Origin of the sequence: Paraburkholderia atlantica, from assembly GCF_009362785.1 — a bacterium.
GTDB lineage: Bacteria > Pseudomonadota > Gammaproteobacteria > Burkholderiales > Burkholderiaceae > Paraburkholderia > Paraburkholderia atlantica.
The window spans coordinates 1-56,560 of record NZ_WHNQ01000037.1 but is presented as its reverse complement, the minus strand read 5'-3'; the positions used below and the strand labels follow the sequence as shown (position 1 = coordinate 56,560).

General features: G+C 63.8%; 53 protein-coding genes, 1 tRNA gene and 3 pseudogenes. 39 read left to right on the top strand and 18 right to left on the bottom strand.

Annotated features, from left to right (window positions below; all coding sequences use genetic code 11):
• Window positions 1-5: 5 nt before the first annotated feature.
• From GCT19_RS33750 to GCT19_RS33730, 5 genes are all read left to right on the top strand, one after another.
• Window positions 6-968 carry an electron transfer flavoprotein subunit alpha/FixB family protein gene (locus GCT19_RS33750; protein WP_152854361.1) on the top strand — a complete coding sequence of 321 codons (963 nt, stop codon included), beginning with the start codon at window positions 6-8 and terminating at the stop codon, window positions 966-968.
• Between the two features lie 49 nt (window positions 969-1,017).
• Window positions 1,018-1,335, top strand: coding sequence for a DUF485 domain-containing protein (locus GCT19_RS33745; protein ID WP_152854360.1), 318 nt, complete (start codon window positions 1,018-1,020; stop codon window positions 1,333-1,335).
• A gap of 3 nt (window positions 1,336-1,338) precedes the next feature.
• Entirely contained in the window at window positions 1,339-3,024 is a 1,686-nt protein-coding gene (locus tag GCT19_RS33740; RefSeq protein WP_152854359.1) for a cation acetate symporter, read from the top strand.
• Between the two features lie 316 nt (window positions 3,025-3,340).
• Complete coding sequence (locus GCT19_RS33735; protein ID WP_152854358.1) at window positions 3,341-4,525, top strand: thiolase family protein; 1,185 nt, start codon at window positions 3,341-3,343, stop codon at window positions 4,523-4,525.
• 177 nt (window positions 4,526-4,702) lie between these two features.
• The gene (locus GCT19_RS33730; RefSeq protein WP_227749391.1) at window positions 4,703-5,413 is read left to right on the top strand and encodes a gamma-glutamylcyclotransferase; all 711 of its coding nucleotides are present in this window, start codon (window positions 4,703-4,705) and stop codon (window positions 5,411-5,413) included.
• Between the two features lie 13 nt (window positions 5,414-5,426).
• Here GCT19_RS33730 and GCT19_RS33725 read toward each other — a convergent pair whose 3' ends face one another.
• The 3 genes from GCT19_RS33725 to GCT19_RS33710 all read right to left on the bottom strand — a co-directional run bounded on the left by GCT19_RS33725 (window position 5,427) and on the right by GCT19_RS33710 (window position 8,927).
• Entirely contained in the window at window positions 5,427-6,338 is a 912-nt protein-coding gene (locus GCT19_RS33725) for a LysR family transcriptional regulator (protein WP_152854357.1), read from the bottom strand.
• Between the two features lie 625 nt (window positions 6,339-6,963).
• Window positions 6,964-7,446, bottom strand: coding sequence for a prolipoprotein diacylglyceryl transferase (locus tag GCT19_RS33715; protein WP_152854356.1), 483 nt, complete (start codon window positions 7,444-7,446; stop codon window positions 6,964-6,966).
• A gap of 665 nt (window positions 7,447-8,111) precedes the next feature.
• Window positions 8,112-8,927 carry an IclR family transcriptional regulator gene (locus GCT19_RS33710; protein WP_018432767.1) on the bottom strand — a complete coding sequence of 272 codons (816 nt, stop codon included), beginning with the start codon at window positions 8,925-8,927 and terminating at the stop codon, window positions 8,112-8,114.
• 293 nt (window positions 8,928-9,220) lie between these two features.
• On the opposite strand from GCT19_RS33710, the gene GCT19_RS33705 reads away from it, so the two are divergent.
• The 19 genes from GCT19_RS33705 to GCT19_RS33610 all read left to right on the top strand — a co-directional run bounded on the left by GCT19_RS33705 (window position 9,221) and on the right by GCT19_RS33610 (window position 30,873).
• On the top strand, window positions 9,221-10,816 hold the full coding sequence (locus GCT19_RS33705) for an ABC transporter substrate-binding protein (protein WP_152854355.1): 1,596 nt from the start codon (window positions 9,221-9,223) through the stop codon (window positions 10,814-10,816).
• Entirely contained in the window at window positions 10,809-11,834 is a 1,026-nt protein-coding gene (locus GCT19_RS33700; protein ID WP_152854354.1) for an ABC transporter permease, read from the top strand. The genes GCT19_RS33705 and GCT19_RS33700 overlap by 8 nt, the downstream gene beginning before the upstream one ends.
• Window positions 11,831-12,694, top strand: a complete 864-nt coding sequence (locus tag GCT19_RS33695) for an ABC transporter permease (RefSeq protein ID WP_152854353.1) — start codon at window positions 11,831-11,833, stop codon at window positions 12,692-12,694. Before GCT19_RS33700 ends, GCT19_RS33695 begins: the two co-directional genes overlap by 4 nt.
• Entirely contained in the window at window positions 12,691-13,710 is a 1,020-nt protein-coding gene (locus GCT19_RS33690; protein WP_321576916.1) for an ABC transporter ATP-binding protein, read from the top strand. The genes GCT19_RS33695 and GCT19_RS33690 overlap by 4 nt, the downstream gene beginning before the upstream one ends.
• Window positions 13,700-14,695 carry an ABC transporter ATP-binding protein gene (locus GCT19_RS33685; RefSeq protein ID WP_152854352.1) on the top strand — a complete coding sequence of 332 codons (996 nt, stop codon included), beginning with the start codon at window positions 13,700-13,702 and terminating at the stop codon, window positions 14,693-14,695. Before GCT19_RS33690 ends, GCT19_RS33685 begins: the two co-directional genes overlap by 11 nt.
• A 32-nt stretch (window positions 14,696-14,727) precedes the next feature.
• Window positions 14,728-15,885 carry an LLM class flavin-dependent oxidoreductase gene (locus GCT19_RS33680; RefSeq protein WP_018432773.1) on the top strand — a complete coding sequence of 386 codons (1,158 nt, stop codon included), beginning with the start codon at window positions 14,728-14,730 and terminating at the stop codon, window positions 15,883-15,885.
• Window positions 15,886-15,944: 59 nt separating this feature from the next.
• On the top strand, window positions 15,945-17,168 hold the full coding sequence (locus GCT19_RS33675; protein ID WP_152854351.1) for an acyl-CoA dehydrogenase family protein: 1,224 nt from the start codon (window positions 15,945-15,947) through the stop codon (window positions 17,166-17,168).
• A 75-nt stretch (window positions 17,169-17,243) separates the two neighbouring features.
• A complete protein-coding gene (locus tag GCT19_RS33670; RefSeq protein ID WP_152854350.1) occupies window positions 17,244-18,908 on the top strand; it encodes a rhodanese-like domain-containing protein in 1,665 nt (554 codons plus the stop codon).
• Between the two features lie 37 nt (window positions 18,909-18,945).
• Window positions 18,946-20,301 carry an LLM class flavin-dependent oxidoreductase gene (locus GCT19_RS33665; protein ID WP_152854349.1) on the top strand — a complete coding sequence of 452 codons (1,356 nt, stop codon included), beginning with the start codon at window positions 18,946-18,948 and terminating at the stop codon, window positions 20,299-20,301.
• Window positions 20,302-20,311: 10 nt separating this feature from the next.
• Complete coding sequence (locus GCT19_RS33660) at window positions 20,312-21,145, top strand: ABC transporter permease (protein WP_152854348.1); 834 nt, start codon at window positions 20,312-20,314, stop codon at window positions 21,143-21,145.
• Window positions 21,138-21,875, top strand: coding sequence for an ABC transporter ATP-binding protein (locus GCT19_RS33655; protein ID WP_152854347.1), 738 nt, complete (start codon window positions 21,138-21,140; stop codon window positions 21,873-21,875). The genes GCT19_RS33660 and GCT19_RS33655 overlap by 8 nt, the downstream gene beginning before the upstream one ends.
• Window positions 21,876-21,902: 27 nt before the next feature.
• A complete protein-coding gene (locus tag GCT19_RS33650) occupies window positions 21,903-22,952 on the top strand; it encodes an ABC transporter substrate-binding protein (protein ID WP_152854346.1) in 1,050 nt (349 codons plus the stop codon).
• Between the two features lie 58 nt (window positions 22,953-23,010).
• Window positions 23,011-23,643: a cysteine dioxygenase family protein gene (locus tag GCT19_RS33645; RefSeq protein ID WP_152854345.1), complete on the top strand. Its 633-nt coding sequence runs from the start codon at window positions 23,011-23,013 to the stop codon at window positions 23,641-23,643.
• A gap of 41 nt (window positions 23,644-23,684) precedes the next feature.
• Window positions 23,685-25,325 (top strand): rhodanese-like domain-containing protein, encoded by a 1,641-nt coding sequence (locus tag GCT19_RS33640; protein WP_152854344.1) that lies wholly within the window; start codon window positions 23,685-23,687, stop codon window positions 25,323-25,325.
• A gap of 254 nt (window positions 25,326-25,579) precedes the next feature.
• A complete protein-coding gene (locus GCT19_RS33630) occupies window positions 25,580-26,563 on the top strand; it encodes a TauD/TfdA dioxygenase family protein (RefSeq protein ID WP_018432783.1) in 984 nt (327 codons plus the stop codon).
• Window positions 26,564-26,600: 37 nt separating this feature from the next.
• Window positions 26,601-27,932 (top strand): ABC transporter substrate-binding protein, encoded by a 1,332-nt coding sequence (locus tag GCT19_RS33625; protein WP_152854342.1) that lies wholly within the window; start codon window positions 26,601-26,603, stop codon window positions 27,930-27,932.
• 10 nt (window positions 27,933-27,942) lie between these two features.
• Window positions 27,943-28,854 (top strand): carbohydrate ABC transporter permease, encoded by a 912-nt coding sequence (locus GCT19_RS33620; protein ID WP_152854341.1) that lies wholly within the window; start codon window positions 27,943-27,945, stop codon window positions 28,852-28,854.
• Window positions 28,841-29,770 (top strand): carbohydrate ABC transporter permease, encoded by a 930-nt coding sequence (locus tag GCT19_RS33615; RefSeq protein ID WP_152854340.1) that lies wholly within the window; start codon window positions 28,841-28,843, stop codon window positions 29,768-29,770. Before GCT19_RS33620 ends, GCT19_RS33615 begins: the two co-directional genes overlap by 14 nt.
• A 32-nt stretch (window positions 29,771-29,802) precedes the next feature.
• Window positions 29,803-30,873, top strand: coding sequence for an ABC transporter ATP-binding protein (locus GCT19_RS33610; protein WP_152854339.1), 1,071 nt, complete (start codon window positions 29,803-29,805; stop codon window positions 30,871-30,873).
• 284 nt (window positions 30,874-31,157) lie between these two features.
• Here the strand turns inward: GCT19_RS33610 and GCT19_RS33605 are convergent, their stop codons facing one another.
• Both GCT19_RS33605 and GCT19_RS33600 read right to left on the bottom strand, forming a co-directional pair.
• Window positions 31,158-31,658, bottom strand: a complete 501-nt coding sequence (locus GCT19_RS33605; protein WP_227749390.1) for a hypothetical protein — start codon at window positions 31,656-31,658, stop codon at window positions 31,158-31,160.
• Between the two features lie 130 nt (window positions 31,659-31,788).
• Window positions 31,789-32,031: a hypothetical protein gene (locus tag GCT19_RS33600; protein ID WP_152854338.1), complete on the bottom strand. Its 243-nt coding sequence runs from the start codon at window positions 32,029-32,031 to the stop codon at window positions 31,789-31,791.
• 233 nt (window positions 32,032-32,264) lie between these two features.
• Between GCT19_RS33600 and GCT19_RS33595 the strand changes: the two genes are divergently transcribed.
• From GCT19_RS33595 to groL, 3 genes are all read left to right on the top strand, one after another.
• Window positions 32,265-32,903, top strand: coding sequence for a diguanylate cyclase (locus GCT19_RS33595; protein WP_152854337.1), 639 nt, complete (start codon window positions 32,265-32,267; stop codon window positions 32,901-32,903).
• A 169-nt stretch (window positions 32,904-33,072) separates the two neighbouring features.
• Window positions 33,073-33,390 (top strand): co-chaperone GroES, encoded by a 318-nt coding sequence (locus GCT19_RS33590; protein ID WP_152854336.1) that lies wholly within the window; start codon window positions 33,073-33,075, stop codon window positions 33,388-33,390.
• A 76-nt stretch (window positions 33,391-33,466) separates the two neighbouring features.
• A complete protein-coding gene (gene groL / locus GCT19_RS33585; RefSeq protein ID WP_152854335.1) occupies window positions 33,467-35,089 on the top strand; it encodes a chaperonin GroEL in 1,623 nt (540 codons plus the stop codon).
• A gap of 62 nt (window positions 35,090-35,151) precedes the next feature.
• Here the strand turns inward: groL and GCT19_RS33580 are convergent.
• The 4 genes and pseudogenes from GCT19_RS33580 to GCT19_RS33565 form a co-directional block, all read right to left on the bottom strand.
• Window positions 35,152-35,224 (bottom strand) — tRNA-Lys (locus tag GCT19_RS33580).
• Window positions 35,225-35,266: 42 nt separating this feature from the next.
• Window positions 35,267-35,829: pseudogene (locus GCT19_RS33575) on the bottom strand (Hsp20/alpha crystallin family protein).
• Between the two features lie 148 nt (window positions 35,830-35,977).
• Window positions 35,978-36,385, bottom strand: coding sequence for an Hsp20/alpha crystallin family protein (locus GCT19_RS33570; protein WP_152854334.1), 408 nt, complete (start codon window positions 36,383-36,385; stop codon window positions 35,978-35,980).
• 15 nt (window positions 36,386-36,400) lie between these two features.
• Entirely contained in the window at window positions 36,401-36,841 is a 441-nt protein-coding gene (locus tag GCT19_RS33565) for an Hsp20/alpha crystallin family protein (RefSeq protein ID WP_152854366.1), read from the bottom strand.
• 248 nt (window positions 36,842-37,089) lie between these two features.
• Here GCT19_RS33565 and GCT19_RS33560 point away from each other — a divergent pair, with 248 nt between their 5' ends.
• From GCT19_RS33560 to GCT19_RS33545, 3 genes are all read left to right on the top strand, one after another.
• A complete protein-coding gene (locus tag GCT19_RS33560; RefSeq protein WP_013093386.1) occupies window positions 37,090-37,473 on the top strand; it encodes a hypothetical protein in 384 nt (127 codons plus the stop codon).
• 692 nt (window positions 37,474-38,165) lie between these two features.
• Entirely contained in the window at window positions 38,166-38,465 is a 300-nt protein-coding gene (locus tag GCT19_RS33555) for a hypothetical protein (RefSeq protein WP_018432796.1), read from the top strand.
• 846 nt (window positions 38,466-39,311) lie between these two features.
• Entirely contained in the window at window positions 39,312-39,665 is a 354-nt protein-coding gene (locus tag GCT19_RS33545; RefSeq protein WP_152854333.1) for a 2Fe-2S iron-sulfur cluster-binding protein, read from the top strand.
• A 312-nt stretch (window positions 39,666-39,977) separates the two neighbouring features.
• Here the strand turns inward: GCT19_RS33545 and GCT19_RS33540 are convergent, their stop codons facing one another.
• The 9 genes and pseudogenes from GCT19_RS33540 to GCT19_RS33505 form a co-directional block, all read right to left on the bottom strand.
• Window positions 39,978-40,760 (bottom strand): ABC transporter ATP-binding protein, encoded by a 783-nt coding sequence (locus GCT19_RS33540; RefSeq protein WP_152854332.1) that lies wholly within the window; start codon window positions 40,758-40,760, stop codon window positions 39,978-39,980.
• A 17-nt stretch (window positions 40,761-40,777) separates the two neighbouring features.
• Entirely contained in the window at window positions 40,778-41,635 is an 858-nt protein-coding gene (locus GCT19_RS33535) for an ABC transporter ATP-binding protein (protein WP_152854331.1), read from the bottom strand.
• Window position 41,636: 1 nt separating this feature from the next.
• On the bottom strand, window positions 41,637-42,551 hold the full coding sequence (nikC, locus tag GCT19_RS33530) for a nickel transporter permease (protein ID WP_152854365.1): 915 nt from the start codon (window positions 42,549-42,551) through the stop codon (window positions 41,637-41,639).
• Between the two features lie 64 nt (window positions 42,552-42,615).
• Window positions 42,616-43,686 carry an ABC transporter permease gene (locus GCT19_RS33525; protein ID WP_152854330.1) on the bottom strand — a complete coding sequence of 357 codons (1,071 nt, stop codon included), beginning with the start codon at window positions 43,684-43,686 and terminating at the stop codon, window positions 42,616-42,618.
• Between the two features lie 55 nt (window positions 43,687-43,741).
• Window positions 43,742-45,349: an ABC transporter substrate-binding protein gene (locus tag GCT19_RS33520; protein ID WP_152854329.1), complete on the bottom strand. Its 1,608-nt coding sequence runs from the start codon at window positions 45,347-45,349 to the stop codon at window positions 43,742-43,744.
• Between the two features lie 63 nt (window positions 45,350-45,412).
• Window positions 45,413-45,976 carry a D-alanyl-D-alanine dipeptidase gene (gene ddpX, locus GCT19_RS33515; RefSeq protein ID WP_018432803.1) on the bottom strand — a complete coding sequence of 188 codons (564 nt, stop codon included), beginning with the start codon at window positions 45,974-45,976 and terminating at the stop codon, window positions 45,413-45,415.
• A gap of 11 nt (window positions 45,977-45,987) precedes the next feature.
• Window positions 45,988-46,534: pseudogene (locus GCT19_RS44870) on the bottom strand (MurR/RpiR family transcriptional regulator); the annotation flags it as partial.
• An 83-nt stretch (window positions 46,535-46,617) separates the two neighbouring features.
• Window positions 46,618-46,897, bottom strand: a pseudogene (locus GCT19_RS44865) (MurR/RpiR family transcriptional regulator); the annotation flags it as partial.
• A 463-nt stretch (window positions 46,898-47,360) separates the two neighbouring features.
• Entirely contained in the window at window positions 47,361-48,278 is a 918-nt protein-coding gene (locus GCT19_RS33505; RefSeq protein ID WP_152854328.1) for a LysR substrate-binding domain-containing protein, read from the bottom strand.
• 130 nt (window positions 48,279-48,408) lie between these two features.
• Here GCT19_RS33505 and hcaE point away from each other — a divergent pair, with 130 nt between their 5' ends.
• The 9 genes from hcaE to dmpG form a co-directional block, all read left to right on the top strand.
• A complete protein-coding gene (hcaE, locus tag GCT19_RS33500; protein ID WP_152854327.1) occupies window positions 48,409-49,770 on the top strand; it encodes a 3-phenylpropionate/cinnamic acid dioxygenase subunit alpha in 1,362 nt (453 codons plus the stop codon).
• On the top strand, window positions 49,763-50,302 hold the full coding sequence (gene hcaF / locus GCT19_RS33495) for a 3-phenylpropionate/cinnamic acid dioxygenase subunit beta (RefSeq protein WP_321576915.1): 540 nt from the start codon (window positions 49,763-49,765) through the stop codon (window positions 50,300-50,302). The genes hcaE and hcaF overlap by 8 nt, the downstream gene beginning before the upstream one ends.
• A gap of 5 nt (window positions 50,303-50,307) precedes the next feature.
• Window positions 50,308-50,625, top strand: a complete 318-nt coding sequence (gene hcaC / locus GCT19_RS33490) for a 3-phenylpropionate/cinnamic acid dioxygenase ferredoxin subunit (RefSeq protein ID WP_152854326.1) — start codon at window positions 50,308-50,310, stop codon at window positions 50,623-50,625.
• Entirely contained in the window at window positions 50,625-51,464 is an 840-nt protein-coding gene (gene hcaB / locus GCT19_RS33485) for a 3-phenylpropionate-dihydrodiol/cinnamic acid-dihydrodiol dehydrogenase (RefSeq protein ID WP_152854325.1), read from the top strand. Before hcaC ends, hcaB begins: the two co-directional genes overlap by 1 nt.
• A 57-nt stretch (window positions 51,465-51,521) precedes the next feature.
• Complete coding sequence (gene hcaD, locus GCT19_RS33480; RefSeq protein ID WP_152854324.1) at window positions 51,522-52,748, top strand: 3-phenylpropionate/cinnamic acid dioxygenase ferredoxin--NAD(+) reductase subunit; 1,227 nt, start codon at window positions 51,522-51,524, stop codon at window positions 52,746-52,748.
• 460 nt (window positions 52,749-53,208) lie between these two features.
• Window positions 53,209-54,150 carry a 3-carboxyethylcatechol 2,3-dioxygenase gene (locus GCT19_RS33475; protein ID WP_152854323.1) on the top strand — a complete coding sequence of 314 codons (942 nt, stop codon included), beginning with the start codon at window positions 53,209-53,211 and terminating at the stop codon, window positions 54,148-54,150.
• A gap of 18 nt (window positions 54,151-54,168) precedes the next feature.
• A complete protein-coding gene (mhpD, locus tag GCT19_RS33470) occupies window positions 54,169-54,966 on the top strand; it encodes a 2-keto-4-pentenoate hydratase (protein ID WP_152854322.1) in 798 nt (265 codons plus the stop codon).
• A gap of 33 nt (window positions 54,967-54,999) precedes the next feature.
• On the top strand, window positions 55,000-55,941 hold the full coding sequence (locus GCT19_RS33465) for an acetaldehyde dehydrogenase (acetylating) (protein WP_152854321.1): 942 nt from the start codon (window positions 55,000-55,002) through the stop codon (window positions 55,939-55,941).
• 12 nt (window positions 55,942-55,953) lie between these two features.
• Window positions 55,954-56,560: 4-hydroxy-2-oxovalerate aldolase (gene dmpG, locus GCT19_RS33460; protein WP_152854320.1), on the top strand; the 607-nt coding region annotated here is incomplete at its 3' end.

The following is a 56,560-nucleotide window of genomic DNA, read 5'->3' as shown; positions in this document are numbered from 1 at the left end:
GAGAAATGACGATTCTGGTTATTGCAGAGCATGAGGCCCCGAAGGAAGCCCCCTTGGGGGGCAATGCGTCGCTCAAGGCCGCCACGCTGAACACGATCGCAGCGGCACAGAAGATTGGCGGTGACATTCACGTGCTGGTCGCGGGTCACAACGCGCAGGCCGCGGCCGATGCGGCGGCGAAGGTTGCTGGCGTGTCGAAAGTGCTGATGGCCGATGCGCGTCAGCTCGCCGACGGCCTCGCGGAAAACGTCGAAGGCACGGTGCTGACGATTGCAAAGAACTACACGCACATCCTCGCGCCCGCCACCGCCTACGGCAAGAATGTCGCACCGCGTATCGCCGCGAAGCTCGACGTCGCGCAGATCAGCGATATCACCGCCGTCGCAAGCGCCGATACGTTCGAGCGGCCGATCTACGCGGGCAACGCCATCGCAACGGTTCAATCTGAGGATCCGATCAAGGTCGTCACCGTCCGCTCGACGGGCTTCGATGCAGTGGCGGCCGAAGGCGGCAGCGCAACGGTCGAGAACATCGAAGCGGCAGCCGGCGCAGGCCTCTCCCAGTTCGTAAGCCGCGCAGTGACGAAACTGGATCGCCCGGAGCTGACGAGCGCCAGCATCATCGTGTCGGGCGGCCGGGGTCTCGGCAACGGCGAGAACTATACGCGTACGCTCGAACCGCTCGCCGACAAGCTCGGCGCGGCGCTGGGCGCATCGCGCGCGGCGGTCGATGCCGGTTACGTGCCGAACGACTATCAGGTCGGGCAGACGGGCAAGATCGTCGCGCCGCAACTGTATGTCGCGGTCGGCATCTCCGGAGCGATTCAGCACCTCGCCGGCATGAAGGACTCGAAAGTCATCGTCGCGATCAACAAGGACCCGGAAGCGCCGATCTTCAGCGTCGCCGACTACGGTCTGATCGGCGATCTGTTCACAGTCGTGCCGGATTTGACGAAAGAGCTGAGCTGAGCGGCCAACGTCAAGCGACGTCATTCAAAGACATGAAGGAGACAGTCTCATGCAGCAAGTTCACATCGATCGAGCGACGGCTAGTGCCGCGTATCGCCGGCTCGTCGCGCAGCGCCGCCGCTTCAGCTTCACGCTGACGGCGCTGATGATCTTCACGTACTACGGCTTCATCCTGTTCGTTGCGCTCGCGCCGCACCTGCTCGCGCGTCCGCTCTACGCGGGCGCCACGACGAGCGTTGGGATCGTTGCGGGCGTCGGCATTATCCTGATTGCGATCGCGATGACCGGCTGCTACGTGCTGCGCGCAAACCGCAGGTTCGATCCGTCGATGAGCGCGCTGCTCGCCGGCTTCCGGCAAGGAGACTGACCGATGAAAGCCGTTCGCCTCATCCTCGCCGCGAACCTCGCGTCGCTGTCCGCGCTCGCGCGCGCGTCTTCCATCGAAGTTTCGGTGCGCGACCATACCGGCCTGAACCCCGTCGCGATCGCGACCTTTCTGCTGTTCGTGCTCGTCACGCTTGGCATCACGCGCTGGGCAGCGCGCAGAACGCGCACCACCAAAGACTTCTACAGCGCTGGCGGCGGGCTCAGCGGCTTCCAGAACGGGCTTGCGATTGCGGGCGACTATATGTCCGCGGCTTCGTTCCTCGGTCTCTCCGGCATGGTCTTCATGTTCGGCTTCGACGGTCTGATCTATTCGATCGGCTTTCTCGTCGGCTGGCCGTTCGTCATGTTCCTGCTCGCCGAGCCCTTGCGCAATCTGGGCAAGTTCACGTTCGTCGACGTGGTCGCCTATCGGTTCGAGCAAGCGCCGATTCGTCTGCTGACCGCCAGCACGTCGCTCGTCGTCGTGATCTTCTATCTGGTCGTGCAGATGGTCGGCGCGGGAAAGCTGATCCAGTTGCTGTTCGGCTTGCCGTACTGGATGGCTGAGGTGATCGTCGGCGCGCTGATGGTTATCTACGTGTTCTTCGGCGGCATGACGGCGACGACGTGGATGCAGATCATCAAGGCTGTGCTGCTGCTGTGCGGCGCGACGTTCATGGCCATCACCGCGCTCGGGCAATTCGGCTTCAGTCCCGATCAGATGTTCCGGCGGGCTGTCGACGTTCATCCCGCGGCGCTCAGCATCATGGCGCCCGGCAAACTGCTGAAGGACCCGTTCAATGCGCTTTCCCTCGGCATCGCGCTGATGTTCGGCACGGCCGGCTTGCCGCATATCCTGATGCGCTTTTTCACCGTTCCCGACGCGAAAGAGGCGCGCAAATCCGTATTCGTCGCGACCGGCTTCATCGGGTACTTCTATCTGCTGACGTTCGTGATCGGCTTCTCGGCGATTGCATTGCTGGCCCAACATCCTGAGTTCTTCAAGACTGCCGTCGATGGCCATTTCGATCTCACGCGCGATCTGCTCGGCGGCTCGAACATGGTCGCGGTCAATCTGGCGCACGCTTTGGGCGGCAATCTGTTCTACGGCTTCATCGCGGCCGTGACGTTCGCAACGATTCTCGCGGTCGTCGCCGGGCTCACGCTTTCAGGTGCGACCACGGTTTCGCACGATCTCTACGCGTGCTGGCTCGCGCGGGGCGAGGGCGATGAAGCACGCGAAATGCGCATATCCCGCGTGGCAACGTTGATGCTTAGCGTCGTCGCGATCGGCTTGGGCATTCTGTTCGAGCATGTCAACGTGGCGTTTCTCGTTGGCCTGGTGGCGGCGGTCGCGGCCAGCGCTAATTTTCCGGTGCTGGTATCTTCGATTTTCTGGCGCGGTATGACCACCCGCGGCGCTGTCGTGGGCGGCGGCCTCGGCCTCGTCTCCGCGGTGTTGCTGACGCTGTTCTCCAGGTCGGTATGGGTCGACGTGCTGCATCGGGCGCATGCGCTCGTGCCACTCGACAATCCTGCGTTGATTTCGGTGCCGCTGGCGTTCGTCGGCATCTGGACTTTCTCGATGCTGGATCGCCGCGCTGGCGCCCAGCGGGAGCGCGAAGCCTTCACCATGCAGGAGTTCTACGGCCAGACGGGTCTCTTGCCCATCAAGCCGGTCGATCATTGATCGTGAATCGGTGCTCATCGGCGGCGGCGCCGCCCCGTCGAGCCGTCAAGAGCATCTGATGGCGATGGGTTGCTGTGCGGTTGTTTGGACCACCGATCAATTCGAATGCGCGTGCCGCGCTTGTGAAAAGCGCTTTCCAGCTTCCGCCGTGATTATTGATTGCTTTGGAATGGTGCTTTGACCGGCACACTCTTTCTTCCTGTGCGGACCCTTCTTACAGTATCTGCCAGACCCGGGGGACAGCGAATCGACCAACCTTGGTCAGCCGCCTTCGCTAGAGGCACACCAGTTCAGCATTTCAATCCAAGGAACATCGATGAATACCGGTGAAGTTGTCATTGCTCATACCGTTCGTACACCAATTGGCGCGTTCGGTGGATCGTTGAAGGACGTCCCCGCCACTGCGCTTGGCGCGATGGTGGTGAGGGAAACGTTGCGGCGCGCCGCGCTCGATCCGAAAGCGCTGTCGTCCGTCGTGATGGGCAATGTCGTCCAGGCCGGCAACGGGATGAATCCGGCTCGGCAGGCCGCCATCGGCGGCGGCGTGCCCGTATCGGTGCCGGCACTCACCGTCAACCGCGTCTGTGGCTCGGGCGCGCAGGCGATCGTCTCGGCGGCTCAGGAAATCGCGCTTGGCTATGGTGACGTCGCGGTTGCCGGTGGCATGGAAAGCATGGAGCGCGCGCCGTATCTGCTCGACACCGCTCGCTGGGGCACTCGCATGGGTAACGCACAAGTGCACGACAGCATGCTGCGCGACGGTCTAGTGGATGCATTCTCGGGTGAGCACTCGGGCTGGCACACGGAAGATCTCGCGACGAAGACTGATCTGACGCGGCGTGCCCAGGACGAGTGGGCCGCGCGTTCGCAGCAGCGTTTCGCGGCCGCGCAAGAACGCGGCGCATTCGATGCCGAACTCGTCGCCGTCGAAATAGAAGGGCGTAAGGGGAGCGTTCAGTTCACGCGCGACGAGCAGCCGCGCCCGGAAACGACCGTGGAAACACTGGCGAAGCTGCGTCCCGCGTTCCGTCCTGATGGCACGATCACCGCGGGCAATGCGCCCGGCCTGAACAGCGGTGCGGCGGCGATGATCGTGGCCGAGCGCGGTTACGCCGACACGAAAGGTATCGAAGCGAGCGCACGCCTTGCCGCTTTCGGCATCGCCGCTGTCGAGCCCGGCATGTTCGGTCTCGGTCCCGTGCCGGCGGTGCATATCGCATTGGAGCGAGCGGGCTGGAAGCTCGCCGACGTCGAACGCGTCGAGATCAACGAGGCATTCGCCGCTGTGCCGCTCGCGGTTGCCCAGCAGCTTGGACTCCCTCATGACATCGTGAATGTCGAAGGCGGCGCGATTGCGCATGGTCATCCGATCGGAGCTACGGGCGCGGTCCTGACCACGCGTCTCGTCCATTCGATGCGTCGGGATGGCCTGAAGCGCGGCATCGTCACGCTGTGTATCGGTGGCGGTCAGGGTATCGCGCTCGCGCTGGAGATCCTGTAACGGCGGTCTGAGGTCGCGCCGGGAGTGGCGAGCTGGAGGGTCTCGCGCGACGCGTGGCAATTCACGTTGCCCCGTTACGTGCGCTCGCGCCATCCGGCGATCCGCTGGGGCAAGCACGCCTGGTCAGCGAGCCGTTGCAACTTACAGTTGTTCTGTCATGGCAACCCACATCATTTCATGTCCGGCGACCAGAAACCTCCGGCTTCCCTATTCGAGCTGACGCGCGAACACCTGGCGCAGGGGACGCTGCTGCACGCGCTGCGCGCGGACCCGCCCGCTGGCCTGACGTTGCGCAGCGATGCGGAACTCGAACGGACGCTGCGTGCGGTGCTCGACTCTCACGAGGCCGGGCGGGACCTTCACGTGTTCGGCTACGGCTCGCTGATGTGGAATCCAGCGCTCGAGGTGGTCGAGACCAGCGTCGCGCGCGTGCATGGCTGGCACCGTGGATTCTGTCTGCGGATGATCTTCGGTCGCGGCACGCCCGAAAAGCCCGGCGCGATGCTGGGGCTCGACCGCGGTGGCGCGTGTAACGGCCTGCTGCACCGGATCGATGCCGCGAAGGTCGAAGCCGAGCTGCGGCTGTTGTGGCGGCGCGAAATGCTGGCCGGCGCGTACGACGCGCGATGGGTTCGGGCGACGGCCGGCGGCCGCAACATCCGGGCGCTGACCTTCGTCGTCAATCGCGGGCACCAGCGCTATATCGGCGGCTCTCCGATCGATCATGTTGCACACCTGATCCGCACCGGACGCGGGCCGCTCGGCACCGCGCGCGCGTACTTCGACGAAACTGCGCTGACCCTCGAACGCCTCGGCTTGCTCGATGCGGGCATCGAACGCTTGCGGCGGGCGATACGCGATGCCGACGTAGCCGACTCCACGAGGTAAAGGTCACGACGGATCACCGCCGGCGCAACTGCTCGTCGCGCTCGAAAAGTTCGACGAGCCAATCGATAAACACGCGCACTTTCGCACTCAGATAACGGTTGGGCGGATAGATCACATGGACGGGTATGGTCGGTTGCGGCCAGTCTTCGAGAAGCGGCACGAGTTTGCCCGCGGCAATCGCGTCGCGCACCGAGTAGGTGGGCGCCTGGATGAGCCCGAGACTGGCGAGACCCGCGGCAAGATAAGCGTTCGTATCGTTCACGACGAGCCGGTGCTTTAACTGGAGGCCGTCTTTCCGATCGGCGTACAAAAACGGAAACGACGGCGGATAGCCCGCGTGCGACGGAATCATGCCTATAGTCGGAAGCGCGGATAGCTGGTCCGGCGATGTCGGCGTGCCGTGCGCGGCGAGAAACGCCGGCGTCGCGCAGGTCGTAAAACCGAAACTGCCGATCTGCCGCGCGACCAGAAACTGCTCGTCGACCCTGCCGGCGCGGATTGCGCAGTCGAAACCCTCGGCGATCAGGTCGGTGCGCTCGTTGCCGACCTGGAGTTCGATGCCGATGTCCGGATAGGTGCGGTAGAAATCGTCGAGCGCCGGCACCAGCACGAGCGCGCCGATCGCCGTCGCGGCATCGACGCGCAGCCTGCCCGACGGTTTCATGCGTGCATGGGTGGTGGACGATTCGATATCCGCGAACTCCGCGAGCAGGCGCACGACGCGCTCGTAGTAGATCGCGCCTTCCGGCGTGACGGTGACCGAGCGCGTCGTGCGGTGCAGCAGCCGCACCTTCAGGTCTTCCTCGAGCTTCTGGATCAGCCGCGTCAATGAAGCGTTCGGCATGTCGAGCGTTTCAGCCGCCTTCGTGAACGTGCCGGCTTCGACTACGCGGACAAAAGCGTTCATCGCTGCGATGCGGTCCATGACGGGCGTCTCCGTTCGATGGGGAAGACGCCATTAGACCGCACAATTTCGACACCTGCGGTTTGCGCGCTTTCAATGCCCGTTGAAGTCCATGACAGGACGCGGACGACCGGCCTTCAGCGCTTCGACGGCGGAGCGGATTCCGGGCTGGGCGTCGTCGGATTTGAACCGACGCATCGCAATGTCGAACATCGCTTCGTCCGCGGCCGCGACGCCGCCGACCGCCCACGCGCGCAATAGCGCCTTGTGCGCGGCGTAGGCGCGGGTCGGGCCGAACGCGAGCTTGCGCGCGAACGCTGAGGTGGCCTGCAGCAGATCGGCTTCCGGCCGATATCCTTCGAATGACAGTTCGACTTCGAAAACAGCCGTACAGGGTGCAGGGGATTGAAGGGCTCTTGAGGTCGGAAGTGTGAGTTCGCGGATTTAGAAAGCTGCCGCTCCTCTACTTAATGCCGACAATGTCGGCAAGCGGCCGCATCGCTCGTAGAACCAGCCTTGCGGCATCGATCGTGCCACCGCCCGTGGCGCGATAAGTCCTCGGCTGAGGCTCCGGCACCGGGTACGCAACTCCCGATGCCGGGTGCGAAGCAGGGGCGGTACAAAGGATTGCCCGGAGTGCCGACCGTCAATCCTCGTTGACTTCGCCGTCTTGCTCGACGGCCGGATCTACTGGATCGGCCGCTGGGTTCTCATCAGCGGGTGCGTCGGCATCCTCCCTCGAACTTTCAGCTACCTGCGCATCAACGGCATCGCCTGACTCAACTTCCGCCAAACCTGCAACGTCGCTTGACTCAGCTTGCGGAACATCTGCAACGTCGCCTGACTGAGCTTCCACCAGATCCGCAACGTCGCCCGACTCAGCTACCGCCGCATCCGCAACGTCGGCTGACTCAGTTACCGCCGCATCCGCAACGTCGGCTGACTCAGCTACCGCCGCATCTGCAACGTCGCCCGACTCAGCTACCGCCGCATCTGCAACGTCGGCTGACTGAGCTACCGCCAGATCCGCATCGTCCCCTGACGCATTGGGCTCCTGGATTGACTCATCGGTCGGCGTCGTAACGATCTCATCCGGCACGCCAGCCGTGCCGTCCACGTTCAGTGTCATCGAAATCCTCATATGGTCGAGTTATTGGTAAAAACCCCCAAAAGGATTCCCAATGAAATGCGCGTCGCCAACGGTCGACTTTGTTATCGCAGGCCGTTTGGCCAGCGTGGGAGAGCACATAGTCTCACATGGCCAGCCCGACAATGAATCACAGCATGGACGCATTCGATACGGATGTGTTCGCAAGCGAACACATCGCGGGACGCGCAACAAAGCCTAAGTCTTCCGCCGAACGGTCGCAGGCCAGCCCTCCTGCAAAGGCCGGACCGACAAACTCAAAGAGGTTGCGCGGATGCAAGCACAACGGCCAGCGAGGAAACGTCGGCGCCGGGATGTGCTGCGATGGTCGCATCGGAACGTCGCGCACTCCCTCGAAGCCTCGGCGGTCAGGGCCGTTTCGCGGCGAAACTTGTCCTTTGCCCACGATCAGTGAATACGCCCCGACGTCTCGCGCCGCATTGGAGCAGACTCTTTCGCATCCTCGACTAACGACGTACTGCAACGGTTCGCTACCGTCCCCAGGTTTTGTAGCAGGCACAACGCCCGGTTCTATACGCTTGAAACACACCCGTCCTTTTGCGCTCCGACCGAAGCGCGCGGCAGGCTGACCGCGTGATCGATGATTCGCTTCGCACGCTCCTTCATCCGCCGGTATACCCGGCGATCTAGATTCCAAGAAACTGAGACATCGCCCGAACCGCATGCGAGGTCGAGTTCAGCAGTTCCGCTGACTTCAGCAGGTCATCGCGCATCGCTTGGTTGCCCTTCTTGAAAAAGCGGCTCGGACCGGTGAGCACCATTGCGCCCACCGCGCGTCCCGACGGCGCGCTGAGCCGGGTGCCTACCGCACAGATCCCGATCACGTTCTCGTTCTCGTTCGTGGCCCAACCGCGTTGCCGAACCTCGTCAAGCTCGGCATAAAGCGCCGCGCGATCACGGATGGTGAACTCTGTACGAGCGGGAAAGGGCGCGGGGCCGAGCAGCAGGTCACGTTGTTCAGGCGTGCGATCGCTCAGCAAGATCTTGCCGGAAACCGACGCGTGCAGCGGCGCACTGACATTGGTGTCGAAATACGGCGCCACGCTGTAGTTGCCCGCGACCGAGTCCACCGTCGCCCGATGGTTGCCCATGAAAGCGATCAGCAGCACAGACGGACCGTGACGCTCCTGCAACTCGCGCATCAGCGGGGCGGTGTCGCGCCGCAGACGGTTCAGTGGGTGTTCGAGCGGCAGCGGGCAGGCGGCCCGTGGCGTCGGGCAGTAGAGCGAACCTTCTCGATACACATAGCCTGCCTGATCGAGCGACTGAAGCAGGCGGTGACACGTGCTGGCGGCTAGCCCGACGCTATCGGCGATTTCCTGCAGGCTGAGCGGGCGCGCGGCTTCGTGCAGACGGGACAGCACGTTCAATCCTCGCGCGAGCGCGCCCGATTCGGTCTCGCGTCGTTCGGCGGCGCCTTCTGTGCTGGGAATGGTTGCCATGGCTAGCGCGATCCGGCGAGGGCAGGCAGGCACTGAGGGTAGGCAGCGTACATCACGAAACCGGCTGGGCAGAATTGCATATATGAATTGCTTGGTTGGTGAGCCCCGGGGAGGTCCATACAATAAAACGGAATTTTTCTTCCGAAATATTGTACAGGCAGCACAGTTTGTGAAATAGCCCCGGCATCGGGAATCGCAAAGGGTCCACCCTGCCTGCGCAAGCCGCCCGCTGTCTCGGACCTTGTCCAGCGTCCGCTGATCAGGACGCCCTACCTTGAAAAAAAGACGCACTGATGTCGACACGTAGAGAATTTCTGATCGGGGCCACCGCGATGGTCGGCGGGAGCCTGCTTGGCGACTTCGCCTGGGGCGCGTCCTCCACCACGCTCGTCGCCAATACGTTGCCGGAGCCGGCTGGCCTCGCAGCCGGCTCGACGCCGGCCAATCCGACCAACGTGGTGTCCAGCAATATGTTCGATGGACTGGTCACCTATGACGAAGCGTTCCGTCCGGTGCCACAGCTCGCCACCTCGTGGACGGAGTCGGCCGATCGCCGCACGATCACGTTCAGGCTGCGCAACGACGTGAAATGGCATGACGGGACGCCGTTCACGTCGGCGGACGTGCAGTACTCGATCATGGAAGTGTCGAAGAAAGTGCATCCGATCGCGCGGCCCACGTTCGCGCAGATCGTCGCCGTGGACACGCCCGATCCGTACACCGCGGTGTTCCGGCTCGCGCAGCCATCGCCCGTGATCTGGTCATATCTCGACACGTCTTCGGCATTCATCTTCCCGAAGCATCTATACGCCGGCACCGATCCGCTGACTAATCCGTACAACGCGAAGCCGGTCGGCACGGGCGGCTTCATTTTCAAGGAATGGAACCGCGGCAACTACATTCGCCTCGTAAAGAACCCCGACTACTGGGACAAGGGCAGGCCGCGCGTCGATGAGCTGATCTTCCGCATCATTCCGGATGCGAGCGCGCGCAGCATCGCGCTGCAAAACGGCAGTGTGCAGTACGCGCCGCTGACGCCGGTCTCTCTCGTCGAAGCGCGCCGTCTCGAGCAGAACCCGAATCTCGTCCTCGATACGAAAGGCTGGCGCTCGAACGCACCGATGTTCTTTATGGACTTCAATCTGCGTCAGAAGCGGTTTCAGGACGTGCGCGTGCGGCAAGCGATCGCGCATGCGATCAACCTGAAGCTGCTGGCGAAGACCGTGTTCTACGACTTTGCGACCCCCGCAACGGGACCGGTGCCCAGCTACCAGACCCGCTTCTATGCGGCGGACACACCGCAGTATCCGTACGACCCGCAAAAAGCGGAGGCACTGCTGGATGCCGCCGGTTTTCCACGCGGCAGCGACGGCGTGCGCCTGCGCTTCAATCACCTGAACCACACGTATGGTGAGGATTACCAACGCGCCGGACAGTTCATCCAGCAGCAACTCAAGCGCATCGGTGTCGAGGTCACGCTCGTCAATTACGATCTGCCGACCTATCTGCGGAAGATTTATACGGAACACGACTTCGACACGATGAACGTGTTCTATGCTGCGTTCGCCGATCCGCAGATCGGCGTGATCCGCCGCTTCTGGTCGAAGAACATCATCAGCGGCGCCCCATGGAGCAACGGCTCCGGCTACGCGTCGCCCGAGATGGATCGCGTGATCGAGGCGATCCAGACCGAGCAGGACCCGGACAAGCGCACGCAGGCGATTCACCAGATGCAGGTGATTGCGCAACGCGATCTGCCGTCGATCTCGCTCGCGGAACTGAAGTTCTTCCGCATCTATTCGCGCAGCCTGCAGAACGTCAACACGACACCGATCGGCGTATACGCGTCGCTCGACGACGTGACCATCGGCGCGGCCGCCCATGGCTGACGTGCCGATCCGTGCCAGCAGGTCGGCGTCCCGCCAGCGCCGCCGGCCACTGCCATACCCGCTGCGCCGGCTGCTGCAAGCGTTGCCGCTCGTCGTCACGATCGCGGTGCTGAACTTCTTCTGGCTGCGTCTCGCGCCGGGCGATCTGGCCGACGTGATGGCGGGCGAGGCAGGCGCCGCGACCCCCGAGTACCTCGCCGCGCTTCGCCATCAGTTCGGCACGGATCAGCCGCTCGCGCTGCAGTTTCTCGCTTACCTCGACCGCATGGTTCGCCTCGATCTGGGCTGGTCGTTCCGCTACAACGAGTCCGTGCTGCGGCTGATTCTCGAACGCTTGCCGGCGACGGCGCTGCTGATGGTGGGCGCACTCGTGATCGCGCTGCTGTTCGGCTGTGTCGCCGGGACCGTGGCGGCGGTGTCGCGCCGGCGCTCGGTCGACATCGCGATTTCGATCCTCGCCACACTCGGTTTCGCGACGCCGCTGTTCTGGCTGGGGCTGATGCTGATGGTGCTGTTCTCCGCGCATCTGCACTGGTTGCCGGCGGGCGGCATCACGACGCCGGGCCTCGCCGCGACTGGCTGGACCCGCGTCGGCGACATCGCGGCGCACATGGCGCTGCCGGTGTTTTGCCTCGCCGCGTATTACCTCGCGATCTACGCAAGGCTGATGCGCGCCTCCGTGCTGGAGGTGGCCGGTCTCGACTTCGTCCGTACCGCGCGGGCGAAAGGTCTGTCGCGGGCTGCGACGATCCGCGCGCACGTCGTGCCGAATGCGCTGCTGCCGATCGTCACGATGACCGCGTTGCAGTTCGGCACGCTGTTCAGCGGCTCGGTGGCGATCGAGACGGTGTTCAGTTGGCCCGGGCTCGGACAGCTCGCGCTCGATGCCGTCGCCTCGCGCGATCTGAACCTGCTGCTCGGCATTCTGCTGTTCAGTTCCGTGCTGGTGCTCATCGTCAATCTGGCGATGGACCTCGCCTACGGGTGGTTCGATCCACGCATCGAGGAGCAGCGATGAGCGACATCGTGCTCACGGTGAAACCCGCACGCCTGTGGCGGCGTGTCATCCAGTCGCCGAGCCTGAGCGTCGGCGTGCTGCTGCTCGCCGCGATCTGCGTGCTCGCGATCGGTGCGCCGTACTTCACGCATAACGACCCGCTCGACATGGCCGGCACGCCGTTCACGTGGCCGCAGACGGACCCGGCGTTCCCGCTCGGCACCGACATGATGGGGCGCGACATGTTCAGCGGCATTGCGTACGGTGCGCGCGTGTCGGTCGAGATCGGCGTCGCGGCCGGGTTGCTGGCCACGCTCGCCGGCCTGCTGATCGGCGCGGTGGCCGGCTTCTATGGCGGCCTCGTCGACGACGTGCTGATGCGTATCGCCGAGCTGTTCCAGACGATGCCCGCGCTGCTCTTCACGATCGTGCTGGTGGTGGTCGTGCATCCGAGCGTGCTGACCATCGTGCTCGGCGTGGCGCTGACGAACTGGCCGCAGGTCGCGCGGCTGGTGAGGGCGGATGCGCTGCGCGTCGCCCGCGCGGAATTCGTGCAGGCCGCGACCGTGATCGGCATGAGCCGGCCGCGCATCGTGCTCACCCACGTGCTGCCGAATGTGGCGACGCCGGCCATCGTGATGATGTCGATTCTCGCGGGCAACGCGATCCTGACCGAAGCCGTGCTGTCGTTCCTCGGCCTCGGCGATCCGAATGTCATCACCTGGGGCAGCATGATCGGCTCGGGCCGCGAGGCACTGCAGACCGCGTGGTACATGACCGCGCTGCCGGGCTGCGCGGTACTCGTTACGGTGCTGAGCCTGAACCTGATCGGCAACGGTCTGAACGACCTCGCGAATCCGCATCGCGGGAGGACGCTGTGAACGGCGCCGCTCTGCTCGAGGTCGAGCAACTGGACATCACCTTCGCGGGCGCTCATGGCCGTGCGTCGGCGAGGGCGGTCGATGGATTGTCGTTCGAGATCCGTGCGGGCGAGACGCTCGCGCTCGTCGGCGAGTCGGGCTGCGGAAAGTCCACGACGGCGCTCGCGCTGATGGGTCTGCTCGATACGCGCGCTGCGCACATCGAGGCCGCGCGGCTGCGTTTCGCCGGCACCGAGTTGCTGGAATTGCCCGAGGCGTCGTGGCGCGGTCTGCGCGGCGGCAGCATCGGCATGATCTTTCAGGACCCGCTCGCCGCGTTGAATCCGGTGCGCACGATCGGCCGCCAGATCGGCGAGGCGTTGAAGCTGCATCGTGGTCTGTCCGGGCGCGCAGCGCGCAACGAAACACTGGCGCTGTTGCATGAGGTCGGCATTCCGGAGCCCGCGCGACGTATCGACGATTATCCGCACCGGCTGTCGGGCGGGATGCGTCAGCGCGTCGTGATCGCGATGGCATTGGCAGGTCAGCCTCGCTTGCTGATTGCCGACGAGCCGACCACCGCGCTCGACGTGACGATCCAGGCGCAGATTCTCGCGCTGCTCGCACGGCTGCAGCAGCAGACCGGCATGGCGTTGCTGCTGATCACGCACGATCTCGGCATCGTCGGTCAACTCGCGGACCGTGTCGCCGTGATGTACGCGGGCCGCAAGGTCGAGGAGCGACCCGCCGCGGAGCTATTCGACGATCCGAGGCACCCGTACACGCAACGTCTGCTGCAGGCGCGGCCGTTGCGCGGCGGCGCGCGGGCACGGCTCGCGGAGATTCCCGGCGCGGTGCCGGCGCCGGGCGCGGTGGCGCGCGGCTGCGCATTCGCGCCGCGCTGCACGTTCGCGCAGGCGGCTTGCCGCGAAGCGGTGCCGGCGTGGCGGCAGATCGGCGAGGGCGGAGTGGGCTGTGTTTTCGAGCTTCGGGCCGGGGCCATTAACGCTCACGACAGGGGGAGTCATGCTGCTTGAAGTCGATCGCCTGAGCGTGCGCTATACGACCCGGCGCGGCGTATTGAGCGCCGTCGATGGGTTGTCGCTGCAACTGCGGCGCGGCGAGACGCTTGGGCTCGTGGGCGAGTCCGGCTGCGGCAAGAGTTCGCTCGGCAAGGCCATCGTGCGTCTGATCGAGCCCGCCGAGGGCACCGTGCGGCTCGACGGCCAGGACCTCGGTGCGCTCACGCAGCGGCAACGCCTGCCTTGGCGCAGACGCATGCAGATGGTCTTCCAGGATCCGCTGAGCGCGCTCGATCCGCGCAAGACCGTGCGCCGCAGCCTGACGCTGCCGCTCGAAGTGCACCGGGTCGGCACACCGACCGAGCGGCGCGAGCGCGTCGATGCGCTGCTGCACCAGGTCGGCCTCGCCGCCACGCTTGCCGAGCGGATGCCGCATGAGCTGTCGGGCGGCCAGCGTCAGCGCGTCAATATCGCCCGGGCGTTGAGCGTGAATCCCGACGTGCTGATCTGCGACGAGCCCGTCTCGGCGCTCGACGTTTCGTTGCAGGCCCAGGTGCTGAATCTGCTGTCCGACCTTCAGCGCGAGCGCGGCATCGCATGCCTGTTCATCAGTCACGACCTCGCGGCGGTCGGCTATCTGGCCGATCGCATCGCCGTGATGTATCTCGGTCAGATCGTCGAGATCCTGCCGCGCGAAGCGCTCTGGCGGCACGCGGCGCATCCGTACACGCAGTTGCTGATCGACTCGATTCCGGCGCGCGGTGCGCGGCTCGCCGCGCCGTCGTCGGCCGAGTTGCCCGATCCGTACGCACCGCCGCGCGGTTGCCGGTTTCAGCAGCGCTGTCCGCATGCAATGCCCCTGTGCGGCGAGCAGCCGCCGGAGCTGGTCCCGCTCGGCGGCGCGCATGCGGTGGCCTGTCATCTATACGGCCGCGAGGCGCGGGCGCAAGTGTCCAACGTTTCGAACCCGGCGCCGATCGCATCGGTGCACGACGCCTGACGGCGCACCATTCATTTTCTATCCGGTGGCTTATGTCGATTCCGTCTCCCGCTGAATTCCCCGATAGCCCGCTGTCGCGAGCGCTCGCCCAGCCATTGATGCTCGGTCTGTTCCTGCCGATCCAGAGCGGCGGCTGGTCGATGTCGACGCTGCCGCGCACCACCGACTGGAGCTTCGACTACAACGCGCGCCTCACGCGCAAGGCCGAGGACCTCGGCTTCGATCTCGTGTTCGGGCTCGCGCAGTGGCTCGGCAAGGACGGCCACGGCGGCGCGCTGCGCTACCGGCGCGAATCGCTCGATTCGTTCATCACGATCGCGTCGCTCGCGTCGATCACGCACCGCATCCTGCTGGTCTCGACGCTGCACATTCTGTACGGCAATTGGCACCCGCTGCATCTCGCGAAATTCGGCGCGACGCTCGACCATATTTCGGGCGGCCGCTGGGGGCTGAACATGGTGACCGGCCATTCGATCGACGAGGCCGAAATGTTCGGCCGCGAAGGCCATTTCGAACACGACCAGCGCTACGAGATGGCGGGCGAGTTCATCGAACTGATGGAGCGGCTGTGGTCGCTCGACGACAACCTGACGTTCGACGGCAAGTGGTATCACACGCGCAACGCGTTCGTGTCGCCGAAGCCGCGCTATGGGCGTCCAGTGCTCGTCAACGCGACGAGTTCGCCGGCCGGGATCAACTACGCGGCGAAACACTCGGACCTGATCTTCATCACGAGTTCGGCCGGCGCGCAGATCGACGCGGCGCTCGACGTGCTGCCGGCGCACACGGCCCAGGTGAGGGCGGCGGCACAGTCGCACGGCCGGCAGGTGCGCACGCTGATCAACCCGACCATCGTCTGCCGGCCGACCGAGCGCGAGGCGCGCGCGTATCACGACGCGATCCTTTCGCATGCCGATTTCGGCGCGGTCGATGGCTTCACCGGACGCCGCAGCGACGCCCAGGCCTGGAAGGGCCATCAGCGCGAGCAGCGGGTGCTCGGCGGCAACATCCAGATCATCGGTTCACCCGAGCATGTCGTCGACGATCTGCTGCGCCTGAAAGCGGCCGGCATCGATGGCGTGCAACTGACTTTCTACGATTTCGAGCCCGATCTCGCGTACTTCGGCGAGGCGGTGCTGCCGCTGCTCGAGCAGGCCGGTCTGCGGGTGCGTGTGCAGTCCGCGGCGTAGTGACATAGCAGGCGCAAACAACACATACGGGTTCATCCGATACACAAGGAGTCTTGCTGATGGGAACGATCGATTCGAATCTGGCCGCCGATCCCGGCCTCGCAGTGGTGCAGCCGCAATCGGCGGCGCTGCGCGAGCTCGTCACGGCGATTGCGGCCGGCGCGGCGGCACGCGAGCGCGGCGAGGGCGATGCGCGCGACGCGATCGCACTGGTGCGCGCCGCGCGCCTCGGCGTCTTCCGCGTACCGAAGCACGAAGGCGGCGCGGGCGCCACGTTGCCGCAGCTCTTCGAGCTCGTGCTCGATCTGGCGGAGGCCGACTCGAATATTCCGCACATCCTGCGCAATCATTTCGCCTTCGTCGAGAAGGCACTGCGCGCGCGTCAACTGCCGCAGTACCAGCGCTGGACTCAACGCGTGCTCGCAGGCGAGCTGTTCGGCCTCGGCGCGAGCGAGCTCGGCACGCAGAACATCGGCGACGGCGACGGCAATACGCGCCTCGAGCCGGCCGGCGCCGGCTACCGGCTGACGGGCACCAAGTACTACAGCACCGGCAACCTGTACTTCGATCACATCATCGTCAATGCGAAGACTCCGGACGGCCGGTTCGTCGGCGCGCGCGTGTCGGTGCGGCAGCCCGGCGTCGACGTGCGCGACGACTGGGACGGCATCGGCCAGCGCCAGACCGCGAGCGGCACCACGGTCTTCAGCAACGTCGAGGTCGCGGCCGAAGACGTGCTCGTCTACGCCGACGAAGTGCAGCTGCCGCAGCAGGCCACCTTCGCGCAGCTCTACCTGACGACGATCATCGCCGGCATCTTGCGCCGCGTCGCGAAGGACGCGGTGGAACTGGTGCAGCAGCGCCAGCGCAACTTCTATCACGCAGTGGCGCCGCGCCCGGCCGACGATCCGCTGCTGCAGGAAACGGTGGGCGAATTGCAGAGCGCGGCGTTCGTCGCCGAGGCCGCAGTGCTGAACGCGGCGGCCGTGCTCGGCGAGGCGTTCGACAGCGCGATCGCCGGCCAGCCCGACGATGCGCTGTTCGTGGAAGCGGCACTGCGCAGCGCCAAAGCGAAGGTCGTGATCGATCAGCTCGCGCTGCAGGGCGCGACGCGCATCTTCGACGTGGGCGGCGCGTCCGCCGCGAAGCAGGCGTCGCAACTCGACCGCCACTGGCGCAACATCCGCACGATTGCCTCGCATAACCCGGGGCTCTACAAGGCGCGAGTGCTCGGCAACCACGCGCTGAACGGCGTACCGCTGCCGGCCGCCGCCTTCTTCTGAGTGATTGCCGCTCCGCTTGCTGCCCGCGCGGCCGCAGGCGGACCCCGAGAGTTCTTACTTCCCCGACATCCGACGATGAGTCAATCCAACGTTCCGCTTATTGGTCCCGCCGCGTTGCGCGCCGCGCTTGCTGCCCGCGACGAGCTCGCGATCCTCGACGTGCGCGAAGAGGGCGTCTGCGCACGCCGCCGGCTGTTCTATTCGTCCATCGCGCCCGTCGGGCGGCTCGGCCTCGTGGTCGGGCAGCTCGTGCCGCGCCGTACCACACCGATCGTGCTGGTCGACGAAGCCGGCGAATACACGCCGCGCGCCGCCGCGCTGCTGGCCCGCTTTGGCTATACGAACGTGTCGATTCTCGAAGGAGGTGTGGCAGGCTGGGAGGCGGCCGGCTTCGAGGTGTTCAGCGGGACCAACGTGCCCGGCAAGGCGTTCGGCGAAGTGATCGAGCAGCGCCTCCACACCCCCAATATCGATGCGCCGACGCTGAAGCGTCTGCAGGATGCCGGCGAGGACATCGTGGTGCTCGACAGCCGCCCGTTTCCCGAATACCAGACGATGAACATTCCGGGCGGCATCGAATGCGCCGGTGCTGAGCTCGTCTATCGCGCGCTTGCCGCAGCGCCTTCGCCCGATACGCTGATCGTCGTCAACTGCGCGGGGCGCACGCGCAGCATTCTCGGCGCGCAATCGCTCGTCAATGCCGGCATCCCCAATCCGGTCGCCGCGCTGACCGGAGGTTCGATGTCGTGGCTGCTGGCCGGGCTCGAACTCGAGCGCGGTCAGATCCGCACGGCCCCGCGTCCCGAAGAGACCGCGCTCGCCGGTGCGCGCACGCTTGCACAGCGCGCGGCGGCCAAAGCGGGAGTCGTCGAGATCGACCGCGCGACACTTGCGCGCTTCGAAAGCGAGGCGGCGACGCATACGCTGTACCGCTTCGACGTGCGCAGTCCGCTCGAATACGAAGCGGGCCACCGCGCCGGCTGGCGCTCGGCGCCCGGCGGGCAGCTCGTGCAGGCGACCGATGAGTACGTCGGCACGTTGCACGCGCGGGTCGTGCTCGGCGACGACGATGGCGTGCGGGCGCGGATGACCGCATCGTGGCTCGTGCAGCTCGGTTATCTGCAGGTGTTCGTGCTGGCCGATGACGACGCTTCCGCCGCTGTCGAAGCCGGCCCCGAGCCGCGCGAAGTGCTGCGCACTCCTGGCCGCACGCGATGGATCGAAGCGGATCAGCTCGCGCGCGCGCTCGAAGCGGGCAGCGTGCAGCTGGTGGACGTGGACAGCAGCCTCGCGTTTCGCCGCGCGCATATCGCCGGCGCGCGCTTCATTGCCGCGAGCGCGTTGCAGGATCTGCTCCCTCGCATCGACGACCCGGCGCGCCAGCTCGTGCTCACGTCGAGCGACGGCGTGCTCGCCGGCCTGCTCGCCGACGAGTTGCGCGAGCGGCACGAGAACGTCGCGGCGCTGCTCGGCGGGACCTCGCGCTGGCTCGCACTCGGTCTGCCGCAGGCCGCGGGCGACGACGGCAATCTGACCGGCGACGACGATGCGTGGTACAGCCCGTATCACTACCCGCCGGGCCAGGCCGCGCAGCAAATGGAGTCGTACCTCGCATGGGAGCTGCAACTGGTAGCGCAGCTCGAACGCGACGGCATCGCGTCGATCGACGTGATCGACTTCGACACCGCCACCCGCGCGCGCAGCGCCGAATGGCTGGCGACGCTACAGAGCACGGTGTGAGCGTGCACGGCCATCGATCGTTGCAAAGGACACAAACATGAGCGCGTATCGCAGACTCCATCTGAACACCAACGTTACCGGCATGGGCCGTCATCCCGCCGGCTGGCGCACGCTCGACAACCCGAAGTCGATCGTCGACCTCGGCTTCTTCACCTCGATCGCCCGGATCGCCGAGCGCGGCAAGCTCGATGCGGTGTTCCTGTCCGACGCGCTGGCGTTGCGCGGTCACGCGCACGGGCCCTCGCAGTCGCTGGAGCCGACCGTGCTGCTCACGGCGCTCGCCGGCGTGACGCAACACGTCGGGCTGATCGGGACCGCATCGACGACGTTCAACGATCCGTTCAACCTCGCGCGCCGCTTCGCGTCGGTGGACCATCTGAGCGCTGGGCGGGTCGCGTGGAATGCGGTGACCACTTACGACCCGCAGGCGGCCGCCAATTTCAGTTTCGGCGAAGCGCCGGACAAGCCGGCGCGGTACGCGCGCGCGGCGGAGTTCGTCGACGTCGTGCTGAAGCTGTGGGATAGCTGGGAAGACGATGCGCTCGTCGCCGATCGCGCGAGCGGCCTCTATGCGGACCCGGCGCGCGTGCACGCAATCGGGCATCGCGGGCCGCATTTTCAGGTGCGCGGGCCGCTGAATCTGCCGCGCAGCCCGCAAGGCAGGCCGGTGCTGGTGCAGGCCGGCGGATCGGAAGCCGGCGTTGCGCTTGCCGCACGCGATGCCGACGCGGTGTTCACCGCGCAGACCACCTTCGAGGGCGCACAGGCGTTCTACCGCGACATCAAGGCACGCGCCGCAGCGCACGGCCGCGATCCGGCTCATCTGCTGGTCCTGCCCGGCCTCTATCCGGTGATCGGCGGCACGCTCGCCGAAGCGCGCCAACGCAAGGCCGAGATGGACGCGCTGCTCGAGCGCAGTGCGGAACTCGCGAAGTTCGCCGGCGCGCTCGGTGTCGAGCCCACCGACCTGCGTCTCGATGAGCCGCTGCCGTATGAGCTGATCGACAGCGGTGTGCGCTCCGACGTCTCCGGCGGCTTTATCCGCTCGACGGTGCTGCTCGCCCGCAGCGAGAACCTGACGGTGCGCGATCTGCTCGATCGCAATCCCGGCGCGCACCGGATGCTGGTGGGCACGCCGGAGACCATCGCGGACGACATCGAGCGCTGGTTCACCGGCCGCGCGGCGGATGGCTTCAATCTGAATGCGGATGTGTTTCCGTCGGGGCTCGAGGATTTCGTCGATCAGGTCGTGCCGCTGTTGCAGCGCAAGGGCATCTTCCGCCGCGAGTACGAAGGCACGACGCTGCGTGAACACTATGGTCTGCCACGGCCGCCCAGCCGCTATGCCGATGCGCAAGCGGGCGTCGCCGCCGCGGCCGATGCGGTCTCTTGAAGGAGGGGAAATGAGTATGTCCACACGTGATTCCACTTTTGCGGTGACTCCCGCGCCGGCTGCCGGCGCGATGTTACTGCGACGCTTGACGCTGCGCGAACCGCTGCTGCGTTGCCTCGTGCCGGTGCTGCTGATCGCGGTGTGGCAGCTGGCTTCGTCGCTGGGCGTGGCCAGCGAATTCGTGCTGCCGTCGCCCGCGTCGGTGCTCGCCGCGTATCGCGAGTTGTGGCAGTCGGGCGATCTGCAGGACGCGCTGAAGGTGTCGCTCGCGCGTGCGGCGCTGGGCCTGCTGATCGGCGGGGGCGCGGGGATGCTGCTGGGCGTGGCCTCCGGCTTGAGCAAGTCCGCCGAACGCGGCTTCGACAGCGTGCTGCAGATGCTGCGTACCATACCGTTCATCGCGCTCGTGCCGATCTTCGTCGTGTGGTTCGGCATCGGCGAAGTGTCGAAGGTCGCGCTGATCGTGGGAGCGGCCATTTCGCCGATGTATCTGAGCACCTATCACGCGATCCGCGGTATCGATCCGAAGCTGCTGGAACTCGGCCGCACGTTCCGGCTGACGCGCGCGCATCAGGTCCGCCTCATCATCCTGCCGATGTCGCTGCCCGGCATACTCGTCGGCGTTCGCTACGCGGCGGCGATCTCGCTGCTGGCGCTGGTGGCCGCTGAGCAGATCAACGCAAGCGCGGGCATCGGCTACATCCTGAACAACGCCAACCAGTTCCAGCGTACCGACATCATCATCGCGGGCATCCTCGTGTATGCGGCGCTGGGCATCAGCGTCGACGCGCTGCTGCGCTACATCGAGCGCAAAGCGCTCGCCTGGCGAGGTGCGCATGTCTGAGCTCGCATACCAGACGGATCGGCCGACGGCGTCTGTCGTCGCGAGCCTGTCGCGCGTCGGCAAGCGCTATGGCGAGAACACTGTGCTCGATCAGGTCGACTTCACGGTGCAAAAGGGCGAAGTGGTCGCGCTCGTCGGACCGTCCGGCACCGGCAAGACCACGTTGCTGCGACTGCTCGCCGGACTCGAATCGGCAACGAGCGGCCGCGCGGAAGTGTCGGCGAATACCTCGGTGGTGTTCCAGGAACCGCGCCTGATCGGAGCCCTGCGGGTGTGGGCGAACGTGCTGCTGGACGACGCGCGCAAGCCGGATGCAAAAGAACGGGCGCGCGCCGCGCTGCAAGACGTGGGTCTCGAAGACAAGCTGTCGAGTTGGCCCGTCAGCCTTTCGGGCGGCCAGGCGCAGCGCGTGGCCGTGGCTCGCGCGCTGTATCGGCGGCCCGACCTGATGCTGCTCGACGAACCGTTCAGCGCGCTGGACGCATTCACACGGCGAAGCATCCAGAGTCTCGTGCTGAAGCTGTGGGACCACTACCGGTTCGGCCTCGTGATCGTGACTCATGACCTCGACGAGGCATTGATACTCGCCGACCGGATCGTAATTCTTTCCAAAGGCAGGATCTGCCACGAAACGCGGGTCGATTTGCCGCGCGAGCGTGACGTGACCTCGCCGGAATTCAATGCGCTGAAGCGTGACCTGCTGCGGCAGTTTTCGCTCAGCGTGTCCTGACTTTTTTCATTCATCACCAGGGTTGCCATGTCGCTAAAGAAATCGCTATTCGCAGGTGTTGCCGCATTGCTTGCTACTTTCACGCTCGCCTCCTCGGGTACGGCTCACGCCCAAAGCCAGCAGGCCGATCTGAAGAACGCAAAGCTCGTGATCGCCTATCAGGACCCCGCATTTCCCGCGCTGATCCGCAAATCGGGCGTGGTCGACGGAACGCCTTACCAGATCGAATGGGTGCTGCTGACAGGGCCGGCCGCGAATCTGTCCGCGCTGTACGCGGGCCGCATCGATCTGGGTCACATGGGCGACACGTCGCTCACGATCGAGCAGGCCAACGCGCGCACCGATTGGACCAAGGACTCGACGCCGTTGCGCATCGTCGCGGGCTGGCGCAACGCGTATTCCAAAGACTATCCGCCGGAGATCACGGCGCTGCGCACGAGCTCGGGCATCACGAGCGTACAGGCGATCAAGGGACACAAGTTCGGCTATAACTACGGCGGCTATAACCATGCGCAATATCTGGCGACGCTGGTCAAGGCGGGGTTGAGCGAGAAAGACGTGCAGCCGATCAAGTTCGCGGACGGCGCGACATCGGCGGCGGGCTTCAACGCGGGGCAGGTCGACGTCTATTCGGGCGCGCTCGGCCCGGTCCTGCCGACGATCAGGTCGGGCACGGGCCACGTTCTGCTGAGCGACCGCGACACGAAGATTCCGGCGCTCAACGTATGGACGACGACTTCCGCCAACCTGAAAGATCCCGCCAAGGTCGCGGCGCTGCAGGACTTCTTCTCCCGCATGTCGGGTTACTGGTCCTGGCACGATGCGCACAAGGATGAGGTGATCGGCATCCTCAAGGACACGCTGAAGATCTCCGATGAACGCGCCGCGTTCGAGTACCAGGTGCGCAGCGGCAGCTTCGTCAAGTTCGACAAGGGCCTGCTCGGTGAGGAACAGAACATCGCCGACATCCTGTACGACGGGCACGCGATCCGCAAGAAGGTGAAGGTCGACGTCGAATACGATCCGCGCTTCAACGCGGCGCAGAAAGCGATCTGGCCGATCCCGTCCAGGGACTGATTCGCTGTTGCGATCCCGGATGCCGCGCGACGTCCTCACGAGAACTGATGACACGACCATGACGACAACCACGAACGAATCGAGCAGCGTTATCGCCGCACAACGCCGTGAAGCGGTACAGGATCTGCTTGCCGACGCCCGCTCGATCATCCTTGAAAAGGGCGTTACGCGCGAAGCATTGAAGGCGATCAGCGCGCTGCTGCTCCAGCTCGCGACGCGGCACACACTGTTCGACGCGACTGATTTTCCGCCGCCGCGCCTCGACAGCGGCGATACGTCGACCCGCTACAGGCTCAATCCCGGCGAAGACGGACTGGCGTTGTATCTGAACTCGCTGCTGCCCGGCAAGACGACGATTCCGCACAACCACGACACGTGGGCCGTGATCGCGGCGATCGAAGGCGCGGAGCTGAACCGTATCTACCGGCGCACCGACGATGGCCGCGACCCGGAGCGCGCAACGCTCGAACTGTTGCACGAAGTGGTGGTGCGGCCCGGCATTCCGATCGCCTTTCTTCCCGACGATATCCACAGTATTCATGTCGGCGGCGCGGAGCCGACGCTGCATCTTCATCTGTATGGCCGTCCGCTTGAAACGCTGACGGGCCGCCTCGGCTTCGAAACCGATACCGGCCTCGTGGTGCGCTACAACGCGAAACACCTGCAGCGCGCGACTCAGGCAGTCGGTTGATGGCGTCGTCCGATCCCAACTTCGTGCTTTCCGATTCTCCAATGGCAGACACTTTTTCGCTGATCCCTGCGACCACCGTACGTGAATGGTTGAACGACGAGGAAGAGATTGCGTTCTTCGACGTGCGAGAAGCCGGCGAGTTCGGTGAAGGCCATCCGTTCTTCGCGGTTCCACTGCCGTATAGCCGGCTCGAACTCGATATCGTCCGCCTCGCGCCGCGGCGCGAAGTACGCATCGTCCTGCTCGATGCCGGCACGGATGACGCAGCAATCTCACGGCGCGCCGCACGTCGGCTTCATGCGTTGGGCTACACGCGACTGTTCGTTCTGAAAGACGGCGCGCGCGGCTGGGCCGCGGCCGGCTACACGCTGTTCAAGGGCGTGAACGTGCCGTCGAAAACCTTCGGCGAACTCGTCGAGCATGCGTACGAGACGCCGCACATTTCGGCGGCCGATCTCGCCAGATTGAAGGCGGAGCGCGCGCCGCTGATTCTGCTGGACGGACGCACCGTCGAAGAGCACACGAAGATGACGATTCCGGGCGCGGTGAGCTGCCCCAACGGCGAATTGGCCTATCGTTTCGGTGCGCTGGCGGCGGACCCGCGCACGCCTGTCGTGATTCATTGCGCGGGGCGTACGCGCAGCATCATCGGCGCGCAGTTGCTGCGCAGTCTGGGCGTGCCGAATCCGGTCGTCGCGCTCGAAAACGGCACACAAGGCTGGGCGCTTGCCGGTCTGGAACTGGAGCACGGCAGCGCGCGACGCTATCCGGATAGCGTCGAAGACAGTGTATCGAGCGAAGCGCGTGACCGTGCCGCGTTACTCGCCGCACGGTTCGCCGTGACCACGCTCGACGCACGGGCCGCGCAAGCATGGCTCGACGCCGCTGACCGCACCACGTATCTGCTCGACGTGCGCAGCGCCGCCGAGTTCGCGCGCGACGGCGTGCCCGCCGCCGTGCACGCACCCGGCGGACAATTGCTTCAGGCAACGGATCAGACCATCGGCGTGCGCCGTGCTCGCGTGCTGCTGGTCGATTACGACGGCATACGCGCGCCTGTCATTGCGACGTGGCTCGTGCAACTGGGCCTTGAAACCGCGTTGGTCGAGGCACGGGATGCACACGCACTGCGGCGTCACGGGCGGCAAGCCACTGCGCATGGCGCGGTCGAAGAAGACCTGATCGATGCGGACGGACTACGCAAGCTGCGCGGCGCAGCAGACGTGCACGTGCTCGATCTGCGCTCCAGCGCCGCGTATCGCGTCGGCCATCCCGAGCGGGCGCGCTGGTCGATCCGTCCACGCTTGGCTGCGGCACTTGAAAAAGCGGGGCGCTCGCATCGCATCGTGCTGCTGGCGGATTCACAGGAGCTGGCCGCGCTCGCCGCGGTCGATCTGCGCGAGGCTCGCTTCAGCAATGTATCCATTGCGAAAGAGGGCATCGATACATTCAGGCAAGCAGGCTACCCGATCGAAGCGTCGCCGCAGACCCCTGCGGATCGTGAGCGGATCGACTACCTGTTTTTTGTGCATGACCGCCACGAAGGCAACCTCGATGCGGCGCGTGCCTATCTCGCCTGGGAAACCGGCTTGATTGCGCAGTGTGCGCCAGACGAGCTTCGCCAGTTTTGCATCGACGTGCAAGCGGCCCACGCGGACACGCTTGCCCAGCCGATTCTTTGATGATCGCGTGTGTGCCCGGACTACCGGATATCGACGATGGCTTCGCGTGCATCGATCTTGCGCAGGGCGACGTGCTCGCGATAAGCGAGATCGGCGCAGTCCTCACTCGCCGCCGACGGCATTACGATCACCGCATTCTTTCATTCTGCCGAATGCTTATCAGGCCACGTACGGAATGAATATTCCTATTGATTGGTTTGTGCGTGGTGTGCGGTTTCTTACACTTGGTCGCTCTTCATACAGGAGTGCCATCCGTGAGTTCCTCTGCGCAATCGAATCTGGACACCTCATTTGAAAATCTGCGCATCCGGCGTGTGGCGGGATTGATTGGCGGAGAAGTTCAGGATTTCAAGCTCTCCCCAGCGCTCGACGAGTCCGTGATCGACACGCTCCATCGCGCGCTGGTGAAGTACAAGGTGCTGTTCTTCCGCGATCAGGGACATCTGGACGACGTGTCGCACCAGGCGTTCGGCGCACGATTCGGCGAAACCGTCGCGCATCCGACCGTGCCGTCGCCGGAAGGCACGGCGCTGTTCGAGCTGGATGCGTCCAAAGGTGGCGGCCGCGCAGATTCCTGGCACACGGACGTCACTTTCGTCGATGCGTTCCCGAAGATTTCTATTCTTCGCGGCGTGAAGATTCCGGCTTACGGCGGCGATACGGTGTGGGCCAACACGGCCGTCGCCTACGAACGTCTGCCGGACGATCTGAAGCGGCTCGCCGACTCCCTGTGGGCCGTGCATACCAACGATTACGACTACGGTGCAGAGCGTATAGCAGGAACCGACACGCAGTCCGCCGCGGCGCGTCTCGCGCATCACCAGAACGTGTTCGTTTCGGCCGTGTACGAGGCCGAGCATCCGATCGTGCACGTGCATCCGGTGTCGGGCGAAAGAGCCTTGCTGTTGGGCCACTTCATCAAACGCATCGTGGGTTTGTCGAGTTCGGAGTCCGCGCGAATCTTCGAGATCCTGCAAAACCGCGTGATCCGCCTCGAAAACACCGTGCGCTGGCAGTGGCGTCAGAACGATGTGGCGATCTGGGACAACCGCGCAACGCAACACTACGCGGTGAACGATTACGGCACCCAGGAGCGCCTCGTGCGTCGCGTGACTGTGGCGGGCGAGCGCGCGGTTTCCGTCGACGGCCGTCATAGTCGCACGCTTCGGCGGCCGGAACCGACAACGCAAGTGGACTCGCCGCAGGCCACGCGCGAGCCGGCCGCTTCCGCCGCCTGAGCGGGTTCGACGATAACCAATACGAGGCTCTCCGCACATGACACAACGACGACGCCTGCTTCAGGCCGCCGCCGTATTGGGCGCAACGGCGATGCTGCCAGGCCTGGTTCGCGCGCAATCCGGCGCAAAGAAGTACGCCGGTGTGACGCTCAACGTATCGGTGTTCAGCACCGCATACACGAAACTGCTTCAACAATGGTTGCCGGAATTCGAAGCAGCGAGCGGCGCGAAGGTGAACTTCGATACACCTTCGTTTCCGGTGTACAACCAGCGCGCTGACCTCGAATTGTCCACGCGGGGTTCCGCGTATGACGTGCTGAACGTCACGTTCATCTACAGTAGCCGCTGGATCAATTCGGGCTGGCTGACACCGCTCGACGACTTCATCAAGAATCCCGCGCTTACCGCGGCGGACTGGGACGTCAAGGATTTCCTGCCGGGCGCGCTCGCGTCTGAAACCGGCAAGGATGGCAAGCTGTATGGCATTCCCTGGAATGCCGAAGCACTGCTGTCGGGCTCGTCGCGCTTCGATCTCGTGAAGGCAGCGGGCTTCGCGTATCCCGACACGACCGACGATCTCGTCAAGGTGCTGAGGGCCGTCAACAAGAAGGAACGCGTCGCGGGCTACGTCGCGGACAGCCACTATGGCTGGACCTTCGTGCCGTATCTGCAGGCATTCGGTGGCAATGTGTTCCGCGCGCCGCCGGACGACCTGTTTCCCACGCTCGACACGCCGGAGGCGATTGCCGCCGCCGAGTATTACGCGAACCTGATCAGCGAGTTCGGTCCGGACGGTGGCGTGACGTACACGCCCGATCAGGTCACGCAGGCCCTGATGCTCGGCCGCACGAATTTTACGGATGCCGGTCAGATCTACCTCGCCCAACTCGGCGACCCCGTGGCGAGCAGGACCGTGAAGACGGCGAGCTTCGGGCTCGTGCCGAAGGGACCGGCCGGACGTTTTCCCGGCGTTGCCGTGCATGGCCTGGGCATTCCCGCCGGCTCGAAGAACAAGGAAGCGGCGTGGTCATTCATTCAGTGGGCGCTGTCGAAGCAGATCACACGGCGGACCGTCGCTGCCGGTTACGGATCGCCCGCGCGGCGTTCGGACATAGACTCGAAGGAATTCCGCACGCGGCAGTTGATCAATGGTCACGATCTTGCGGAGCTTTCACTGCAATCCATCGATCTCGCGGCGAAATCCGGTCATATGAAGTACCGCACGGTCGCGGTCTATCCGCAGGTCGATCAGCAGCTCAACGCGGCGATCGCGCGCATCGCGACGAAGCAGCTGTCGGCACGCCAGGCGATGCAGCAGGCGCAAGCGGCGTCGATTGCGGAACTGAGACGGGCCGGCATCAAGATCTGACGGCTACGACATGTCGACGCCATTACTTCCCGCTGCGAGCTGGGTGTCGCAACAGCGGCGCGCATTCCTGCTCGGGCTGACACCGTCGTTGATCGCCTTGGCGGCCGTTACGCTCGTGCCGACCGTGGTGCTCATCGTCGTCAGTCTGACTCCGCTGAGCCTCACGAACCCGGCCGCGAGTTTTCGCTTCGACGATCCACTCGTCAACTATCGGCAACTGCTGCACGACACGCGGTTTCTGGATTCGGTGCGCACGCAGCTCAAGTTGTCGGTGGCGAGCGTAACGTCACAACTGGCTATCGGCCTCGGGCTTGCGCTGCTGCTCGACGGCAAGTCGGCGTTTCTCAGGGGCGTGCGTACCGTTTTTCTGATTCCGATGGTGTTGCCGCCGATTGTCGCCGCGCTGATCTGGAAGATCCTTTATTCACCGGATATCAGCCCGCTGCATCGTGTGCTGGAGTCGGCCGGTTATCCGGTGAGTTCGTTGATCGCGAATCCGTCGACCGCGCTGTGGGCAGTCGCCGCCGCCGACACGTGGCAATGGTTCCCGTTCACGATGCTAATGGTGCTGGCCACATTGCAGACCATTCCCGACGATCCGCTCGAAGCGGCGAGCCTCGATGGCGCGGGGCGCTGGCAATTGTTCCGCTATATCGTGCTGCCATACCTGCGTCCGGTGCTGGTGGTCTGCGGATTGTTCCGGCTCATCGACAGCTTCAAGGCGTTCCCATTGATCTACGTGTTGACCAACGGCGGCCCCGGCACCGTAACGGAAGTCGCCAACTACTACAGCTTCATCGAGGCATTCAATTTCTCTTATTGGGGCTACGGGAGCGCGATTGCGACGGTCATCCTCGTCGGTGTCTTCCTGCTGAGCTGGCTGGTCGGCAAACTCGGATGGAATAGCCATGACGCAGAGTAGTACTTCGATCGATCGCGATCTGCCCGGCGCAATTGGAGTGAGCGAAGACGGACACACGGCGCCTGTCGGCCGCCGACGCCGCAAGGGCACGAGGATGTATCGGCTGGGAGCGGAGTGGCAACGTCATGCGCGCGCGGTGGTGGTCGCCGCGCTGCTGCTGGTACTGCTGTTTCCGTTCCTGTGGCTCGTGCAACTGGCGTTGCGTCCCGCTGACACGATATTCGACGACGGGCTGCTCTTCAAGCCGACCCTCGATGCCTTCAGAGGTCTCTTTCATAGCAGCTTCGTAGGCTCGTTCGTGAACAGCCTCATAGTCAGCACGTTGTCCACGCTGCTTTCGTTGCTGATCGGCGTGCCGGCGGCTTACACGCTGACGCGCTGGAAGTTTCGCGCACGCAAGCAGGTCGCGCTATGGATTCTGACCACGCGTATGGCGCCGCCGGTCGCGTTCACGATTCCGTTCTATCTCGCGTACCGGTGGCTCGGGCTTCAGGACACTATCGCGGGGCTTGTGATCGTGTATCTGACGTTCAATCTGTCGATTGTCATCTGGCTGATGCAAACCTTCTTCGAGGCCGTGCCGCGCACACTTGAAGAAGCCGCGCAGATCGACGGCTGCGGCATCTGGCAAGCCTTCTGGCGCGTCACGCTGCCGCTTGCGGCGCCCGGACTCGCGGCCACTGCCGTGCTGTGCTTCATCTTCTCGTGGAACGACTTCTTCTACGCCTTGATTCTCACGCGGACTAATGCGATCACCGCGCCGGTGTCGATCGTGAATTTTCTCCAGTACGAAGGCTGGGAATGGACCAAGGTCGCCGCCGCCGGCACGCTGGTCATGCTGCCGGTCGTTCTGTTCACGGTACTGGTCCGTACATACCTGGTGCGCGGCCTGACCGCGGGCGGACTGAAGGACTAAAAAGAATTGCGAAATAGGGGATTCAACGCGCCATGTCTTCGCTCAGCATCCGCAATGTTCACAAACGCTACGACAATACCGAGGCCATTGGCGGCATCGATGTCGAAATCGCCGACGGAGAATTCGTGGCGCTCGTCGGTCCGTCGGGCTGCGGCAAGTCCACGTTGCTGCGGATGATCGCAGGACTGGAGTCGGTCACAGAAGGCGACATCATGCTGGGCGATCAATCGATCAACGAGTTCGCGCCGAAAGATCGCAACATCGCGATGGTGTTCCAGAATTACGCGCTTTATCCGCATATGACTGTCGCGCAGAATCTTGCTTTTTCTCTGCAATTGAAAGGCGCGTCCAAGGCGGAGATGGCGGTACGCGTGAACGACGTGGCGCAAAGCCTTGGACTGACTCCGCTGCTTGAACGCCTGCCGCGCCAGCTATCGGGGGGACAAAGACAGCGTGTCGCGATGGGCCGCGCGATCGTGCGTCAACCGCAGGCCTTTCTGTTCGACGAGCCGCTGTCGAACCTCGACGCGAGCTTGCGCGTCAAGATGCGCACGGAGATCAAGGCCTTGCACCAGCGGCTGCGTACCACCACGATTTACGTAACGCACGATCAGGTCGAAGCGATGACGATGGCTGACCGTATCGTCGTACTCAAGGATGGATTGATCGAACAGGTGGGCACGCCGCTCGAACTGTATGACACGCCGCGCAATGCGTTCGTTGCGGGGTTCATCGGCTCGCCGTCGATGAACTTCATTCACGGACACCTGGATCTAAACAACGGTGCACGCGTGATAACGGACGGTGGCCTGCAGTTGCCGTTGGCGACAAGGCCCAACGCGGAGCAAGGAGCCCGCGTCGTTTATGGCGCGAGGCCTGAAGACTTCCGGCTCGATGGAAGTGGACGCGGCCTACCGGCTGAAGTGGTGGTAGTGGAACCGACCGGATCGGAGACGCAGATAGCGGTGCGCTTTGCCGGGCAGGATCTCATCGTCGCGTATCGTGAGCGTATCGACGCCCGGCCGGGGGACCGGATCCATCTGCTCCCTTGCGGGGAGCGGGCGCATCTGTTCGATGCGCACAGCGGAGGCCGGTTGAATTAAAGAGTAAAGAGACGACGATCTTCGCAGACCTTTGCGGACGGCGGTCAGACTACAAGTCCTGGCTGCCGGCTTTGCAATAGACGAGGCTGCTTGGCATCGCAAGATTGGGTCCCAGGACTCGACTTGCCGGGCCGACCAATGCGCCGCTGCGATGCACCGGGGCGCGTCTGAGACAGCGGCAGGATTCAGGCTTTGATGGGCTGCGGTCGTGGCTCGCACAAACCGACCGCTACGACATCGAGCAAGGTTCCTAACGCGGGGCATTCAAGACTACGACACCTGTGCTAGTTGCGCTGGAGGGAGCGAGGCACCAGCGAATTCACATCGCGGCCGACTGGCAGCCCAATCGCCGAGAGAAGGCATCGGGCTTCGGTGTAACCGCTCTCCGGATAGCGCTCGAAGATTCGGTTGAATTCTTCGACAAGCAGACGGGCACGTTTCGGCACGGGAGCGTCTGGTCCCAGCATCAAGGCGGTTCGCCCGAACTTGACTGGTCCAGCCTTGATCACGGCGCGCAGAGCCGAATTCGCGCTGCCGCGCCCGAACAACTCCATGCCGTATGCGCGGATCATCGCGCGCACGATTGCCTCAGCAGCAGGTGTAAGCGGCGGCAAGGCCTCTACCAAGCGGAGATGCGGCGAGCGCACATCCGGCGCGGTGAAGCGTCCGACATCTTCAATGTCGGCCTCCAGCCTATGAACCGGCAGGTCCGCACTGAAAAGCAGCAGCCGTATGTGGTCGTAGAGCGCGTCTTCGGCTGGATCGATGACTGTAGTCTCCATCATTCTTTTTCCCCGGGCGGCGACGTTGGCCCAACCGGGCCAGGGCGAAACTGCAAGAGGCGAGGCGGGCCGTGCGGGCGTGCCGCACGGTACCCGCTTCGCTTCTCGGCGGTTGGCATCGGGTCGGTGCTCTTTAGGTCCGTCGGACATACCGTTCCGAAACGACCGAGCGTCCATGGATCCAGGCGACCGCAAGCTCCAGCGCTTCATCGCGCGCCTCCTCCACGTTGGAGAAGTCTCCATCAACGCCGAGCGTGCGTATCTCGCCTGCCCGATCGGTGATGACGGCCGTCGCTGCGTAGCGACCCTTCTCGGTGGCGGTAACCACCGGCCTGATCTCACAGCCGTGATACTCCATCATGTTCTCCGCTTGCATATCACACCTCCGGCAGAGTGTTGTACCTCAGGCGACACAGATGATTCGGGATATGCAGCCTCTCACGAAGCGCGAACCTGACCACGCGCTCCAGTTCGCCTGCCCGTGGGAAGCCCCACCGACAAACAGATCGAAACACGCAACGCTTGGTCGCGACTGCCTGAGCGATAGATAAAATAGCGCAAGGAACGCGAATTTCAAGAGGCCCTGCAACATGTCATCCGGGAGGCTTCATGGAACTTTTCGACAGGCTTCAGGAGCAGATCGACACCGTGCGTCTGCCGCTCTTTGCCGTCACCGTCACGGCGGTGGCGCAGGTGAATACCCCGCTTTTTGCGATACTCCACTGGCACGGATTCCGGCGAGCGACGCCGCTTGTCCTGCCCGGCATCGAGATCCCGCGACGACCGGTTCCGGGGTCGGCCTTTCGCTTCGACGCACCGTGGCACAGCTTTGAGACCGTGGACGCCATGCTGCTGGATGCCGCCTGGCAATCCGGCGCGTGGGACGTCGAGCGCGTCGAGCGGCGAGGCTGCAACGTGATCGGTGCCAGCGAGGCCGAAGCGCTCGCTTGCCGTCAGGCGTTCGGAAACTATCCCGAGCACGGGGCCCGCGACCCGCAGCTCGTCAGTGACGATATGGACCGCGACGCGCTGATGCGTCTTGCCGCGCACAGCGGCTACCTGCGCTGGCTATTCCGCCCGGTCAAAGGCGGCCTCTGGGGCACGCTCAACGAACCCGACGACACCCTCGATGCGGATGGTGGACGCCAGCCGCCCTGTCCGGTGCCGCCTGCCCCCCCCCGCCCGGATCGGCGCGGCCGCACGGTTTATCGCCTCGGCAAGGTGCAGCGCCTGCTGCTGCCGCGTTGAAAAATTCTGTTACAAATTGACATTTTCAGGCCCCTTGAAGCGCGGCATTGGCGCCTCTATTTCGCTTTCCGCCAGACATTGGCTCGGCTGCACCGCGGCGAATTACGCGCCCGGATCCCCGCAGCCGGATTCCCTTATTGGTGATCCTTTAATCGCTCAGGAGATGGAAATGCAGATTCGTCCCCTCTACGACCGGGTTATCGTCAAGCGAATCGAAACGCAGCGGACGACGGCTTCGGGCATCGTGATTCCCGATTCAGCGGCAGAAAAACCAGAACAAGGCGAAGTCGTCGCAGTCGGCAGCGGCCGGCTGCTGCAGGATGGAACGCTGCGCGCGCTCCAGCTGAAAGTCGGTGATCACGTGCTGTTCGGCAAATACGCAGGCCAGACCGTCAAGGTCGACGGCGAGGAGTTGCTCGTCATGCGCGAGGAAGACGTCATGGGAGTCCTCGAGGCCGACGCGAGTGCCGCCCGAAAGGCCGCCTGAAACCGCGTTACGGTCGCGGACACCCGACCGGCTGTTCGCGACGCGTTTAGTCAACGACTTTACCAGGAGCAAGAACATGAGTGCAAAAGACGTCAAATTTCATGACAGCGCTCGCGCCCGTATCGTCAAGGGCGTGAATGTCCTCGCCGATGCCGTCAAGGTCACGCTCGGACCCAAAGGACGCAACGTGCTGATCGAGCGCAGCTTCGGCGCGCCGACCATCACGAAAGACGGTGTGTCGGTCGCAAAGGAAATTGAACTGAAGGACCGCTTCGAGAACATGGGAGCGCAGGTGGTCAAACAGGTCGCATCGAAGACCGCTGACGTGGCTGGCGACGGCACTACCACCGCCACCGTGCTGGCGCAGGCCATCGTGCAGGAAGGCATGAAGCACGTCGCCGCTGGCATGAACCCGATGGATCTCAAGCGCGGCATCGACAAGGCTGTGGCCGCAGTGCTCGACGAACTGCGCAATCTGTCGAAGCCGATTTCCACCAACAGGGAGATCGCGCAGGTAGGTTCGATCTCGGCGAATTCCGACGAGGCGATCGGCAAGATCATCGCGGACGCGATGGAAAAAGTCGGCAAGGAAGGCGTGATCACCGTCGAAGACGGCAAGTCGCTCGACAATGAGCTGGATGTGGTCGAAGGCATGCAGTTCGACCGCGGCTACGTGAGCCCCTACTTCATCAACGATCCGGAAAAACAGGCCGCGTATCTCGACGACGCATTGATCCTGCTGCACGACAAGAAGATCTCGAGTATCCGGGACCTGCTGCCGGCTCTCGAAGCGACCTCGAAGGCCGGCAAACCGTTGCTGATTGTCGCGGAAGATATCGACGGTGAAGCACTGGCCACGCTGGTGGTCAACGCAATGCGCGGCATCCTGAAAGTTGCGGCCGTCAAGGCCCCCGGCTTCGGCGATCGCCGCAAGGCCATGCTGGAGGACATCGCCGTGCTCACCGGCGCGACCGTGATCTCCGAAGAGACGGGCAAGCAACTTCAGAATGCAACACTCGAGGACCTGGGGCGCGCCAAGCGCGTGGAAGTTCGCAAGGGCGATACGATCATCATCGACGGCGCAGGCGACGAAAAGCGCATCGAGGCACGCGTGAAGTCGATACGTGCGCAGATCGAGGAAGCGACTAGTGACTACGATCGGGAGAAACTGCAGGAGCGCGTTGCAAAGCTCGCAGGCGGCGTGGCCGTGATCAAGGTCGGGGCGGCGACCGAGGTTGAGATGAAGGAAAAGAAAGACCGCGTCGACGACGCGCTGCACGCGACCCGCGCGGCAGTGGAAGAAGGCATCGTGCCGGGAGGTGGCGTGGCGCTTTTGCGCGCGCGTTCGGTCGTGACGAGCCTCAAAGGCCTCAACAGTGATCAGGACGCGGGCATCCAAATCGTGCTGCGCGCACTCGAAGCGCCAATGCGCGTGATCGCCTCAAACGCTGGCGATGAGCCTTCCGTGGTCATCGCCAAGGTGCTGGAAGGCGAGGGCAACTTCGGCTACAACGCGGCCACTGGCGAGTTCGGCGATCTCGTCGAGGCGGGAGTGGTCGACCCCACGAAGGTTGCGCGCACGGCGCTGCAGAACGCCGCATCGATTGCCGGACTGATCCTGACGACGGATGCAACGGTGGCTGAAGCGCCGAAGGACGAAAAGCCGGCGCAGGCGAGCGCGCCGGAACTGGAGTATTAACCGCTTCGGTTCCGCTCCGCACCGGTCAGCGAGGCTGACCGGTGCATTTTCTTCATGGCATGTGGGTCGTACTGGATTCGAACCAGTGACCAACGGATTAAAAGTCCGCTGCTCTACCAGCTGAGCTAACGACCCAATCCTCTCTTTTTCGCCGTTATAGCGCTTTGGACGCTCCCCCTAACTGATATCGATCGTGCGACTCGTGGACGGTGCCGGCTCCGTTTTCGGCACGGTCAACGTGAGCACGCCATTGTCGAATTTCGCAAGCGCGCGACCGGGATCGGCGTATTCCGGCATCGGGATCGTGCGTACGAAGCGTCCATGAGCACGCTCCAGCCGATAGCAGCCGTTTTCCTCACTGTGCACGTCCTGCTTTTTCTCACCGCGCAGCACGATCGCGCCGTCCTCGACGCTTGCCCTCACGTCTTCGCGCTCCATCCCGGGCAGTTCTGCGGTGACGCGCAGCACCGGTCCCTCGTCGACAACGTCGATGCGCGGCTGGAAGCGCGATGAACTGAAGTCGCCGAACCATCGTTCGAGCGCGCCGCGGCCAGCAAACGGGTCGTGAAAGAACTCTTCCACTGCGCGCCACGGCTCGCGGGAGAACAGTCGCGGAATGTCGGGCCATGCGCTACGCCACGGTTCGCCGGCGGGCGTGCTCTCCGGGTTGTCCGCATCGGTCTGCGCACAGTCCCGCGAAGGAACTTGAAGGGGTTCCACTTCTTCGGATCGCTGTTCATCGTTTCCTCCTCTGAGAGCTGTCACAGCGAACAGGATTGCGTTCTTGCGTCGCGGCGCGATCAGGACCGCGGCCTGCGCTGTCGGAGGGTGGCAGCCAGGCCGCCGCCACCTGGCGTGCTTCCTGGCGTTGCCGCCGACGCGCCGACTTCAGCCCGTACGCACTTCGATCCGCCGCGGACGCGCTTCGTCGCGGCGCGGGATCGTGAGCTTCAGTACGCCGTCCTTCAGGCTCGCCTCGATCTTGGACGTATCGAAGTCCGGGGAGAGCGTGAAGGTTCGCGCAAAGCGTGGCTCACGGATCTCGGCATGCTGCAGCCGCAGATTTGCCGGTGTCGGCACGACCGCCTCGGCCTCGATGGCGAGATTGCCGTCATGAACCCGCACATCGAGCTTCTCTTTGGTGACTCCCGGCAGGTCCGCCCACAACGTGACGCCCAAGGTGTCCTCGTAGATATCGACAGCGGGAGTGATCGTCATCCGCCGCGCGGACGACCCGCTTTCGCTGCGCGTCACCGCGGACGGTTCGCGCTTGCTCAGTTCAGTGGTATCGCTCATTTTCGGCTCCTGGAATTACTGGACGGTGATCGCGCGAGGCTTCGACGATTCGCGCTTGCCGATAGCGATCGACAGGCAGCCATTCTCGTAGCGCGCCTCAACCTTGTCGGGATCTGCGTTCTCCGGCAGCTCGATGACCCGCCGGAACGCGCCAGTGAAGCGCTCCTGCGCATAGACCCGGGCATCTTCGCCGGTATCCGGTCGCGCTGGCTTGCGCTCACCGCTGATGGTCAGCAGCCCTTTATCGATCGATATGTCGAGTTCGGCCGCATTGACGCCGGGTGCAAACGCGACGATGTGAATCGAGTCGTCGGTGGCGCCAATGTTGACGGGTGGGAGCGAGCCGAGGCGGCTTGCCCGAAGACTGGAGGGGAAAGTACCGAAGAAGTTTGCCATCTGCCGCTGCAGCCGCTCGAACTCGCTGAAGAGGTCAGTGCCATAGTAGAGATCGCTCATGATGTAGTTCTCCTCAAGTGACGCATGGAGGTGAACCAGCCTACACGCTCCGGTTCCCCTGCCAGCGTCTGGCAAATAAAACGAAACACGCAGCGTGCGATCCCGTGAGCACCGCACGTCTGCCTGAGCGAAACCAAAAATAGGCTCTGCGGCAGATTTTTTCAAGGGAAGAGTGCGGGGGCACGCTTGAATTTTTTGAGGCCGGTCCTATTATCGCGGACGAGGCCGTTTGACCACAGGAGGAGGTCATGGAATTCGATACAGACTGGCTGACGCTGGGCCCGCACCGCGTGCGGCTGCGCTCGACGAAGGGCTTCCCGACGGAAGCCATGCGCAAGGCGGTGGAGGTCGTACGCATTGCGGTCGACAGCAACATGAGCGCCCGCGCGCGCCTCGTAGAAGTTGTCTGCCGCCAGGAGAAGATTTACGAAGTCACGATTGGCACAACAGTGGCAAAGGACAAGGCATGTGCGCCACAACTCGAAACTTTTATCGCTGGCGTGCTTGGGCTCCCATCGGACCACATCAACCTGATCGTCACGACGGTGGAACAGTCCGAAGTGGATTTGCACTTTGGCGTGTATGAGAGGATGCTCGCCGAAAAGCTCGGTACGGCGCCGCCGATCCAGTGACACGGCACGCTCGCAAGCGGAACAACGGTCTGCTGGCGCAGCCCCGATAGGCTCCCCTAGCTACGGGGCGTGCCAGTGTCTGGTCACGCGGATTCAGATACCTGAAAGTCTGACGATTTCCCGTGTGGCGCGCGTTGCGATCTATCTTTGCGCGGCTGTGCGGCAGACGCCTTACCTCGGCAGTACCAAGGCCTCGGCAGCATTGAAGAACTTGAATTTTGTAGTGAGTTAAACTAGTTTATATCCAGCTCAGGCAGTGTGCTGAATCATCCACTAATTGCACACTGCGTGTTTCGATTTGTTTGCCCCGCAGCATGGCAGGCGAACTGGAGCGCGCAAGCCCGTTCTCTTCCTTGCTGCCTATAAGGAGAAGACAATGAGCGACCTTCACCCACGCCCGTACTCCAATCTGTTCGAGCATCTGAACCGCACGACTGCCTCCGTTCTCGACGTTCTACGATCGCTTCGGGAACGCGCTGGTCGCTTGCTCGATGCACAGGTCACCGCGATGCGAACGACGATCCGACGGTGGATCTCGCACATACGCAGGCGCTAGCGCAAAGTGATTGACAAAGCATGCGGCGCCGATGCCTTTCACCACAGCGGCGAATGGGACAGGGGCGCCACGCTCGCTTAGCCGTTGGCGCCACTGGCGTGCGCGACATTTAGCCAGGCGATGACACGGTGATCCGATGAAGACGATAAAAATCGAGCAGTGCAACGGATACGAGATTGGTATCAGAACGGTCCTTGTGCATGACGGCAACGGCAGGCCAGAGGCGGAGGCGGACGCAACTTCGGCGGGCGGCTATGCTGCGTTCGTGCAGATCGCGCGTGACGGCGAGGTCTGCGTGGACTGGCACATGCCGCAGCGTCAAAGACGCTGCGCCACGCGTGAGGATGCCGAAGCGCAGGCGATGGACTACGCGATCCGACTGGTCGAGCGTCGCCCATTCGACGGACCGCCTCCGGATTTCCCGGAGGCCGCCTGATGGCGTCGTCAAAGGTGAGCAAAGACGCGTAATTCGAAAGAGGTCATGGTGGAACTTCATTTGCATTGACATCGTTTCGATAGCCGCATCAGGGAAGTGGAAGAGGAGCAGTGACGTGCAGGCGAGCGTCACTGGACGTCAAGAGGTTTGCGCCATGAAAAGACGATTGTGTGTCCTTGTCCCAGCAGCCATGATCGCTGGGTTATGGTCAGAGAACGTCATGTCGGCCAGCCCCCTGCCGACGTTGCCCCTGCAGCATGACATCTGGATCACTGGGACAGTGGAGCGTGGGGGCGGGAAGTACGCGCTGGGTGACTATCCGACGATAGTGCTGGATCGACCTTCCACTTCCCCCTGCAACGACACGGTGCTCTCGGATATCCCTCTTGCCGACGGAGGCGAGGCAGCGCCCTCACTGCTGCTGCCGTACCTGAACCAGCGGGTTGCAGTCAAGGGACGCGTAAGCTGCCCTGACTCGGGGATTCAATTTACGCCGCAGCCGGACGTCGTGTTTCCCGTCTGGTAAGGCAAGGGGAAGCACACGACCATCGCGCTTCGGCAGCGCCTGACCAGAGTCACACATCCGTGGTCGGCGTCCGGACCATCGCGCGCGATGGCAGGCAAGTCGGCCGTGCGGCTGCCGTTGCCACGCTACGCGTGCCGCCGCAGTGCATCGACCAGCGCTAACGGCTTGCCGTGCCTGGCCACGCCGCGCCGCTGGTATGGAGCTTCACATTGTCGGGGCACGCTGATCGCCGCCGCTACCGTATCAGCGTGAAGCGGCACGGCGTAGCATCTCGTTCATGCGTGATCTCTACCAGGGGCTGCGCGCACTGAACGTCGCCGATGAGCGCAGCCGCTTCGAAGCATTCGGATCACAACAGTCACTCGAACACGCATCAATGGCGTCGCGCGCCCCTTAGCTCACTAGCGGTGGCCGGGAGCGTGACGTTCCGCCGGTCGGCCCGCATGATCGACTGGGAGGAACAGGGCAGCGTTCCGCAACTGGCCGAGGCGAATGGGATAGCTGCACCTTCGACGTGCCGCGCGGGTGCCTGGGGCACATGCGCTGCGCGCGTGCTGGAGGGCAGCGTGGTTTATGCCGCCGAGACTGTCGCCGCGCCGGGACCCGCTTGCGCGTTACTCTGCATTGCGAAGCCGGACGCAGTGGGCAAGGCGGGCAGGGAAGCGTTGTCATAGACCTTCAGTCGCGGCTGTCAGAAGGGCATTGCGGGCTGGCATCTTGCGCATCGCTGCTTAAGGCCTGGCCGTATCTGCTGGGCGGCGTGAAAACTCTTCTGCTCTCACCAATTCCTGCTTTTCTTTGTTCTCAGCACCGGTATCGGGAGGCGCACAGCGGGCAGGCAATCAGCCGCTTTCTTCGACGCGTTGCGAGTGGACACCCGCCATGACGACCGTGAAGACCTTGCGCCGAAGCGGCGTTCCTGGCGACTGTTGAGCTTGCTCAGTTCGCGAATACGCACGGTGACGAAACCTCGCCGCTACTGACATTTATGACAGCGCGTCCGCTCCGTCTACCGCGACCGACTTGCGCCGGTAGCCCGTGGTCGCGAGCAGCAGGCTGCGCGTGTATTCGTGCTCGATCTGCTGCGCGCGAATGGATGCGATATCGCGTTGCTCGACAATCTCACCATTACGCATGACCGCGACGCGCGAGCAGAGAAAGCCCACCACCGCCAGATTGTGGCTCACCAGCATCATCGTCAAGTTGCGTTCGCGATGAAGCCGTCTCAGCAGGTTGAGGATTTCGGCTTGCACGGACACATCGAGCGCGGACGTCGGCTCATCGAGCAGCAGCACGCGCGGTTCGACGATCAGCGCCCGAGCAATTGCGACGCGCTGCCGCTGCCCTCCGGACAGCTGATGCGGATAGCGGAAACGATAAGACGGACCCAAGCCGACTTCGCGCAGCGCATCGACAATGCGTTCTTCCTGCCCGCCGATGCCGTTGATGGTCAGCGGCTCGCGCAAGCTCTGATCGATTGTGAAGCGCGGATGCAGCGAGCCGTACGGGTCCTGAAACACCATCTGCACGTCGCGTCGGAAGGAGCGGTCGAGCTTTTCTCCGAGCACGTGCGAGCCGATTTTCATATGACCGCCGGCGACGGGCGCGAGACCGGTCAACGCGCGCAGGATCGTCGACTTGCCGGAACCCGATTCGCCGACCAGTCCGAACACCTCGCCTTCGCCGACATGAAAGCTCGTCTCGTGCACCGCGTCGAAGCGACCGATCCTGGTTTTGAAGCGCACCGTCAAAGCGTCGACATCGATCATGCTGATTCTCCTGCCGGTTACGTGAGCCATGCCGCGTCCCGCTTCAGCACGGGCAGTTGCTCGGGCGGATCGACAAGCGGAGGATTCGCCGCGAGCAGGGCACGCGTGTAGGGATGCTGCGCGTGGACGAGATCGCGTGCCGCGCATGTTTCCACGACGCGTCCCGCGAACATCACGACGACGCGATCGCAGAATGACATGACGAGGGGTAGGTCGTGGCTGATAAAAATGAGGCCAGTGTCATGCTTTGCGATCATCTCGTCGAGAATCCCGAGGACCTGCATCGAGACGAGCACGTCGAGCGCGCTGGTGGGTTCATCGGCGATCAGCAGACGCGGCCCGGACGACACCATCATGGCGATCATCACGCGCTGCCCCATGCCACCCGACAACTCGTGCGGGTAGGAGTCGGCGACACGCTCTGGATTGCGGATATGCACCGCTGCCAGTGCCTCGATGATTTTCTCGCGTATCTCGCGGCGGCCGAACTTCGACCCGTGCACTTCGAACGCTTCACGCATTTGCTGCGCGACGGTCATCACCGGGTTCAGTGAGTATTTCGGATCTTGCAGGATCATGCCCATCTGCTGGCCGCACAGTTGCCGGCGCTTGCGCGCCGGCATGGCAAGCAGATCCTGACCGTCGAACTTCATCGCCTTCGCATGACATTGCGCCTCAGGCGGAAGCAGGCCGAGCAGCGCGCGCCCGGTCAGCGACTTGCCGGAACCGGATTCGCCGACGATGCCAAGCCGCTCGCCGCGCCGCAGCGTCAGCGAAAGGCCGCGCACCGCTTCGCTCAATTCGCCGCCATGACCGCGAAAGCCGATTCGCAGGTCGTCGATTTCACACAAATGCTGGGCCGTATCGACTGGCATGTCAGCCTCCATGGCGCGGATCGAAGACGTCTCGCAGACCGTCGCCGAGCAGGTTGAAGGCAAGACTCACCAGCAGAATGGCGAAGCCGGGAATAGTGGCCACCCACCATGAATCGAGCAGCACATTGCGGCCGGATGCGACCATGAATCCCCACTCCGGGCTCGGCGGTTGCGCGCCGAGGCCGAGGAACCCGAGGCCCGCGACAGTGAGAATGATGCCGGCCATATCGAGGGTCGCGCGCACGATCACCGACGACGAGCAGAGCGGCATGATGTAGAGCAGGAGAATGCGCTTGCGCGAGGCGCCCTGCAAGCGCGCGACGTGAATGAAATCGGCCTGCACGAGCCGCAGCGTTTCCGCCCGCGCGAGGCGCGCATAGGCCGGCCATGCGGTAATCGAAATGGCGATCACCGCGTTGATCACACCGGGCCCCAGTGCGGCCGCGAAAGCGAGCGCGAGCACGATCTTCGGAAACGCGAGTGCTACGTCGGTGATCCGCATCAGCACGTTGTCCGCCCAACCACCGAAGAAGCCGGCGGTGGTGCCGATCAAAAGCCCCACCGGAACCGCGATCACCACGACGAGAATCGCGATCGAGAGCGTGAGGCGTGAGCCGTAGATCAGACGCGAGAGGATGTCCCGGCCAAGCTGGTCGGTGCCGAACCAGTGCGATGGCGAACCCGGCGGCAGCAGGCGGTCGGAGAGGACTTGCTGCAGCGGATCATGCGGTGACATTAGCGGCCCGATTGCTGCGATGATGATCAGCAAGGCCAGAATCACGAGGCCGAAGACGGACAGCGGATTACCCGCGAAGCGTCGCCAGCGCCGGTAAGCGAGGCCAAGCGCGGCCTGCTTGCGTGACGCGGGCGTGTCGCTCAGCAGCCAGTCTTTCCATCGTCGGGGCGCGGCATTCATCGGCCAGTCCTGCGTTTGCATGGATTCATCGGTAGGGGGACGCACGAAAGAGACCTCCGCAATGTCAGCGGGCGCGTGGATCGAACACGCGATAGAGCGCATCGGTCAACAGGTTGAGCGCGATAAACGTGACGCCGATCACGAGCGTGCTGCCGAGCACGGCGTTCATATCGGCGTTCAGGAGGGCGCCCGTCAGGTACGAACCGATACCGGGCCAGGCGAAGACGATTTCGGTCAGCACCGAGCCTTCGAGCAGATAGCTGTACGTGAGCGCGATCACGGTCAGAAGCGGCACGGCGATATTTCCGAACGCGTGGCGCCAGACCACCCGGCGCTCGGGCAGGCCTTTCGCGCGCGCCGTGGTGATGTACTCCTGGCTGAGTTGATCGAGCATGAACGAACGCGTCATGCGGCTCAGATAGGCGACCGAGTAGTAGCCGAGAATCGCCGCGGGCAGCGCGATATGCGAGAACGCATTGAAGAACACATCCCATTCGCCGGCGATGAGCGAGTCGATCAGCAGGCTGCCTGTGCGCGTATCGACCATCCCGTCGAATACCGGATCGACGCGTCCCGGCCCCGCCACCCAATGCAGCTTCGCGTAGAACAGCAGCAGGCCCATCAGTCCGAGCCAGAACACCGGGACCGAACTGCCGATGAGGCCGACGAAGCGCGCGACGTGATCGATCCAGCGGTTGTGGCGCACGGCGGCGATCACGCCCAGCGGCACGCCGATCAGCACGCCGATGATGGTCGACAGGGTCGCGAGTTCGAGCGTCGCGGGAAACACCCGCCGGATGTCCTCGATCACAGGATGCGCGGTCAGCAGCGACATACCGAAATTGCCATGCAGCACATCGCGCACGTAGATCAGGAACTGCACTGCGAGCGGCGCGTCGAGCCCGAGTTGAAGACGCGCCGCCGCGTAGGCTGCGGCTGACGCGCGATCGCCGAGAATCGCTAGCACCGGATCGATCGGTATTTTGCGGCCGATCACGAACGTGACCGCCAGCAACCCGGCGAAGGTGATGACGAGCGTGACGATCCAGCGCACGAGGCGCAAGGTCCAGCGCACGCTGGCGCTTTCAACCGAAAGCGCGCGCATGCGCTCGAAAGTCGTGAGGCGAGTGGACATGGTAAGTTCCTCGGTCGAAGGCGAAGCCCGGACAGTCTCGCCTCCACCGCAAACGTTACTGCTTCTTCAGATCACGATACGACACGAGGTCGTTGATCGGACCCACCTCGAGACCCGTTACGCCCGGTCGCGCGGCCACCTGCGAGACCTGCTGGAACATGATCACGAAGGGGGAGCTCGCGAGCACCTGCTTCTGCATGGTCTGGTACAGATCGGCGCGCTTCGCCGTCGACGATTCGGCGAGCGCCGCGTTGGTTTCCTTCGTCAGGCCAGGGATGTCCCATGAATTGCGCCACGCGAGCATCTTATAGGCCGACTTGTCGGAATTGTCGGGATTCCAGGTGAATCCCTGGGCGTTGCTGTGCGGGTCGATGTAATCGGCGGACCATTCGCCGATATAAATGTCGTGCGAGCGCGAGCGGTACTTGGCGAGCGTCTGCTTGTTGTCGCCGGGGATGATCTGTACCTTGATGCCGCCTTGGGCAAGGTTCGCCTGCACTGCCTCGGCGATTTCGCTGTACGGGTAGCCGTTACGCACGTCCATCGTCACGGAAAAGCCGTTCGGAAGCCCGGCCTTTGCCAGCAGTTCCTTGGCCTTGGCGACGTTCTGCTGGTAGGGGTCGGTATTCAGCGCGCCGAGGAAACCTTCGGGGAGGAAGGTTTCGTGCACCTTGTAGGTGGTTTTGGCGACGTTGCTCTGAATCCCGTTGTAGTCGATCAGCCACTTCATCGCTTGCTGGACCTCCGGTTTGACCAGATTCGGATTCTTGACGTTCAGGCCGAGGTATAGAAGCGTCGCTTGCGGCACCGCGCTCACATGCGCCTTGCCGGACTTCGTCAGCGCGACGAGATCATCCGGACTCAGGTTGCGCGCCACATCGACGTCACCGTTCTCGAGCAGCAGGCGCTGGCTCGATGCTTCCGGCACGTGACGCAACACGATCCGCTTCATCGCGAGCGGTACGCGATAACCGTCGAAGCGCTGCAGGACGATGCTGTCGTTGGCAGTCCATTTGACGAGCTTGTAGGCGCCGGAGCCGGCCTCGTTGGTGCGCAGCCATTCGTTGCCGAAGTCATTGCCTTTCTGGTGCGTGAGCAGCAACTGCTTGTCCACCACCGACGCAGGCCACGAACCGAGTACGTTCAGCACAAACGTCGGCGCGTATTTCTGGTCGGTCGTCACACTGACGGTTGTGTCGTCGACCTTCTTCACGTTGGCCAGCACGTTGTCTTTGGTCAAACCGATGCCTTGCAGCACGGCCGCCGCGCCTTTATCGAGGAGGACGGTGCGCTGGATCGACCACGCGACGTCGTCGGCGCTCAACGCGTTGCCCGAGTGGAACTTGAGACCTGGACGGATCTTGAACGTGAAGGTCAGGCCGTCGGGGCTCACGGTCCATGATTGTGCGACATCGCCGTTGAATTTCGACGGGTCTTTCAGATCGACGCGCACCAGCCGGTCATACGTATTCGCCACATATTCTTCCGGCACCAGTTCGTAGATTTCGCCCGGATCGAGCGTGGTGAATTCGTCGAGGAGCGTGGCCATGACGAACATGTCTTTCGGCGTCGCCGCCGCAGCGGGGACGGCGGCTGTGAACGACAAGGTCAAGGCGGAGGAGATCACCGCCGCCGTCAGTGCATTGCGCAATACCAGTTTCATTGCCGCTCCATAAGGAATGGGTAGAGTCTGTCAGGGAACAACGGATGGAGAAATCGAACGCCATTACATGAGACGCAACGGACCGCTTTCGCTGTTATCGATCAACGGCAGCGCGCGGGAGCCAGGCAACTCGTAATGCCACCATTCGCTCTTGATGTGGATGAAGCCGGCGGCGTGCATGATGCCGAGCAGTAACACGCGGTTGCGCTGCACATGCGCGGGTAGGCCAGTATGGAAGTGTTCGGACTCGATCGTCATCGCGTCGAAGCCCGTGCCCATGTCGAGTTCGTTGCCGTCAGCGTCGAGCAGCGTCAGATCGATCGCCGTGCCGCGGCTATGGTTCGAACCACGGCCAAGCTCAGCGATGTAGGTAGGGTCGGGCAGAAAATCCCACAGCACCTGTTGCGCCTGGGGCGGACGGTAGGCATCGAAGATCCGCACGGTCAAGCCGGCGTTGCGGGCAATCTCTACTGCCTCGCGCAAAGCGGCTTCTGCGGGTTCGAGCAGCAGGCAGTGAGCTTCCTTGTAGATGGGCTTGCCTGTCAAATTGCGTTCGGTGGCATAGACGAGGTCGATGTCCACGCCATGCGTGGCGGCGGTGATTTCGATGAGTCGCGGTTGTGTCATGGCGGGCGCGTTCAGATTCCGGATGTGAGAGGTTTAGAGATCGAACTGGTTGAATTCGCCTTGCAGTTCGCTGCGACGTGTTCGTCGATCGCGGCCCCCAGTTGAGCAACGATCGCGGTAATCATCAGCAGGTTGAACAGAAAGCTGAGCGGCGCCAGCGAGTCCCAGAACTGGTCGACATCCGTTTGATCTGCAACAGGTCGCAATCGAATTCACGAGCCAACGGGCAATAGATGTCGGTGGCCAGTGAAACTGCCCCTCACGATGCGCCGCGGCTTCACAGTAGCGGCGCGCGATCACCGGGTAGGCGCGCGTGTCGGTAATGACGAGGTACGGTGCGGCGAATTCCGAGTTCAGCGAATCGACGTATGAGCCGGACATGCCGTCGGAGTACAAGACGCGCGGACGGATGCATTCGAGGTAGCCGTAGAACGAGTTGCTGGTGCCGCGGGTCGACTGGATGCCGAGGATATATACGGCGTCCGCTTGGGAGATGCGCTCCGCGATGCGGGCGAACATTGGCGATTGCGCCAACTGGCACACATGCTGGATCGTGTCGACGAGTTGCAGCGAGTGGGTCAGGGCGCTAGTTTGGAGGTTTTCGCCGTTTTTGCCGTGGCGCGGGGCGTTGGCCAACTGCTCGCGCATACACCGGTATTCGTCGAGCCGGTCGGTAATCATCCACGGGCGCCCCTGCGCGCCGCGCAGTTCGCGCTTGAGGTCGTCGAGGTTGCGATAGCCGACGCTGCGCAGGAAACACCCCACGGAGATTCCGCTGCTGGCCGTTTGCTGCGCGATCTGGTCAGCCGTTGCCAGGCCTGGTCGCTCGAGATGCGCCAGCATGTAACTGGCCATGCGCTGGGGCGTTGGGGTGAGTTCGGCAAAGTGCGCCTCGACGGTCTGTGCGAAAGCGGTCGGCATGTCAGCGCGGATGGATTTTTGGTTAATTGCCTGTCATATATTTCGTCGATGACATGCATCTAACAAAGCCAATAAAGTCAGCGCCAGCTTAAAAAATCAATTGGATGCGCTGTTCGATAGCTTCTGGGCGAGACTTCCGCTCACGGTTCCTCCGCGTGCCTGGGTGGATGCCGCTATTCGATGCCCTCATTCTGTGGCTCCAAAGTTTTGTCCCCTAATGATGACCTGGCGGGGTTTGGATGTCGATCAGCGAAGCCATCCCTACTCCGGATATGGATAACCATCGACGCGCAGGCCGCAATTAACGTGGGAAGGGCGCCGAGCAAATCCGGTTGTGCACGTCGACCTTTATCTTCTCTCGCACAGAGCCAATCGCCTCAAGGCCGCGGCGGTGGAATTCGCCTCGCGACTAAAGCTGGCAGCTCACGCATCACGTCGCTCCCCAAGCCCTTTTGAGCTCAGGTTATCGTGCCGATTTGCGCTCGCCCATTTGTGCACGAGTTAGTAACTGCTCGCGCGCGATCGTGAGCAATGCTTCGAGTTCGGGAGTGTGCTCGCCGCGCCGCCAGACCATGTAGAGCGGGATCACGGGCGCCTCGCCCGCGAGCGGTCGCGCGCACGATGAACGATTGATGAGCGAGGCGGTGTAGGCGGGCAGTAGGCCGAGGCCGAGCCCCATGCTGATGAGGTTGAGATTGAGCAGAATGTTGTTCGCGATCTGCGCCGTGCGCGGGCGGATGCCGTAAGCCTCGAAATACGCCTCTACCACCTTGTGCACCTGCCCGGCGGCGAGCGGATCCGTAGCAACGAAGGTCTCCCCGTCCAGCTGCTCGGGGGCGATTTCCTCGCATTGCGCAAGCCGATGGCTCGCGGGAAGGATCACCATCATCGGTTCCTCCAGCACGACCTCGCTTTCGAACACCGCCGCGTCGATCGGCCCGCGCATGAAGGCCACATCTATCCCGCCTACCGTCAGCAGGCTTTCCTGCTCGTAGGTTAGCAGGCTACGTAACTCGACGTTGATTTCCGGATACTCCATGCGCAGACGCGGCAGGATGGCCGGGAAAATCTGCACCTCGGCCGCCGGCACAAAACCGATGGTAATCGTCGCGCGACTTCGCTCGCCGATGCGGCGCGCATGAGCGACGGCGCGAGCGGCCTGTTCGATCACGAGCTGCGCGTCGCTGCGGAAAGCCCGTCCGGCCTCGGTCAGTTCTACCTTGCGGCGCGTGCGCGTGAACAGCGGCGTGCCGATTTCCTCCTCGAGATCGCGGATCTGCTGGCTCAGTGAAGGCTGGGCGGTGCCCAGACGCTCGGCCGCACGCGTGAAGCTCAGCTCATCGGCCACGGCGATGAAATAGCGGAGATGTCGAAGTTCCATTTCGCCTTTTTATCGTTAAAACCTATCAATTGCAACAAACAAAGTATTTCAGTTTTTAAGGCGGCCATCGCAAAATCTGCGGACTTCGGTTCCAAATTCGAGCCGGACGCTTGTCCGGAGGAGACAAATCATGTCTAAGAGCATTGACTTTGATGCGCTTGTCGATGCGCGCACTGGCCGCGTCGCATCGTCTATCTATACCGATCCCGAACTCTACGAACTCGAGCTTGAGCGCATCTTTGGCCGCACCTGGCTGTTTCTCGCTCATGTGAGCCAGATCCCGGAGGCCGGCGATTTCTTCAACACCTACATGGGCGAGGACCCGATTGTTGTCGTCCGCCAGAAAGACGGCTCCGTCAAGGCCTTCCTGAACCAGTGCCGTCATCGCTCGATGCGCGTGTCGTATGCCGATTCGGGCAATACGCGTGCGTTCACGTGTCCGTACCACGGCTGGTCGTATGGCACTGATGGCGCGCTCGTCGACGTGCCGCTCGAAGAGCGTGCCTATCCTCACGGCCTGTGCAAGGAGAAGCTTGGCCTTCAGGAAGTCACGCGCGTGGCTGAGTACAAGGGCCTCATTTTCGGCAACTGGGACGCCACGGCGCCGGATCTGCATGACTACATGGGCGACATTGCCTGGTATCTCGACGGCGTGCTCGATCGCCGCGAGGGCGGCACCGAGATCATCGGCGGCGTGCAGAAATGGGTGATCGACTGCAACTGGAAGTTCCCGGCGGAGCAGTTCGCGAGCGATCAGTACCACGCGCTGTTCTCGCATGCGTCGGCGGTGCAGGTACTGGGCGCCAAGCCCGACGGTGAGGCAAAGCAACTCGGCGCGGGCCAGACTGCGCGCCCCGTCTGGGAAACGGCGAAGGACGCGCTTCAGTATGGCCAGGCAGGTCACGGCAGTGGCTTTTTCTTCACGGAGCAGCCGGATGCCAACGTCTGGGTGGACGGCGAAGTCTCGCAGTACTTCCGCGACAGCTATGCCGAGGCCGAGCAGCGCCTCGGCCAGGTTCGTGCACTGCGTCTCGCGGGCCACAACACGATGTTCCCGACCCTGTCCTGGCTCAATGGCACGGCCACGCTGCGCGTGTGGCATCCGCGCGGCCCGAACCAGGTTGAAGTCTGGGCATTCTGCATCGCCGACAAGGATGCGTCGCCAGAGGTGAAGGCCGCGTTCGAGCGCAGCGCGACGCGCGCGTTCGGTCCGGCGGGCTTTCTTGAGCAGGATGATTCCGAGAACTGGGTCGAAATCCAGAAGGTGCTGCGCGGCAAGCGCGCGCGGCAGACGAAGCTGATCGTCGAAATGGGTCTGGGCAACGAAAAGGTGCGCGAGGACGGTATCCCCGGCATTACGAACTACATCTTTTCCGAAACCGCGGCACGCGCTATGTACCGCCGCTGGGCTGATCTGCTGGCGAGTGAGACCTGGGATGAAGTCCATGAGCGCACCCAGCGCTATGAGCAGGAGGTACTGAAGCGTGACTGATACGACCAAACTTCTGAGGGCCGTTCCGCTCGAGCTGCATCACGAGATCGAACAGTTCCTCTGTTACGAGGCTGAACTGCTCGACGACTGGCAATTCCGCGATTGGCTCGACCTCGTCAGCAAGGACATCGCCTATACGATGCGCACGACCGTCAACGCGCAGACGCGCGACCGTCGCCGCAGCGTGCAGCCGCCGACGACCTGGGTATTTGACGACAGCTGGCATCAGCTCGAGCGCCGGATTGCGCGCCTCGAGACCGGCATGGCCTGGGCCGAGGAACCGCCCTCGCGCACGCGCCACGTGATCAGCAATGTGCGAATCGCAGAGGGGGAGGTGCCGGGCGAGTTCGACGTGCGCCTGAATTATCTGCTGTACCGCTCGCAGAAGGAGCGCGACGAGACGTTATACGTCGGTACGCGGTTTGACCGAGTGCGCCGCGCCGACAGCGCGGCAGGCTGGCAGCTGTGTCGCCGCGAGGTCGTGCTCGATCAGGCGACGCTGAATTCCCACAATCTGAGTGTTCTTTTCTGAAAACCATGGCCCAAGTATTTGTTTGCAGTGGTGATGCGCTGGCCGATGGCGAAGCGATCAAAGTGGATGCGCCCGTCGAAGCGATCGCGGTGTTCAAGGTCAATGGTGAACTGTTCGCGCTCGCTGACCGTTGCAGCCACGGCAATGCCTCGATGTCCGAAGGTTATGTCGAGGACGACGGCACGGTTGAGTGTCCGCTGCACGCTGCGCGCTTCTGTCTGAAGACGGGCGAGGCGCTGTGCCAGCCCGCCACCGTGGCACTCAAGACCTTTCCGGTCAGCCTCGTGGACGGCAAGGTCTACGTCGACGTGCCGGAGGCGTGATGGATGCGAACCAGACGCCGGCGCCGGCCGGCTGGCTGCAGGGCGACGTCGCGCTGATCACGGGCGGCGGTTCCGGTCTCGGGCTTGCGCTGGTCGAGCGCTTCCTGCTGGAGGGTGCGAAGGTCGGCGTGCTCGAGCGCTCGCACGAAAAGGTCGACGCGCTGCGCGCTCGCTTCGGCGACGATGTGGTTGCGACGCAGGGTGACGTGCGCAGCTACGAGGACAATTCGCGCGCGGTGGCCGAGACGGTGAACCGCTTCGGCAAGCTCGACATCTTTATTGGCAACGCGGCGATCTGGGATCACGGGGCGAGCCTGATGAGTCTCACGCCCGAGCAGTTGGCCAACGGTTTTGACGAGTTGTTTCCTGTCAACGTGAAGGGCTATCTGCTCGGTGCGAAGGCGGCCGCGCCTGAGCTGATCAAGTCCGAGGGCAGCATGATCTTCACGCTGTCGAACTCGGCGTTCTATCCGGGCGGCGGCGGCCCGCTCTATACCGCGAGCAAGCACGCCGCCGTGGGCCTGATTCGTGAACTCGCCTACGAACTCGCGCCCAAGGTGCGCGTCAACGGTGTCGGTCCGTGCGGCATGGCGAGCGACTTGCGCGGCCCCGCTTCGCTGGGCCAGGAAAACATGCGGATCATGGACTCGCGCTCGCCCGAAGCGATTGCGAGCATTCTGCCGTTGCAGTTCTTTCCGCAAGCAGCGGATTTCACTGGCCCATTCGTGTTGCTGGCCTCGCGAGCGAACAACCGCACGCTGAGCGGCGTGCTGCTCAATGCCGACGCGGGCCTCGCCATCCGCGGCATCCGCCATACGGCGGGCGGCCTGAATCTCTGATCGCGATCGCGCAATGCGAGGGCCACTCGAACGTGGCTCCTTACATCGAGACTTGTCATGACCTCATCCACTTTCGTGATCGTCGGCGCGGGCCAGGCCGGCGCCAATGCAGCGGCTGAACTGCGCCACCAGGGCTTCGATGGTCGCATCGTACTGGTGGGCAATGAAGCGCATGCGCCCTACGAGCGGCCGCCGCTCTCCAAGGATGTGCTGCTGCGTCCGGAAGAGACGCGCTATGCCATGTACGCGGACGACTTTTACCAACAGAAGCGGATCGAACTCCGCCTCGGCGTGACCGTTGTCGGGCTCGACTTGTCGAGCCACGTGCTGGCTCTCTCGACGGGCGAATCGGTCGCGTTCGACAAACTGTTGATTGCGACCGGGGCGCGTGCGCGCCGCCTGCCGCTGCTCGACGCGCTGGGTGAGGGTGTGCACACGCTGCGCACGCTCGACGACGCCAGACGTTTGCGCAACGACCTGCGGCCAGGTCGCCACGTAATCGTGGTGGGGGCGGGCGTGATCGGTCTGGAGATTGCGTCGAGCGCCGTCGATCTCGGCGCGCGCGTCACTGTGCTCGAAGCAGGGCCGCGCGCGATGGGCCGCAATGCGCCGTCGATGTTGGCTGACTGGCTCTGCGGCGTGCATCGCGGTCGGGGCGTGGAGTTGATCTTCGGCGCGCAAATCGAATCTGCGGCGCGCGTTGGCGGCGAGATCGTCCTGACGCTTGGGGACGGCACGACCGTGACGGGCGACACAGTGCTGTACGGCGTTGGTGCGATTCCGGACACGGCGCTGGCTGAAGCAGCCGGACTGGCCATCGCGAACGGCATTGCCGTCGACGCGCAGTATCGTACTTCGCATCCCGACGTGTTCGCCGCTGGCGATGTGGCCGGCCGCCAGGATCCGGTGACAGGGCGCGTGGTGCGCCTCGAGAGTTGGGAAAATGCCCAGAATCAAGGTGTCGCCGCCGCGCGTGCAATGCTCGGTCTCACCGTAGAGGCGCCGGGCGCGCCGTGGTTCTGGACCGACCAGTGCGGTCTCAACATCCAGTTGGTCGGCGAGATGGCGGCGTCCGATTGGGTCGTACGCGGCGCGCTCGATGCGCCGCCCGCCGTGCTGTTTGGCCTTGACGCCGGGGGCGCGTTGACCGGTGCGATCACCGTGAACCAGGGGCGGGACATGCGCAGCCTGCGTGAACTCGTCGCAAGACATGTGGTACTCGCGCGCGAGGTGCTGGCCGATTCGGCGCAGAGCCTGCGCAATCTTGCGAAGGTAGCAGCATAGGTTGCAGCGGCATTCTACGCTCGGCAGCTTGCCCATCGCATCGGCGTGATGGCGGACAGGATCCACGTCTTTTTCGCGTCGGTCGAGCCATGCGCTGTTTGGCGTGCTGGGGGGCGCAATACTTGCTGTCGAGGCGCACCATGCTCTACACGCAGGTCACCGTCGTCAACAACCATGGCAACGCGCATCAGGGCCGGATGACTGGCGAATACCTGCTACATACCAACCGCTATTGCCCGTGGGGACCACGACGGTGGGCGACCGAGGCATCCGTCACAACTTCCGAGCCCGGCGTGACGCGCAAGTCCGTGAATGCCGGTGCGGCCGTCTGGCCGACGAGGAGCCTATTCCACCGAGAGCGGGACCGCGCGGAACGGACTCTTGACGGCCGGTCCGTTCGGTCGGTGCACCGCCATCATCTGAAACACGTTGCCGTCGCCAGGACGGCCGGAGCCCTGTAATGTCGATTCATCTCGAGTGTCTGTCCCATACGCCGCTGCACGGCTACTTCGATCCTGCGCCCGAGGTCGTGGCCGAGGTCGAACGGGTGACGGCGGCCGCGCGCGAGCGCGTGCGCGCCTACGATCCGGAACTGGTGGTCGTGTTTGCGCCGGATCACTACAACGGATTTTTCTATGACCTGATGCCGCCGTTCTGCATTGGCGCGGCCGCCACTGCGATTGGCGACTACAAGAGCCTCGCGGGCCCGCTGAACGTGCCGACCGAACTCGCAAAGGACATGACCGCAGCCGTACTCGCGGCCGACATCGACACCGCCGTGTCATATCGCATGCAGGTGGACCATGGCTGCGCTCAGGCGCTCGAGGAACTGACGGGCGGGCTCGATCGCTACCCTGTTGTGCCGGTCTTCATCAATTCGGTGGCGCCGCCTTTGGCGACGCTGCGCCGCTCGCGCCTGCTCGGTCAGGCGATCGGACGCTTCTTGCAAACGCTCGACCAACGCGTGCTGGTGATCGGCTCGGGTGGCATCTCGCACGAACCGCCGGTGCCTGAGCTCAAGGGCGCAGCGAGCGACGTCGCCGAACGCCTGATCGCAGGCCGCAATCCGACGCCGGAGGCGCGCCAGCTGCGTCAGGAACGTACCGTGGCCGCAGCTAAAGCGTTCACGGCCGGCGACGCGCCGAACATGCGCGCGCTGAACCCGGCATGGGACCAGGCGTTCCTGTCGATGCTGCAGCATGACCTGCTCGCGGTCGACGGTCTGAGCAACAGCGCCATCACGCGCGACGGTGGCAGGTCTGCCCATGAGATCCGCACCTGGGTTGCTGCGTTTGGTGCGCTTTCGGCGTTCGGCGCATACGAGGCGCACCAGGACTTCTACCGCGCGATTCCCGAGTGGATCGCAGGCTTCGCTGCGATGCACGCGAAGCCGTCAGCCTGAATCAGAGGAGAACAGGGGATGACCCAGCAGAACATTCAAGCCATCGCGGCACGCCTGCGCGAAGCGGAGCGCACCCGTGAGGTAATCGAGCCGGTGCGCGGCGAGATCGCACTGGGCGGCATTCCGCTCGACGACATGTCGGCAGCCTACGCGGTGCAACAGGCCAACGTCGATGCGCGCATCGCCGCCGGCGAGCGCATCGTTGGCCGCAAGATCGGCCTGACTTCGCTCGCCGTGCAGAAGCAGCTCGGTGTCGATCAGCCGGACTTCGGCGCGCTGTTCGCGAACATGGCCTACGGCGACAACCAGCCGATGCCGCTCGCGAGCCTGATCCAGCCGAAGGTCGAAGCCGAGATCGCCCTGGTGCTGAAGCACGACCTCGTACGAGAGAAGCACACGTATGTGGACCTGATCAACGCGACCGACTATGCGCTGGCCGCGATCGAGGTGGTGGACAGCCGCATTCGCGGCTGGGACATCCGCTTTGTCGATACGGTCGCCGACAACGCGTCGAGCGCGCTGTTCGTGCTAGGCAGTCGCCCTGTTCCGCTCGCCGATGTCGACCTGTTCAATGCCGCGATGACGCTCGAACGCGACGGCGAAGTGCTGTCGCGCGGCGGTGGTGCAGCGTGCCTTGGCAATCCGTTGAACGCTGCTATCTGGCTCGCAGATCGCATGGCGCAGCTCGGCACTCCCTTGCGCGCTGGTGACGTGGTGCTCACGGGTGCGCTTGGTCCGATGGTCGCCGTGACGCAGCCGGGCATCTATACGGCGAATATCGAAGGACTCGGCAGCTTACGCGCGACGTTCGTTTAGCACACTGAGCACTCAATTCATCAGGAAATCGACATGGCTTCGGCAAAACTCAAGGCGGCGATCATCGGCTCGGGCAACATCGGCACCGACCTCATGATCAAGATCATGCGGCATGGCAAGCATCTGGAAATGGGTGCAATGGTCGGCATCGACCCGAACTCGGATGGTCTCGCGCGGGCCGCGCGCCTCGGTGTGGCAACCACGCACGAAGGCGTGCAGGGGCTCGTGAACCTGCCCGTGTTCAAGGAGATCGACGTCGTGTTCGACGCGACCTCGGCCGGCGCACACATCAGGAACGACGCGTTCCTGCGCCAGCACAAGCCCGGCATCCGCGTGATCGACCTCACGCCCGCCGCGATCGGCCCGTACTGCCTGCCGGTTGTGAACCTCGACGCGCAGCTCGCCGCGCTGAACGTGAACATGGTCACCTGCGGCGGCCAGGCCACGATCCCGATGGTGGCGGCCGTCTCGCGCGTCGCGAAGGTCCACTACGCGGAAATCGTCGCGTCGATTAGCAGCAAGTCGGCGGGCCCGGGCACCCGCGCGAACATCGACGAATTCACGGAAACGACCTCGAAGGCGATTGAAGCCGTCGGCGGTGCCGCTAAGGGCAAGGCGATCATCGTGCTGAACCCGGCCGAACCGCCGGTCATGATGCGCGACACCGTGTACGTGCTCTCGGAAGCCGCCGATCAGGCGAAGATCGAAGCCTCGGTCGAGGAAATGGCCAAGGCCGTGAACGCGTATGTGCCGGGCTATCGCCTGAAGCAGAAGGTGCAGTTCGACGTGATTCCGGACAGCGCGCCGCTCAACATCCCGGGCCTCGGCAGGTTCAGTGGCCTGAAGACCTCGGTCTTCCTCGAGGTGGAAGGCGCTGCGCACTATCTGCCGGCCTACGCGGGCAACCTCGACATCATGACCTCGGCGGCGCTCGCCACCGCGGAGCGCATCGCAAGTTCGGTCGTCGCCGCATAAAGGACAACGCACATGAGCAAGAAACTCTATATCTCCGACGTGACGCTGCGCGACGGCAGCCACGCCATTCGTCATCAGTACTCGATCCAGAACGTGCAGGACATCGCACGCGCATTGGACCGCGCGAAGGTGGACAGCATCGAAGTCGCGCACGGCGATGGCCTGCAAGGGTCGAGCTTCAACTACGGCTTCGGCGCGCATAGCGACCTCGAATGGATCGAAGCGGTCGCCGACGTGGTCGAGCACGCGAAGATCGCGACACTGCTGCTGCCCGGCATTGGCACGATTCACGACCTGAAGGCTGCGTATAACGCGGGTGCACGCGTGGTCCGCGTGGCGACGCACTGCACGGAAGCGGACATCTCGAAGCAGCACATCGAATACGCGCGCGAACTCGGCATGGACACCGTCGGCTTCCTGATGATGAGCCACATGACCACGCCGGAGAATCTCGCCATCGAAGCGAAGAAGATGGAAAGCTACGGCGCGACCTGCATCTATGTGGTCGATTCGGGCGGCGCGCTGACGATGAACGACGTGCGCGACCGCTTCCGCGCGGTGAAGGCGGTGCTGAAACCCGAAACGCAAACGGGCATGCACGCGCACCACAACCTGTCGC

Excerpts from the sequence above, each read along its gene's own strand:
- GCT19_RS33750 (WP_152854361.1), top strand. The coding sequence starts at position 6 with ATGACGATTCTGGTTATTGCAGAGCATGAGGCCCCGAAGGAAGCCCCC.
- GCT19_RS33745 (WP_152854360.1), top strand. The coding sequence starts at position 1,018 with ATGCAGCAAGTTCACATCGATCGAGCGACGGCTAGTGCCGCGTATCGC.
- GCT19_RS33740 (WP_152854359.1), top strand. The coding sequence starts at position 1,339 with ATGAAAGCCGTTCGCCTCATCCTCGCCGCGAACCTCGCGTCGCTGTCC.
- GCT19_RS33735 (WP_152854358.1), top strand. The coding sequence starts at position 3,341 with ATGAATACCGGTGAAGTTGTCATTGCTCATACCGTTCGTACACCAATT.
- GCT19_RS33730 (WP_227749391.1), top strand. The coding sequence starts at position 4,703 with ATGTCCGGCGACCAGAAACCTCCGGCTTCCCTATTCGAGCTGACGCGC.
- GCT19_RS33725 (WP_152854357.1), bottom strand. The coding sequence starts at position 6,338 with ATGGACCGCATCGCAGCGATGAACGCTTTTGTCCGCGTAGTCGAAGCC.
- GCT19_RS33715 (WP_152854356.1), bottom strand. The coding sequence starts at position 7,446 with ATGACACTGAACGTGGACGGCACGGCTGGCGTGCCGGATGAGATCGTT.
- GCT19_RS33710 (WP_018432767.1), bottom strand. The coding sequence starts at position 8,927 with ATGGCAACCATTCCCAGCACAGAAGGCGCCGCCGAACGACGCGAGACC.
- GCT19_RS33705 (WP_152854355.1), top strand. The coding sequence starts at position 9,221 with ATGTCGACACGTAGAGAATTTCTGATCGGGGCCACCGCGATGGTCGGC.
- GCT19_RS33700 (WP_152854354.1), top strand. The coding sequence starts at position 10,809 with ATGGCTGACGTGCCGATCCGTGCCAGCAGGTCGGCGTCCCGCCAGCGC.
- GCT19_RS33695 (WP_152854353.1), top strand. The coding sequence starts at position 11,831 with ATGAGCGACATCGTGCTCACGGTGAAACCCGCACGCCTGTGGCGGCGT.
- GCT19_RS33685 (WP_152854352.1), top strand. The coding sequence starts at position 13,700 with ATGCTGCTTGAAGTCGATCGCCTGAGCGTGCGCTATACGACCCGGCGC.
- GCT19_RS33680 (WP_018432773.1), top strand. The coding sequence starts at position 14,728 with ATGTCGATTCCGTCTCCCGCTGAATTCCCCGATAGCCCGCTGTCGCGA.
- GCT19_RS33675 (WP_152854351.1), top strand. The coding sequence starts at position 15,945 with ATGGGAACGATCGATTCGAATCTGGCCGCCGATCCCGGCCTCGCAGTG.
- GCT19_RS33670 (WP_152854350.1), top strand. The coding sequence starts at position 17,244 with ATGAGTCAATCCAACGTTCCGCTTATTGGTCCCGCCGCGTTGCGCGCC.
- GCT19_RS33665 (WP_152854349.1), top strand. The coding sequence starts at position 18,946 with ATGAGCGCGTATCGCAGACTCCATCTGAACACCAACGTTACCGGCATG.
- GCT19_RS33660 (WP_152854348.1), top strand. The coding sequence starts at position 20,312 with ATGAGTATGTCCACACGTGATTCCACTTTTGCGGTGACTCCCGCGCCG.
- GCT19_RS33655 (WP_152854347.1), top strand. The coding sequence starts at position 21,138 with ATGTCTGAGCTCGCATACCAGACGGATCGGCCGACGGCGTCTGTCGTC.
- GCT19_RS33650 (WP_152854346.1), top strand. The coding sequence starts at position 21,903 with ATGTCGCTAAAGAAATCGCTATTCGCAGGTGTTGCCGCATTGCTTGCT.
- GCT19_RS33645 (WP_152854345.1), top strand. The coding sequence starts at position 23,011 with ATGACGACAACCACGAACGAATCGAGCAGCGTTATCGCCGCACAACGC.
- GCT19_RS33640 (WP_152854344.1), top strand. The coding sequence starts at position 23,685 with ATGGCAGACACTTTTTCGCTGATCCCTGCGACCACCGTACGTGAATGG.
- GCT19_RS33625 (WP_152854342.1), top strand. The coding sequence starts at position 26,601 with ATGACACAACGACGACGCCTGCTTCAGGCCGCCGCCGTATTGGGCGCA.
- GCT19_RS33620 (WP_152854341.1), top strand. The coding sequence starts at position 27,943 with ATGTCGACGCCATTACTTCCCGCTGCGAGCTGGGTGTCGCAACAGCGG.
- GCT19_RS33615 (WP_152854340.1), top strand. The coding sequence starts at position 28,841 with ATGACGCAGAGTAGTACTTCGATCGATCGCGATCTGCCCGGCGCAATT.
- GCT19_RS33610 (WP_152854339.1), top strand. The coding sequence starts at position 29,803 with ATGTCTTCGCTCAGCATCCGCAATGTTCACAAACGCTACGACAATACC.
- GCT19_RS33605 (WP_227749390.1), bottom strand. The coding sequence starts at position 31,658 with ATGATGGAGACTACAGTCATCGATCCAGCCGAAGACGCGCTCTACGAC.
- GCT19_RS33600 (WP_152854338.1), bottom strand. The coding sequence starts at position 32,031 with ATGCAAGCGGAGAACATGATGGAGTATCACGGCTGTGAGATCAGGCCG.
- GCT19_RS33595 (WP_152854337.1), top strand. The coding sequence starts at position 32,265 with ATGGAACTTTTCGACAGGCTTCAGGAGCAGATCGACACCGTGCGTCTG.
- GCT19_RS33590 (WP_152854336.1), top strand. The coding sequence starts at position 33,073 with ATGCAGATTCGTCCCCTCTACGACCGGGTTATCGTCAAGCGAATCGAA.
- groL (WP_152854335.1), top strand. The coding sequence starts at position 33,467 with ATGAGTGCAAAAGACGTCAAATTTCATGACAGCGCTCGCGCCCGTATC.
- GCT19_RS33570 (WP_152854334.1), bottom strand. The coding sequence starts at position 36,385 with ATGAGCGATACCACTGAACTGAGCAAGCGCGAACCGTCCGCGGTGACG.
- GCT19_RS33565 (WP_152854366.1), bottom strand. The coding sequence starts at position 36,841 with ATGAGCGATCTCTACTATGGCACTGACCTCTTCAGCGAGTTCGAGCGG.
- GCT19_RS33560 (WP_013093386.1), top strand. The coding sequence starts at position 37,090 with ATGGAATTCGATACAGACTGGCTGACGCTGGGCCCGCACCGCGTGCGG.
- GCT19_RS33555 (WP_018432796.1), top strand. The coding sequence starts at position 38,166 with ATGAAGACGATAAAAATCGAGCAGTGCAACGGATACGAGATTGGTATC.
- GCT19_RS33545 (WP_152854333.1), top strand. The coding sequence starts at position 39,312 with ATGAGCGCAGCCGCTTCGAAGCATTCGGATCACAACAGTCACTCGAAC.
- GCT19_RS33540 (WP_152854332.1), bottom strand. The coding sequence starts at position 40,760 with ATGATCGATGTCGACGCTTTGACGGTGCGCTTCAAAACCAGGATCGGT.
- GCT19_RS33535 (WP_152854331.1), bottom strand. The coding sequence starts at position 41,635 with ATGCCAGTCGATACGGCCCAGCATTTGTGTGAAATCGACGACCTGCGA.
- nikC (WP_152854365.1), bottom strand. The coding sequence starts at position 42,551 with ATGAATGCCGCGCCCCGACGATGGAAAGACTGGCTGCTGAGCGACACG.
- GCT19_RS33525 (WP_152854330.1), bottom strand. The coding sequence starts at position 43,686 with ATGTCCACTCGCCTCACGACTTTCGAGCGCATGCGCGCGCTTTCGGTT.
- GCT19_RS33520 (WP_152854329.1), bottom strand. The coding sequence starts at position 45,349 with ATGAAACTGGTATTGCGCAATGCACTGACGGCGGCGGTGATCTCCTCC.
- ddpX (WP_018432803.1), bottom strand. The coding sequence starts at position 45,976 with ATGACACAACCGCGACTCATCGAAATCACCGCCGCCACGCATGGCGTG.
- GCT19_RS33505 (WP_152854328.1), bottom strand. The coding sequence starts at position 48,278 with ATGGAACTTCGACATCTCCGCTATTTCATCGCCGTGGCCGATGAGCTG.
- hcaE (WP_152854327.1), top strand. The coding sequence starts at position 48,409 with ATGTCTAAGAGCATTGACTTTGATGCGCTTGTCGATGCGCGCACTGGC.
- hcaC (WP_152854326.1), top strand. The coding sequence starts at position 50,308 with ATGGCCCAAGTATTTGTTTGCAGTGGTGATGCGCTGGCCGATGGCGAA.
- hcaB (WP_152854325.1), top strand. The coding sequence starts at position 50,625 with ATGGATGCGAACCAGACGCCGGCGCCGGCCGGCTGGCTGCAGGGCGAC.
- hcaD (WP_152854324.1), top strand. The coding sequence starts at position 51,522 with ATGACCTCATCCACTTTCGTGATCGTCGGCGCGGGCCAGGCCGGCGCC.
- GCT19_RS33475 (WP_152854323.1), top strand. The coding sequence starts at position 53,209 with ATGTCGATTCATCTCGAGTGTCTGTCCCATACGCCGCTGCACGGCTAC.
- mhpD (WP_152854322.1), top strand. The coding sequence starts at position 54,169 with ATGACCCAGCAGAACATTCAAGCCATCGCGGCACGCCTGCGCGAAGCG.
- GCT19_RS33465 (WP_152854321.1), top strand. The coding sequence starts at position 55,000 with ATGGCTTCGGCAAAACTCAAGGCGGCGATCATCGGCTCGGGCAACATC.